This is a genomic window from Ensifer sp. GW821-FHT05G01 (genome assembly GCF_059419585.1).
The window spans coordinates 113,950-169,416 of record NZ_JBWKSC010000011.1; the positions used below are offsets into that span (position 1 = coordinate 113,950).

Below are 55,467 nucleotides of genomic sequence, written 5' to 3' on the forward strand. Positions count from 1 at the left end.
CCAGGATGAGGACGAGTGCGGCGAATACGCCGACATATTTCGACGAACGCGTGGTCATTTTTGGGCCCGAACTCTTAAATTCCTCCTTCGGTGCACGGGCGAGGCTTGGGTAAAGCCCCCCGGAGTCACGATTTTGGCTCCTGCCAAACCAGCACCAGTTCGACAAACGCCGCGCCGATTCAAGCGAAATGCATCCCTTACTTCACAAGTCTATCCAAAGCCCACGCCCCGTGGGGGCGCGGACCTATCATTGCAGTCAGAAGTCCATGCCGGCTGCCGGCATCGGCGGGAGCGGTACATCCGTCTTCGGCTTCTCGGCGACCATGGCCTCGGTGGTGATCAGCAGGCCGGCGACCGAGGCGGCGTCCTGCAGCGCGGTGCGAACGACCTTGACCGGGTCGATCACGCCCTGATCGTAAAGATCACCGAACTCGTTCGTTTGCGCGTTCCAGCCATAACCAAAATCGGTCTTCTCGCGCAGCTTGCCGACAATGATCGAGCCTTCGGCACCCGCGTTCTCGGCGATCTGGCGCACCGGCGCCTCGATCGCGCGGCGAACCAGGTCGATGCCGTGCCTCTGGTCGGCATTCTCGGTCTGAGTGTTGTCCAGTGCTTTGACAGCCCTCAGCAAAGCGACGCCTCCGCCGGGCAACACGCCCTCCTCGACGGCCGCCCGCGTGGCGTGCATGGCGTCGTCGACGCGGTCCTTGCGTTCCTTCACCTCAACCTCGGTCGAGCCGCCGACGCGGATGATGGCAACGCCGCCAGCAAGCTTGGCCAGCCGCTCCTGCAACTTCTCGCGATCGTAGTCCGACGTGGTTTCCTCGATCTGTGCCTTGATCTGGGCGACGCGGCCCTCAATCTCCGTCTTCGAGCCAGCGCCATCGACGATCGTGGTGTTGTCTTTTTCGACGACGACCTTCTTGGCGCGGCCAAGCATATTGAGGGTCACGTTCTCGAGCTTGATACCGAGATCTTCAGAGATTGCCGTGCCGCCAGTGAGGATCGCGATGTCCTCCAGCATCGCTTTGCGGCGGTCGCCGAAGCCCGGCGCTTTGACGGCAGCCACCTTCAGGCCGCCGCGCAGCTTGTTGACAACAAGCGTCGCCAGCGCCTCGCCTTCGACATCCTCGGCGATAATCAGCAGCGGCTTTCCAGATTGAACGACCGCTTCGAGAACCGGCAGCAATGTCTGCAGGTTCGAGAGCTTCTTTTCGTGGATCAGGATGTAGGGTTCCTCGAACTCAACCCGCATCTTCTCGGGGTTGGTGACGAAATACGGCGAGAGATAACCGCGGTCGAATTGCATGCCTTCGACGACTTCCAGCTCCGTCACCGCGGTCTTGGCTTCCTCGACGGTGATCACCCCCTCGTTACCGACCTTTTCCATCGCTTCTGCGAGGAAGCGGCCAATCTCGATGTCGCCATTGGCCGAGATGGTGCCAACCTGGGCGATCTCGTCGTTCCTGGTGACTTTGCGGGCGTTCCGCCGCAGTTCCTCGACCACGGCGTCGACTGCTTTGTCGATGCCGCGTTTCAAATCCATCGGGTTCATGCCCGACGCCACCGCCTTCGCCCCTTCCTTGACGATCGCCTGGGCGAGAACTGTCGCGGTGGTGGTGCCGTCACCAGCGATGTCGCTGGTCTTCGAGGCAACCTCCCGCACCATTTGCGCGCCCATATTCTCGAACTTGTCCTCAAGCTCGATCTCCTTGGCGACGGTGACGCCGTCCTTGGTGATGCGGGGCGCGCCGTATGACTTGTCGATCACCACGTTACGGCCCTTCGGACCGAGCGTAACCTTGACAGCATTGGCGAGGATGTCGACGCCGCGCAGCATCCTTTCGCGGGCGTCGGAATTGAATTTCACTTCCTTGGCAGCCATTTTTCTACTCCTTCCTCAGGCAGCATTCCTTGTCTGGCATGGGTCCGGATCGGCACTAGGCTGCGTTTCACGCCCATCACGTCCGATTCCTTCATAATCAGGACATCCTCGCCATTGAGCTTGATCTCGGTGCCCGACCATTTGCCGAACAGAATGCGATCACCCACTTTCACATCGAGCGGTCGCAACTGCCCGCTGTCGTCGCGCGCACCCGGTCCGGCGGCAACGACCTCACCTTCCTGTGGCTTTTCCTTCGCCGTATCTGGGATGATGATGCCGCCGGCCGTCTTTTCCTCGGCCTCGATGCGGCGAACCAGGATACGGTCATGCAATGGACGGAACGTCATCTCGCTCTCCTCATCGACAAACAGATTTTTCAACGGGTCCTCCGCGCCGCATTCGGAGCGACCGACGCGGGGCGCGCCGACCCTTTCGGCATCGCGCGCAAATCGATCTGGTTTTTGTCTTTTCGAGTTTCAAGAGGGGATCAGAAATTTTTTAGCACTCTACACCATCGAGTGCTACCGGCATGAATTCATGAGACTATTTCGCGGAGCCGCCGCTCGAAAACTCCTGCTCCCTCTTGACGGAAGGTATCGTGATCCCCACCTCATCCTTGTCGACGCCCTGGTGGGTCGACACCAGTCAGGGAGCCCCAAGCTTCTTGGCGCTCCCTCGTACCTATGTTGCTCTACGGAGGATGTAGCTATGAGAACAAACCTCGACTTTTCCCCCTTCTACAGGTCGAGCATCGGCTTCGACCGCATCTTCGACCTGCTCGAAAACACGCCAGCCTCAACGCTGACAACGGGCCGCCCTATAACATCGTCAAACTGGGGGAAGATGCGTACCGCATCGCCATGGCAGTGGCGGGTTTCGCCGAGGACGAACTGACGATCACCCATGAAGCGAACATGCTCGTGGTCAACGGCGGGAAATCCGAGGATGAGGAGGTACAGTACCTCCATCACGGCCTCGCTCTACGGCCATTTGCGCGCAGATTCGAGCTAGCCGATCATGTCATCGTCGAGGGCGCAAAGCTCGAAAACGGGCTACTCGTTATCGATCTCAGGAAGGAAATGCCTGAGGAGATGAAGCCGCGTCGGATCGCCATCGAAAGCGAAATGACGAAGCCAGCTTCGAAGCAGATCCAAGGCGACAAGGCGGCCTGATTGAGAACATGCTGCTTGATCATCGCCGTTGCCAACAGGTGAAGGAAAGCAGCTTCGCCAAGGAGGAAGGAAGAAACGACGAAAGGATGAGCCATGAGTGTACGTGACCTGATCCCGTGGAGCCGTGGCAGCAGCCAGCTCCCGAACAGCTGTCGCGTGGCAAAAACCGATGACGTGGTTGACGGAACCCCTTGCGCGAGACAGACAATCCGGCCGCGCTGGCCGGAAGTTCGTGGAGCAGGTCAGCACCAGCCTGCCCCTGGCGATTGACATCACCTGCCCACGACCAAACATTGATCCCGTAGCACGCATTTTTCGCCCGTCACGCTCGTGATGACTTCGGCGCGCGTCTCCGGGCGACCTTGGCTGCTGGTATTCGAACGGCAAGCACCACCCGTCATCGACTATCTAATGGGCTACACTGGCGGGAGTGACACGCTGACTCTGGTTGAACTGCGTTTCCCAACCCGCGATGCCGCCATTGCCTACGCAAAGCTAAAGAAACTGAATTGCACCGTCGTAGACGACAGGAGCCGCCGTCCCTAGTTTGCGTTGATATCGCCGGCAAGCTCTACCATTCAATCCCCGTTGCTGCGCATCGGCGTATCGATCGGCATCGCCAATCCGGAAGAGCCCGCCGCTGAAGCGGCGGGCCGTGCTCTCCTTTTTCTCGAACATCCAGGTTCATGCGGGTTCCGCCGATATTCCCAGAGTGCCCAGGGTGACACGGCGGTGACGAGCACGCCGAGGATCGCATGGGTCCACATCGCGTTCATGTTCGACGCGAATTGAAGCAGCCAGGGCGAGACTCATCAGCCAGGAGAAGATGCGGCTCAACCGCACCACAGCCTAGCGCTCCTCCAGGCCTAAAAGCGGCCGCCGGAACAATAATGAAGCGAAAGCTGGCACCGCGCCGTATGAAGAAGGCATTCTTTCGAAGTGAACTGAATTCCCAGTCCGTATATCTCGACGGGCCGCCTCATATGAGAACCGCCCGTCGGAAAGCTGGCAAGGCTTTGAAGCAGGCACCAGATAGCTCCGTCAGATATCGTACCGCGAATCGAGCTCTCGCAGGGCAGACCGAACCTCATCGATTGAAACCGGCTCAGGCGTTCCTGGCATACGACGGAGTGCCGGCTTCGAATCTATCGCACAAAAGTCCGAAGCCCACGCGGCGAGAATGGCCCGTTTATCATCGACAGAAAGTGCAGGAGCCTTCACCACATCCATTGGACGTCGAAACGGCGACCAGTGAGATGCTAGAACTTCCGGTCCGATGTTTACGGCAGTTGCGGCAATCTGCTTAAACATATCGTCGATCATCGGTTCACCTCAGCTTACTTGCGGCTTCCTGCTCCACCTCGCATGAGTCGCCATGACGAGGTCAGTTTCCGGCGCCAGCAGATCGTGCTTTTCCGCGAAGGCGGCAAACAAGCCGCGTGCGGTCTCAGCTTCGATCTCGCCGCACAAGGCAGCGCGGCATGCCTTGAGCGCTACCGAATGCGGACCATCCCTGAGCGATATCGGCCACTCGACCAGATGGCGGTAAGCGTCCATCACGCTTCTCACTTCCGTCGGGAATCCAAGACCGACGAGAATACGCACAGGTTTCTTGAACATATCGGGTTTCATAACTCTCTCCTTTCCAACCCGGTGTGCCCATAGGCGCCATCGAAACGGCGCCCATATCCGATGTTTTCGTTTAGGCGGCGCTCTGGGCTTCGATCTGCGGCGCGGCGTCCGGCCGTCCAAGATCGGAACCGCTTTGAATGCTGACCTTGCGCGGTTTCAATGCCTCCGGAACCTCCCGGACGAGATCGATGGTCAGCAGACCATTGCTCAGTCCCGCTCCACGGACCGTGACATGGTCGGCGAGCTCGAAACGATGTTCGAACGGGCGGTGGGCGATGCCTCGGTGCAGATAGGCTTCGGACGGAGAATCCTGCTTCTTGCCAATAACGGTGAGAAGATTGGTCTGGAACGTCAGGTCCAGGTCGTCTTCGGCGAAACCGGCAACCGCAATCGAGATGCGGTAGCTGTCGTCACCCGTCTTGACAATGTCATAGGGCGGCCAATCGCTGGTCGAACGGTCGCGCTGGGCGTTTTCCAGAAGATTGAAGAGCCGGTCGAAGCCAACGCTCGATCGGAAGAGAGGCGTGTAGTCGTAAGATGTTGCCATAGCCATATCCTCCTGAAAGCAACATGGTATGGAGCGCCGAAAGACGGCGCTTCCAGCATTGCCAGCCCTGTTGTCAGCGGCTGGCGGCAAATAATCTGGTATTTGTGAAATCCGGCTTCAAGTGCCGCCTTGGAGAATTTTCGCAAATCTCAGTGCAGCTTGAACTCACCTCCAATACGGCGCCATTTGTTCGGCCTATAGCGAACGGAATGCAGCGAGCCGTCGAGATTGACTTGCCAGATTTCTGGTTGGCAGTCAGTGTTAGCGGCAGAAGGCTCAGATCGGCAAAATCTTGCGCAAGCGACGGAAGCCATCACATCGGACGCAGCCTATGTCGATAGATATCGCGACCATTAGACGTATTGCCCGCCTTGCTCGTCTCGCACTCAGCGAAGACGAGGCTGAAAAAATGTGTGGCGAGCTGAACGAAATCCTGACCTTCATCGAGCAGCTTTTGGAGGTTGATGTCGAAGGCATCGCTCCGATGACCTCGGTTGTGCCAACAACCATGAAAATGCGCCAGGACGTCGTGACCGAAAGCAATCATGCCGAAGAGATCGTGGCAAACGCTCCTCTCAGTGAGCGCAACTTCTTCCTGGTCCCCAAGATTCTCGAGTAAGCACGGACAGCCTCGGGCTTTGGAGCATTTCACGACCGGCGATCGCCGCCAAACGATGCGCCCCTTTGCGTGGCGCGTGTTAGCGTCTTGAGATTTCCGGCCCACATCCGATGCTTCGAAAGCTTGCCGATCTCGTTTGTGATCGAATGATGTGTCATGGCGAAGGTCCTGTCGTTTTGCACTTAATCAGGTTCTTCCTCAATTTGTGTCGTTCACTCACCGCTAGACATGATGCCGCTATGGGCGGGGATGCAAACGAAAACGAAATGGTCGCCCGGCCCAGGGGCAAGAGTCCTGGGTGTCGCGCCCACTGCTGATGACAGTTGGGTTGTTTCCGCTGCCGGTCCAGGGTTCGGCATTTGCCCTGATTGCAGCCGGAGGACTCGAAATCGGCATGGCTGCTCCAAGGAAAGGCAGCAACGGTTAAGCTTCAGTGAGCCGCTGGCGGTGCGCACACCAGAACTGTCAACGACAAACGTTTACCGATCGACTTCCGACGAATCCTCCCCCTTATGCGCGCTCGATGCCCGCCGGCATGAGGGCCGTGTTGCGGTCGAAGTGTCGAACCTTCGGTGGTGCTCAGTGCGCATTCCAGTTAAGTCGGCCGCTGATTCCGAAACGAAGCCGGCCACCTATTCCCATCGCACCGGCTGTCGCCACTATCGCTCCGACCCGGCGATCTGCCGAAACGCGGCTGCGACCCGCACCGTCACCCGTCATGTCCGGGCCGATGAACGCGAGCGCACCGATGCCAACCGCCTGACGTCCTGGGGCAAGACGATCTACAAACGCCGCAAGGAGACGGTCGAGCGCTCGTTTGCCGACGCCAAGCAGCTTTACGATCATCGTTATGGTCCTGACCAAGGCCCCAAACCCAAGGCCCGGCGCCGCGACACACATACAAGCCGACGCAATCCACTCGACAGCGCAAACCCCAAAACAAAAAACCCGCCGAAACTATCGACGGGCTTGCCAGCAGTCTGGGCCCGCCGCTGAGGCGGCGGGCCATACTCCAATTCTCTATCATGCATGAGCATGCGGGTTCTGCCGATTGTCCCAAAGCGCCCAGGCCGACACGGCGGCGACGAGCACTCCAAGGACCACGTGGGTCCACATCGCGTTCATGTTCGCCGCGAATTGAAGCAGCCAGGGCGAGACGATCAGCCAGACCCCGAGCACCAGGCTCGACCACTCTTCCCACTCAGCAAACGCCGACAGCGCGGCAACCGCCAGAGCGGCGAGCAAGATTCCTACAATCCATGCGTTCCACGCCGGTATGGTTTCGCTGGCGAAGTCGAGCACCCAAGGTGAAACGAACAGGGCGACTGCGAGAACCAGATTGAGCCAATCCTGTGCTTTCTTGCTTTCCATCAGTCCATTTTCCATGACAACCTCCACGAATGAAGCTTGATCGACGGTGTTCTCGCGTGCTGTGCACGCTGCGCGCAACGATGTAATTTTGCGAAATACGATCTTCAAGAGCCACGATTATCTCCGTGGGCTGCAGCAACCACGACTCAGGCGATTGTGATCGACTGTCTCGGCAGATCGACGATCTTTGCGTAGGCGAACAGTGGCGGAACACACCCTTGGAGGAATGCCCGCGACGAAAATTGGATATGCGGTTGCCAATCCGCCGACGAGGGTGGGAATATTTCGGCGTGCTATCGGATCGCGGCAAAAGGTGGTTAACCAGCCGCCGCCGGGATAAACGTGGTGAGGTGCCTATGGTTCCTCGCACTCATGACGGTCACCGGATGTGCCGCCCTGACCGGAGCCGCTCGCTAAGCATTTCGTCGGCTGCTTCGGCGATGAGCCAGCCCTTTTCCAACTCGCCGGTCAGTTCGAAAGAGCGCGGCCATGCTCCCAGTTGCTTGAGATAAATTTCCATCAGCCGGTATCGAGAAGTGCATCCCAGAATCCGCGGTGCGCCATGGACCTTCGAGTTTGCAGCGTAGATGCAAAAATGCACGCACCACCCCTTGAACTCGCCGAGCCCCAAAATAAATCTTCTACGGGCGCCGGGAGAAGGCGCTTTCCTTGTTGAAAACCAACGAATTCAGTGAGGTAGAAATGCACACGAAGATGTTTGATCGACCAGTTTACCTGCGTGAAAGGAAGGATCTGGTCCTCGAAATCACAAACCTGGACGACGCGATCGATTTCCTCGAGGAATGGGCCAAGGGAGATCGCGATATCATCCATGACGCGACGCTGAAGACCTGCTACCTGGCACATGACGGCCACAAGCCAGTTCAGGTGGCGCGCGATGCGCTCCGCTCATTTGCGCACAGGAAGGGCATCCTTGTGAAAGCTCCTGCGGTCTTGCCCTGGATGATCAAGGCCAAACCGGGCGGCGGTCGAGTACACCCGTAAACCGGCCTTCGGGAGTGAGGGCCGCGCTCGCGGCCTCTCTAGTTAGCGCGATAGGCAGCGCTTGTTGCGTGGTTTTCAAGGTAGGCTGGCGCGGGCAGGCAGTGAGCCTGCCCGCGAATCCGCTTTCCTCCATGGAAGTCAGCGATAGCGCAGGGCATCAACCAGCAGCGCGAAGGCAGGCGATGCCAAGGCGGCTCGTACAGTAGAGATGATATCCAGGAAACGAGGGACACCAGTTCGCTAGCACCTGGATCAACGTCCTTTCTTCACGAGCGGACTCAGGTGGTCGCACGGCAGGCAGGTAGGACGTGCCCGTCGAGGGCGGCGTCGAAACGACTTGGTTTTGCGGAAACTGATTTTCAAGAGCCCGATTGTCTCTGTGATAGGCCAGCCGACCATGAGTGACGAGATCCACGCCCCGCACCCTCTGTCCGCACGGTGGCCCAGGGGCCGTAAAGGCGAACGCGGGCCTGACACGATCAACCGAAACGCCCGGACGGCGAATTGTTCCGGTGCGCCGCAGCGAATGCTCGAAAGCTGGGGCACTAAGAAGTGCCCCAGCCCAGCCATTCTAGGCAAGCGAGCGTTGGCCGCCGGTACCTGTCTTCGCTCCGGGCGGTCCATCCGCGCCTATCGACATGCCCGCGTCTCGGCAGGCGTCCATAAAAGCTTCGCGCGCGATGGCGACTGGCGTCATTCGGTTTAGAGCACGGCGGCACGTTTGAACCGCCCGATTGTATTTTCTGCCGCGATAGATGGCCCAATCCCCTTCGAGGAAGTCGAGCACGTCGTTGACAGAAGCGAAGACCTGGGACGCCCCGTCCTTCCTGTGAACGGTAACGGGAGTCATCCAAACCAATTCCGGGTTGAGCATGATGTCCTCCTTTCGCATTCAAGCCGGATGAAAAAGAAGTGAAGAAAATATCGGCGCGGACAGAGCGGATTTCAAGACTTCCAAACACGATCGACGTCGACTGACCATCCGAAAGCAGATCGAGGCCTGCCTCAACACTCTGGGTTCACGGCGTAGGCGCGGGGTATCCTTTCCACCGCCTTGACAGTCGACATCTTCGCACAGAAGAACCGGTCGGGAGGAACCCTGACGAAGGAAGCCCACCATGACCACCACGGACGATCAGCGCCGTGCTGGTCGTCGAGGACGAAGGGATAGGCTGGAATGGCGAAGGAGATGCGAAGGGGACCGGCTGGCCAGCAAGATCGTTCGCGCGATGGCGGCGAATCTTGGAAGCATCGTGCGCTACGAGCCCTATCCGCTGGCACGCGCGCAGGCCTTGAATTTTCCCCGTGATTGATCTCGTTCCGGGGTGGACTCGGCCCCGGCACTCGTCTCGCTCACACGTCTTCACACGGCATGACGGCCATATTTGTTGGAGGCTGGCATCACGACAGGGAACCGGTCTTCAAGTGGACCGTCTGCTTTTCCAAGCCCTCGTGGCTCCTGTGACTTTCGATGCCGTCATGGATGCGCTTCGCCGGCTCGATGAATTCTGGGCCCCGAGGCCTCGACCGACCTCTTTTCAAACGAGAAGCGTCGATGACGAAGCTTCTGACTCGAAACGAGGAGACGAACCTTAGCCAGTTGAACTGTTGGCTGGCGGCGAAGGCCGACCTTCCAATGAGGTTTCCCGCCAATCGGGCATCGCTGAGGGGGTGAATTTCGGCACGAATTTTCCGGCATGGCGCTCCGTCATGACTTCGGCTCGCGTCGGTAACCGAGGCGGCTGTTGTTTGAACGCGCCCTTCTTTAACCCTTGGTCGGCTATGCAGGAGGGGATCGTACGCTGGTCCAGGTCGAGCTTAAATTCCCCTGACGGGCGGCGGCCTTCACCGAGAGGCAAGAGCCCGAACGGCGCATCCACCAGAACGGCCTCGCCCGAGCGCTCGATCACGTCCCCGCGAGCCACGGAGAGGCTGATCGAGGTACTGCCCAGTAAGCGATCAAAGTGCAGAAGCCAGGCCGCTCGTTTCGGTGAGATCAGAGGCCGCCCGAGCAAAGAATGATCTATTCTCAAGCAACGTCGGCCCTTGAAACGCGCGTTTTGCTCACCTACCTCATTTTTGCCGGATGCCCCACTCGGGTCCTGGCACGGGAACGATGGTCCACTCATGCGTTGGACCGGGTTCGGTTCATATCGCGCAAGGAGGATATGGTCCGGCGTCTGCCCGACCCCCGCCTTTTTGCGTTAGCGCGCTGTGCGATCGACCGTCTCGGTCTTCTCATCGTCTCGTCCCGACCGCCTCCGATCCATTCGGTCTCCGGAATGCACGTGCTTGGCACGTCGCAAACAACATGGCTGATTAGGAAACGAAGGAGGATGCACATGCTGGTATCGGATTTTGGCCGCATCGGGTTCGACCCGTTTCTGGAAATGCGGTGCATGCAGCAGGAATTGAATCAGCGCTTGTCCGGCATGACAACCAAAGCCGCCCAGGAGTTTCCGCCCATCAACCTCTGGATGGGTGAGGACAGCGTGGCAGTGACTGCTGAGTTGCCTGGGATCGCGCCTGACGATGTCGATCTCACAGTTCGCGAGAACACGCTGACATTGACGGGCGAACGCGGATCCCCGGCGGAGGGCGAGAAATGCGTCTGGCACCGGCGCGAGCGAGTGTACGGAAACTTCTCTCGAACGGTGCAATTGCCCTTCCGCGTCGATCCGGAACAGGTCGAGGCGCGTTTCGCCAATGGGCTACTCGAAGTCGAACTGCACCGGCCGGAGACGGATCGGCCGAAGAAGATCCAGATCAAAGGATAAGGAGGGCAAACATGGCTCAGGAACTGAAAACGACCGAACGCCGGGCCCCAAGCAAGCTTGACGGTGGCGAACGGACCCAGTCGCGCCCGGTGTTAGTCCCGCGCACCGATATCTATGAGACAGAGGACAATGTCGTTCTTCTGGTCGATATGCCCGGCGTCGCCTCGGAGGGTGTCGACATCACGCTCGAGAAGCGGACGCTGGCGATTTGCGGGTATGCGACGGCCCAGCATCATGAGAACTATCGCCAAATCTACGCCGAGTATGGCGCGGGCAATTATGAGCGCGTCTTCACTTTGTCCGACGATATCGATCGGGACAGTATCGAGGCATCGCAGAAGAACGGCGTCCTGCGTCTGGTCTTGCCGAAAGCCGCGCCGGCCAAGGCGAGAAAGATCCAGCTGAAGATGGCGTAATTCGTCCGGAGAAAGGAGGTTGACCATGCAGATCAGAGACCTGATTCCCTGGGGCAACAACAAGGCAAGCGAAATCGCGAAGCGAGACGAAGAAAATCCCGTGTTTTCTCTGCAGCGCGATGTGAACCGCATCTTCGATGATTTCTGGAAGCGGTTCGATCAACCGTTCGGCGCTTTTGGGCGCTGGGATGCCAACGGACCACCAACGGATATCGCCGAAACCGAGAGTGCGCTCGAGGTTTCGGTGGAACTTCCTGGAATCGATCAGAAGGACGTCGATGTCTCCCTAATGGACAGCGCGCTCACGATCAAGGGAGAAAAGAAGAGTGAGCAGGAAGAGAGCAAGAAGGGCTATCACTTGTCGGAACGCTCATACGGGTCGTTCTACCGCTCGATCCCGCTTCCGTCGGGCGTCGACACGGACAAGGCCAACGCCCAATTCAAGAACGGCGTCCTGACCGTGACGGTTCCAAAAACGAAGGAAGCGCTGTCGCGTGTGAGGAAGATCGAGGTGAAGGCGACCTGACATCGTCTTCGCAATCGTGAGATGCGGCGGAGGAAATCCGTCGCATCTCTTACTATTACTGCCTGAGTCTCGTCTGTGAATAAGCCATGAGCGAAGCTCGGGCGCGGGCGAGATCTTCGCGGGCGACGGTCAGCATCTCGTCTGCTGTATCCAGAGCCGCGAAAGCACCCGCAGTCGGATTGGTCCGTTCCGCAGTGATGCGAACCCAGGCCCGATCGATTTCAGCAGGAGCCGCGCGACATTCGCGATCGCTCGTTCAATGGCATCGTAAAGAGCAATCTCTTCTTCGGAGACTATTCGCGAATTGTCACCGGTCATCGAACTTTTTCCGGCCACACCGGTCCATTGTGGATGCTCGAATGGCAAAACTACCACCAAGACCGCTCGTTTTAAACAGTCAGCGTGGCCACGATGGGATCGAAAATGGGTGGGAAACGCCGAACCAGTGGACGCCGATGGACGTGTGCTCGAGGCATCAAGGATGATAGTCGCGTCCATGGAAACTGCTCATGAACGTGTGTTCACTGCCAATTCTCCCCTCTGCGTTCAACATCAGTGCGGCGCTTACCGTCGTCATAGCGCTGGTGCGGATTCCGACCTGAAGCCGGCCGCCATTCCGATCAAGGACCGGCAACCATTCCGATTTGAAGCCGGCCACCGTTCCAATCAAAGACCGGCCAGTTTCCGGCACTGAACATTACCCCCTGGGTCAGCAACTTTGGCATCAAATGGACCACGACAAACGTGGAGATTTTGATGCCGGCAAAGAGAAGGCTGACCATGAGACAGTTACGACAGATGCTGCGGCTTGCCGGAAGCGGGACCAGCTCCCGCGAGATTGCGGTCGTATTGGGAATAGCGCGCAGTACGGTGCAGGATAATCTGCAGCGCGCAGCTGCGGTTGGATTGAGCTGGCCGTTGCCGGGCGAGCTGACTGACGATGCGCTTGCGAACAAGCTCTTCAGTCGCAACGGCGTCAAACGGGGCACGAGAAGACGCATCGAGCCGAACTGGGCCGATCTTGCCGTCGAGCTCAAAAAGCCAGGCGTCACCCTGCTCATCTTGTGGGAGGAGTATCGTGGGTCGCATCCCGAAGGTTACGGCTATTCCCGCTTTTGTGAGCTCTTTAGAGGCTTCGAGCAGCGGCTTTCGCCGACGATGCGCCAGGAGCATGCGGCCGGCGACAAGGTCTTCGTGGACTATTCCGGCAAGAAGATCCCGATCGTTGATCGCAAGACCGGCGAGATCCGCGAGGCGGAGATCTTCGTGGCGGTGCTCGGAGCCTCCAGCTTCACCTATGCTGAAGCGACCTGGACGCAAACACTCCCCGACTGGATTGGCTCGCATGTGCGGATGTTTCGTTTCTTCGGCGGCGTTCCCCGGCTGATCGTTCCCGACAATCTGAAGTCAGGCGTCAGTCGCGCCAGCTTCTACGATCCTGAGATCAACCGCAGTTACGGCATGATGGCCTCCCACTATGGCGTCGGCGTTCTTCCGGCACGGCCGAGACGCCCGAAGGACAAATCGAAGTCGAGAACGGTGTCCGTTTCGCCCAGTCCTGCGTTTTGGGACGTCTGCGCAATCACACTTTCTTCTCGCTTGCTGAAGCCAATGCCGCCATTGGCCAGGCACTTGACCGCATCAATGATCACGTCATGCGCCGGTTGGGCGTCAGCCGCCGCCAATTGTTTGAGAGTGTCGAGCGCGCCGCGCTCGCCAGCCTTCCGGGCGAAGACTACGAATTCGCCGAATGGCGTTTGGTCCGCGTGTCGACCGACTACCACGTCGAGTTCAAAACCTTCCTCTATTCCGTGCCGCATAATCTTATTCGCCAGCAGGTCGATCTGAGGGCGACAGCACGCACCATCGAGATCTTTCATCGCGGCAAGCGCGTCGCCGTACATCAGCGCCGCTATGGCGGTGCTCGCCATGGAACTGATCCGGATCACATGCCCAGTTCCCATCGGCGATATGCCGAATGGACACCGGATCGCTTTCGGCGCTGGGCCGCATCCATTGGGCCGCAGACCGAAGGGTTGGTCATCGCAATCCTTTCCAGCCGTCCGCATCCCGAACAGGGCTTTCGAACATGTCTGGGTGTCCTGCGCCTGTTTCGCGACATCGAACCCAATCGTGCCGAAGCCGTATCAGCGCGCGCCGACGAGATCGGAGGGCTGAACTGCAAGAGCATTGCCTCGCTCCTGGCCAACCACAAAGCCGCACGCCATTCCACCGAACCGACCGCCATTGTCGATCACGCCAATCTGCGTGGCCCTGACTACTTTCATTGAGGAGACAAACCTATGCTGATCAATCCCACCATCGACAGGCTGCGCGAACTCGGCCTTCACGGCATGGCCACGGCCTTCCAGGAGCTCGACGCACAATCCGAGGCGCGCGGCCTCGAGCATGGAGAATGGCTTGCCATACTGCTCGAACAAGAGACTACCATGCGCCGACAGAAGCGCTTCGAAGCCCGCGCCAGAGCTGCCAAGCTGCGTCATGATGCGCAGATCGAGAATGCCGACTTTCGTGCCGCACGTGGGCTCGACCGCAACCTGTTCATGACGCTTGCCGGCTGCGACTGGATCCGCAAGCATCACAGTCTCCTCATCACCGGGCCGGCCGGTGTCGGCAAGAGTTGGCTTGCCTGCGCCTTGGGCCACAAGGCGTGCCGCGAGGATTTCTCCGTCGCCTATCATCGCGTTCCCAGGCTGTTTGCCACGCTCGCCCTCGCAAGGGGCGACGGCAGATATGGCCGTATCCTCAAATCGCTAGCCAAGACCGACCTGCTTATCCTTGATGACTGGGGACCGGAAAAGCTCAACGACGATCAGCGGCGCGATCTCCTCGAGATCATCGAAGACCGTTATGAGCGTCGCTCGACGATCGTCACCAGTCAGGTGCCGCTGGATCGCTGGTGGGAGATCATCGCAAACCCCACGCTCGCCGACGCCATACTGGATCGCCTCGTTCACAGCGCCTATCGCATCGTTCTCACAGGCGAAAGCATGAGAAAACAGCGCGCCCCGGCGCTGCCTGAAACACCGCAAGCTTGACGTCAAACAAAACCAGATCCAAACATCAAAAAGACCCAGGATCAGTCCGAGAAATGGCCGCCTTCAAATCGGAACGCCGGCCGGAATGAAATCGGAATGACTGGCCGGCTTCAAATCGGAATCGATGGCCGGCTTCATCGGAATACGCAGCGCTGGCCACGATCGCGTTTCAGCTCACCGATCCACTCTATCAAGAGGGCATCATCGGCGTGGCGATCTGGTATGCACTGGCCATCGTCTACTTCGCCGCCCATGGACGGAAGACACTCGTTTTTTCTCCGGAGGAAGAATACATCACACCCGGCAATCCGGCCGGTGCGCGTGCTACGGTGGTGACTGGTCTTTCGCTCCCTGCAGCGGCGCGCACCGCTGAAGTGCAGATCGACCCCGACGCATATTTGATGAGCGATGAGGCGACAGCGTTCATGGCCCTTGGCGAGAACTATGCCAGGCATGACACCGTGAAGCATTCCAGCCGCGAACACGTTCGCGACGCCGTTCATGTCAATTCGGTCGAAGGTTTCAATGCCCGCGTCCGCCGCACAATTGCCGGCGTCTTTCATCACATCAGCCCGCAGCATGTATTCCACGAGATCGGTTTCCGCTGGTCGCAGCGCATTGTGACGGGCCAGGCTGTGCGAAAAAGCCGAAATGGCAAGGAGCCCAAGAAAACCATGTGGTCACGCGCGCCACCGGCGCTGCAATTGCTGCAGTCTTTCGCGCCGCGACCGGCCGTCAGCTGCGCAGAAGTCAGGATGCTGGCATCATCGTCAAATCAGCAGTCGCTGCCTTTGGTTGATATGGCCCCGATTATGCAACTATTTTGGCCCATAAAGAGAACAACCTAGGAACACGATTGGCACGAGAGCTACATGGGATCAAGACCTTCGACCATTATAGCGATCTCAGATAATGTCGACGAGGCTCACGCGAAGGTCGTCAATGACGGTGGCAAGGCCTGGCGCTCCAATCAATGGCACGACGCGTACCGCGGACAATTTTGGGATGGCGCGGTCAAAGATCGCGAGATTGGTATGTCCATTCAGGCGGGAAGGATAAATTATGCCGTCCGGCACGGATTGGTGCTCATGGAAGGCAAGCGACCACGCCCGCGCAAGGCTTTGGCGGGAAGATTTCGCGACATCCGTCGGCACTCCCATTCTGATCGCGTGGTCGTCGCGGAGATCAACAACGCTGAGATCCGCGATTGTCTCGATCTCTGCATAGCGCCGCGCGTGGATCTCCTTCTCCTCAATCGGGAGATCGCCCACCAGACCATCGCGCCTGTCACGCAGGACCGCTTCCAGGAAGCAGACCTTGAGTGTATCGCCCAGATAGATGACGCCAAACCGCCTTGCCGCGTCACGCCGGCGGGGATCACTGAACCGGCTCGGCGTCTTTCCATATCCTAACGGGTCGGGAAAGGCACTCGCATAGATCCGTCCAAATCGACGACCGGCAGGAATGGTCTCGATGTCGAGCACGGAATTTTCGAACCCCGCGGGCGGCTTGATTCCGGTCATTCAGCGAAAATCACCGCGGGCGACACTCTCGGCCGCCGCAACCACTTCACCGTCCTGACCACGTTTCAGCGCGTCCAGGGCCTTCCGGCCGCCCAGAGCACCATGCGGCGTGACAAGGAAGCGGTAAACCGCCCATGCACCACCGAGGAGCTCGTGCAGTTTCGGAAGGACGGCATAGGGCCGACCGTCCCGATCGAGCTGCCATGACGGAAAACGGAAACCCCGCTTGGCTCCGTCGAGACCAAGAACCTGCCCGTTCTGCCGTTTTGTGTTGACCGTGACACGCGAAACGCCGAGCAGTTCCGCGAACGTTTCCGCGCTCACCATAACATCCTCGGCGAGAATCTCCGCCACCCGACGCCGGCCGCGCTCCCTTGCTGCAGTCAACGCAGCCTGGAGCTCGGCATCCGGTTCTGGCGCCTCTTCAACCGGAAACGGATGAGACTGCGGTTCTTCTTCAACGACTGAAATCGTCTGCGCTCCGGCCAGCGGATCCACGACAACGCGGAAACTGACCTGATGGCCGGCCTTTCGGCTCAGCTTAATCGCCTTAGCGTATTGCCTGATCAACGCCTTCTCAAAATCTGCCTTCCGAGGAAGCTTCATCGAGAGCGCAATCTCGGAAGAAGCGTTTAGGGGCTGGTTAGCAACAGTTTTCGTAGTGGGCATGGTCTTCAGTCTCCTGCGCTACAATTTAGGCAAGATGTAGAAGCTCGTCAAGTTTGTTAAGTTCGTAAACATACGGCGGCTTTCGGGCAACGCAGGTTCGAGTCCTGCCGGGCCCACCATACTGTTCAACAACCCATCGATCACTCTAGGCACGCGATCGCCGGCGTTCGTGGGCTACCGAAAGAAAAGATCCCAGGTCCGAAACGGCGAAGGACCAAGGGCCTTTTTCTGAGCGTTCGACTTCACAGGCAGGATTATCTACGGCCGGGACGAGCCGGTCTCATTCCCTCGCGGGCGAGAGGTGCGTATTTTCGAGCCGCAACGTTAGTGTAGTCCAGACCCTACTCCGCCGGGACATCGAGGCGGCCGAGCTGGCTCTTTTGCAGCCTTATCCGCGCCGTTAAACCGGAAGGCTTGAAGTCAAATTCCACAGAGCCCGTTTCCCGGGACCGAGAACTCTTGAGGAGACTGCGGCTGCGGGTCGACCGGAGGTCCCCTCTCGCTCCAATCGATCACCAACTACTCTCCCCTTCCATTGCACCCACCAGCTTGACACTGCCGGCCACTGCGCCGAGCGCACAATATTGCCACAGCATCCGCGGTGACCCCAACGGGGGGTCCAGTTATGTCATTGCGATCTCCGAACGGAAGCAGAACCGTATGAACCATCGCCAATACGTTGGTAGCGACGCGATACTAGGCGCTCCACCGAGAATTAGCTATGATTAATATATTCGTTCCTGCGCCCGCTCTGCGCATGGAAAGCAAACACGCTACGTTGGGCCGGGAGGGACACATGAGCGTGAACTGGATGCACCGTATTGTTTGCTTTGCACTTCTTTTGCTGCCCTTGGAAGCTTCAGCATCCGTCCGTCATGCACTCTTGATCGGCAACAGCCGCTACGAGGTAGCCACGCCGCTACGCAATCCCGAAAACGATATCGAGATCGTCGGCACAGCGCTCGAGAAAAGCGGTTTTGCCGTCACCAAGGTCGCCAACGCCAGGGCTTCCGATACGCTCTCTGCAATCGAGGCGTTCGTTAAGCGGCTTGCAGTTGCGGAGAACCCGGTAGTCATGGTCTATTTCGCCGGCCACGGTGTCCAGCTTGCCGGTGAGAACTACCTGCTTCCCGTCGACGCCAAGCTCGGATCGGAAGAGGAGTTGCGCTCCGTCGCGCTCTCGCTCGGGGAGCTCACCCGCCGTCTTGATGCGGTCAAGAGCAGCCTGCAGATCGTCGTGCTCGATTCTTGCCGCAACAACCCGTTTGAGCAGACACGAGGTCTGCGGCGCGGCCTGGCAACGGCGCCGGAACGCCTCGGTCGGATCGTTGCCTATTCGACGTCGCCGGGCAATGTCGCAACGGACGGCGACACCGGCGCCAGCCCCTATGCGACGGCGCTCGCCGAATCGGTGAGGATCCCGGGCCTTTCGATAGAAGGGGTGTTCAAGCGTGTGCGCGCAACGGTGCAGGAGCGCACCGGTGGCAAGCAGGAGCCTTGGGAAAACAGCGCGGTCTATGGCGACTTCCAGTTCGTCGAGGGAAAATCAGCTGAGGCCGGCGGCGACGAAGTCGCCTTCTTCGAGTTCGCAGCCCTTGCCGACAGCCAGGAGGCCTACCAGAAATATCTGTCCCGGTATCCCGACGGCATGTTCGCCAGCCTCGCGCGGCAGAAGATCACTTTCATGGACAAGGACTTCAGCTTCCGTCGCCAGAACGAGACATTTCGCCATTTCACGTTCACAACCGCAGGGGACGATCCCTGCGGCAGGGGAAGCTTCAACGCCGGGCAAAAGACAGGAGACGACATCGCAGATGGAGAGATCATCCTGCTCGACCTATTCTTTCTCTATCCCGATGCGCCGTGCAAGAACACGGTATTCTTTGATTCGTTGGTCAATGTAGACGGAGGCGGGTTTAGCAAAAACAGGATCCATTTCGACTATTTTGACAGCAAGTTCTACCGAACCGCTGCAAACATACCTTTCGATCCTGCGCCGTACGCCCATTTCATGGAACGCTTTGACGAACTCATATTCGCTTATCGCCACATGGACAAGGATGGCGAGATTTTACTCGAGCTTGTTGAGCCACAAAAGCCGGCGGCGGAGTACATCTCAATCGATTCCTGCGAAGGAACGTGCTTTGGCCTCCAGGCCCTCGCAAAGGCGCGCGTCACCATTGCAGAAGAGACCCGCACCTATGCATTCGAGGTGGTAAGTGCAGCGGAGCTCGGCTTGACCTGGAAGTACCAAAACACCGTTAGTAAACTTCTCGAAGCCACGGCCACCCTCCCTGATGGGGCTTCTGCGCATCCCGCGTCCCTCGCCTTTCTCGAAACAAGAACAATCGCCGGCTGGCAAGTCGTGGCAGTCGTTGGTCCCAATCGCAACCTGGAAAACTGCGAGGCGAGCCGCATCCAAGAAGGAGGGAGGCGCAGTGTGTTCCGTCTCTATCCCTACGATCTGCTCACAATTGGCTTTACGGACCCGAAACGGAACTTCGAGGAAATAAGCGCGCGGCCATTCACATACCGCGTTGATCAAAGCGAAATGCCCTTTATTACCCGTACCCAGTCTGGTGACGAAATTGCTTACCAGATCGAACCAACGACGAAGGTCATTGAAGCTCTGAAGGCCGGCGCCGAAATAAATCTGCACGACGGCATGCTCAGCCTGACCGGATCAAGGGCAATGCTATCAGAGCTGCAAAGGTGCATTACGGCTTTCGGCGGTTAAGTAGAATCGGCCGGGCTGCGACGCGTTTCGCTTTGACCAGCCTTCTCGGCGAACGACCAACTGACGACGCTCGGCGTATGGTGGGTTTCAAGCCCCACGCTATGCCGGGCGACCCTTCCTGTCGATACATTATGCGATTCTAAGCGCACAGATCATGAACGAACAGGCATTTGCGGCGAAGTCTCTTAAAGGACTCGCTGACAGTTCAGGCCGCTGGATGCTCTGATACGTTTGATGCAGCGTACTACGAAGTACCAGCTGGAAGTTCGATCGCTTCATTTCTTCTGTTTGTGTCAGGGATAGGCATCATGGACTTTCTCCTCAGGAAGAGAGGGTATGCAGAAGACCCAGTGTCACCATTCGGTCGATTTGGCGGCCATTCGAGACCGACGGTCGGAATGGTCGTTTTCCTCAGTTACCTGTTCGGACATCCGGTAATCCCCGTTTTCGTTGAACTGGTATGAGACCGAGATCTGGGTGAGATCCTTTCCATTGCAGTGGTAATTTGCCTGTATGCGGAAGGCGTTGCCGCTTTCCCCTCTCAATCGGCGGTATGTCTCAACACATCCCAGCGGGTGGATTACGTCTGTGACATTGCCGGTGGTCTGATCGTAGAAGATCGCGCTGCGAATGCCGTCCCGGCGGACAAGTTCCTCCAGGAGAAGTGTTTCGCCGAAGATGAACCCCTCCACCTGTCCTGTTGCTGAAACGATCGAGGTCAGAGCTTGCCGCCCGTCGTACTTGAATTCCACCCTCCCCTCTGGCGAGGCGATGGAGTGTTGGTTTCCACGCAGAACTGAGCCGGTTAGGCGCATAATTTCCATTGAGAATTGAGCCATGTGAACCTTCCCCCAACGCGGAGAGCGACGGGGGCAACGGAGTGATCCACATGGGACTTTTAAACATCATCCGTCGGATGGCGCTGCGTGAGAAGCTGTCGGTGCGCGAGATCGCCCGCGACTCTGCTGATGCCATGTGCCCCCATCCTCGCCGTCGAGTCGGGCGAAATTTCCATCTTAGGCAATCATTAACCATCTGTATTAACGCCGTAAACTTCCGTAACGGAAGTGATTAAGGATATCATTTCCGTCATTCGGACGACGATCTCCGTGTCTGCTCACTATCGATAAGTATCAATTATCGATAGTGATGTGGTCCACTAGTTGACCAACTCATAAACGCGTCCTATTTTGGCGCTGAACGTCAAATTCGCGATCGCCCGCAATCTGCGCGACGAGAGACATTGTTCAACGGAGTTTCCCATGAGCGTCACTGTCAAAGTCGCCGAGGCCAAAGCCCATCTTTCAGAACTGCTGGCCCGCGTCGAAGCCGGCGAGGAGGTTATCATTTCCCGCGGCAACGATCCGGTCGCCCGGCTCTCGCGCGTGAAGAAGGACAACGAGCTCTCGGCGCTGATCGCCGAGGTGCGGGCGGCGAGAATGCGGGCAAAACCGGTGTCCAACGACGAGATCCTCGACTGGAAACGTGAGGGTCAGCGGTTTTGAGCAAATTTATCCTTGATGCGTCGATCGCCGCTGCCTGGCTATTGCCAGAAGAATACAGTGAAGCAGCCGAGCAGCTTATCGCCAGGATCTCAGGCCCCTGCCCGGTGCCCGACCTGTTCTGGCACGAGACGCGCAGCATTTTGATCAGCGCCGAGCGGCGGCAACGGATTGCCGCCGGCCAGGCCCATAACGCGATGGCCCGGCTGCGCCGATTGCCCCTTGAGGACATGGGTGCCGGTCAGGACGGCTCGGTGCTCGAGCTCGCGAGTGCGCACGGGCTAAGCGCCTACGATGCCGCCTACCTCGACCTTGCGGTCCGCCAATCCCTGCCGCTCGCCACCCTCGACCGCAAACTCGCCGGGGCGGCACGCACTGAGAGGATTCAGGTGCTGGGACCATTCGAGAATGAGCATTGATCATGATATAGAGCGGCGCGCGGTGGCACTCGACGCGCTCGATTCCATCCTGCCCTTCGACCGGCGTGACCAACTCGCTGCGCTCCTCACCGACGACGACGTCGCGACGCTCAAGCATCTGGCCAGCGAAGGCATGGGCGACAACACGCTTCGGGCGCTTGCCTCCGATCTCGGCTACCTCGAGGCCTGGTGCCAGCTTGCAACTGAAGATCCCCTCCCCTGGCCGGCGCCCGAAAGCCTGCTGCTAAAGTTCCTTGCGCACCACCTGTGGGACCCCGTCAAGCGCTCCGAGGATCCGAGCCATGGCATGCCGGCAGAGGTGGAAATCGGCCTTCGTTCCCTTCGCGTCCTGCGCGTCGACGGGCCCCACGCCCCAGGGACGGTTCGGCGCCGGCTGACGAGCTGGTCGATCCTCACTCGCTGGCGCGGCCTCACCGGCTCGTTCAACGGCCCTTCCCACAAATCGGCACTGCGACTTGCTGTCCGCGCCAGTGCCCGCCCACGCCAACGCAAGAGCAGGCAAGCGGTGACCGGCGATGTCCTGGCGAAGCTATTGCACGCCTGTGCCGGCGAACGGCCGGTCGATCTGCGCGACCGGGCGCTGCTTCTCGTGGCGTTCGCCTCCGGCGGGCGACGCCGATCGGAGATAGCAGGGTTACGAGTCGAAGATCTCCTCGAGGAAGACCCGGTCCGGACGGACCCGGCGAACCCGGACTCCCCTCCCCTCCCCTGCCTCTCGATCCGCCTTGGCCGCACGAAGACGACGGCGAGTGACGACGACGAACATGTGCTGCTGGTCGGCCGGCCGGTTATGGCGTTGAAGGGCTGGCTTGATGAGGCAGGTATCGGCGAAGGACCAATATTCCGGCGCATTGACCAGTGGGGGAATGTCGATCGGCGCGCGATGACACCGCAGTCCGTCAATCTAATCCTAAAAACCCGCTGCAAACAGGCTGGGCTGGATCCGACATTGTTCTCGGCGCATGGATTGCGGTCCGGCTACCTGACCGAGGCAGCCAATCGCGGCATCCCCTTACCCGAGGCGATGCAGCAGTCGCTGCACAAATCGGTGACCCAGGCGGCGAGCTATTACAACAACGCGGAACGCAAGAATGGACGAGCGGCGCGACTGATCGTCTAGGAGGAACTCGGGGTGAGCGCTGCAACATTGCTAGCGATCGCGCCCGATAAAATCCACGGCAGGGCTCTGCGACACTAAGCTCCTTGTGGATCGAAGGCAGCAGACTGTGCCGATGAAATCGCAATTCATCGACAGGTTTCGGCAACATCTCGTCGGCAGCGACATAACGGCAAATAAGTTGAACCGGAGTTGCAGCACACCGCTGTGGCGCATCCGGGAGCGTCGATCCTTGTTTCGCCGACGTCATCGGGATACATAAAGACTTTGAGAGTTCTGCGGTCTGGGAAGATGACGATCGTTGAAGGTTTTGTCGACTGTCAACGCCCCTTATGGGACGGCCCTGTCGGCTGAGCAACTGGCGTCCAAGATATCGGACCCTGCCAGCGCTCTTTCTTTCGATGCCTCTGCATTTTCCTTCTTTTCCGAGGTAGACGAGAAGCTTCAGGTGTCTTTCCTGGATGAGATGCACGTTGATCCGGCGATCGCCATGGATTTACCACGGAAGTTCTCGGCCCTTGCGGGCTATCCCCTTCCCTTGGCGCGGGCGGATTGATGTGCGCTGCCTTTTCGAGAAGGCATGCCATCACGGCGGCCGACAAATGTAGCGCCAGCTCTCGACCGCACCTTTCGGGCCGTAATCGCGGATCTCCGGGCAGGCCTGCAGCACCATACCCAAAGGAAGTGTCTCTATCGGCTCCCGCATCGGCCTGATTCAAGGCTCGGCTTCGCCCCCTGCTCTATTCGAGAGCTAGGTTCTCAGTAGACTAATCGCGTTCGTATCGTTCCAGGAATTTCGCGTAGGGCCTGAAGAATCTCGTCGGCATCTGCGGAAATTCCTTCGGCCTCGACCACCACATAGCCCGTGTCGCCATGCGTCTGAAGGAACTCAGCGACGATGTTCAGCCCGCGCGACGAGAAGATCTCGTTGAGCTGGATGAGCATTCCGGGGCGGTTTTCATGCACGTGAATGAAACGCGTGCCGTTCGGGCGCTCGGGCAGTTGTACTTGCGGAAAGTTGACGGCGCCCATCGTTGAGCCGATGTCGGAATACTCGACCAGCTTCCTTGAAACCTCCCCGCCGATGCGCTCTTGGGCTTCCTCAGTGGAGCCGCCGATATGCGGCGTCAGAATGACATTGCTCAAGCCTTGCAACGGTGTCTCAAAACGCTCGTTGTTCGATGCCGGCTCCTTGGGGAACACGTCTACGGCGGCACCCGCCAGATGCCCGTCTTTCAGGACTTTCGCAAGCGCATCGAGATCGACCACCGTGCCGCGAGAATTGTTGATGAAGATGGCGCCCTTCTTCATGCGGCGCAGTTCGGTTTCGGTGATCATGTTATGCGTCGAGGGTGTTTCGGGAACGTGCATCGTCACATAGTCAGAGATTTCGAGAAGGTCACCGAGCGAAGCCATCGACTCCGAATTGCCCCGGCGCAGCCGATCGGAAAGATCGAAGTAGCGCACGACCATGCCCATGCTTTCGGCAAGCGCGCTGAGCTGCGATCCGATATTTCCGTAACCGACAATGCCGAGCGTTTTGCCGCGGACCTCCCTGCTGCCGACAGCGGACTTCTCCCACCCACCTCGATGCGCGGAAGCCGAGCGCGGAAAGATCTGCCGTGTCAGCATGATAATCTCGCCGATCACAAGCTCGGCCACCGATCGCGTGTTTGAATAAGGTGCATTGAACACCGGAATGCCGCGCCGCCGCGCTGCCTCCAGATCGACTTGGTTCGTACCGACGGAGAAACAGCCAACGGCGATCAATTTCTTTGCGGATTCGAGAATCTCGTCCGTCAGCTGCGTGCGGGAACGAATGCCGATGATATGAGCGTCGGCGATGTGGCTCCTAAGATACCTGTCGTCGAGCGCCTTCGGTAAATGAATGAGGTTGGTGTAGCCGGACGAAGAAAAGTAGTCCACGGCGGTCTGGCTAATGCCTTCCAGCAGAAGCACGGAAATTCGGTCGCGTGGGAGAGAAAGTTGGCGGGTCATAAATATCGCTCCGATTTCCGGAAGGCCGATGTGGCTTCGGCGCCTATGAAGATTTAAGCGGCTGGTCAGGCTAATATCAACACACTGATACCGCGAACAAATCTCGAGGTACCGCGGTTTTCAATGCTTCGTACCCAAAGGTTGGCAAGAGCCCGCGCTCGGCCTTTCGCGTAAAATCGCTCAGATAGCCTCCGGCAGAATTGATGTGCCCTGCCCTTTCGAGGATACACGCCATGACGGCGGCCGCATTCTCGGCCCCAAGGATTCCGCAGGCCTCCTCATAGGCGCTCGGACTGACCCCGAGCATCGATCGAACCACGACGGCGGCAGACAAAAGATCGTGCCAGCGCACCGTTCGGGCCGTAATCGCGGAACTCCGGGCAGGCCTGCAGCACATACCCAAAGGAAACGTCTTTATCGGCTACCGCATCGGCCTGATTTCAGGGCTCGGCTTCGCGCCCTGCGCTCCGGACTACGGAACCGAGGGTCTTTCTGGAAGTGTTGTCGTAATGCGCAGCCACCGAGCAAGCGATTAGACCTCAGATCTGCAACTCCGCTCGCCAGCATCGTGATTGGACAGGGCGCGGGACGAGGAACAGGCTGATTGAGCTGGCATTCGCAGCACCATTTGATTGGAGGCGACAATGAAGCACCATACATTAGAGCAGATGCAGAACATCGCGCAAATAGAGCCCTTCTTCCACCTGCATGGGATGTCGCGCCGTCAGCGACTTGAGCGCTGGGCCGAGCTCCTTGAGGAAATACGGCATAGGCACCTCGACACGCTTCACGAGACAGAGTTCCAATCCAGCGAGGAGCGAAATGCACTGCGCTGCGACTATTCTCCGATAACTGTCGCATTCCGCGATCCCGTTCTCCATTCGGCCGGTATGAAGAACGATACCTATGGCGAAGCGATACGGTTTTTCGAGATCTCTGACGAAGAGTTACATGACGTTGTCTGCTATTGTCGCTTCGGAACCACCGTGAGTGCGGCGGCAGCGGCTCGCCAAGTCCGCGTCCTGCTGTCCGATAAGCCCATGGGCTTTTGGTCTTCACTGCGGGCATTGTTCATTGGTTAGATCGGCGACGTGCCACCCAACTCGACTGCAATCATGGGGCGCCTAGATAGCGCTCAGCGCGGAAGGGCTATTTGCATCCCTCGCATAAATCGGCGTTCCCAATAAACTATCGTCTAGCAGGCGCCCCATCTGCTTCTGCTGAGGGAAACTATCACGTACGAGCCGTTTTCAACCTCTTGATGGGGTAACGGAACCCTGACAGCTGTCAGGTTTTTCGTGAGGCGAATACGATATAAAGCCGGGCTTGCGGCATACATGACCGATCCGGGCCTTTCACCGCCGCCCGCCGGCCGAGCCGCCGCGATTGAGACGATCTTGCGTGACTGGCTTGTTGCGCATCGGCACATGGCCGACGTCCCGGAGCTCACTCCGGTTCGGTTGGATTCCAAGGGCGTGAATCGAGAAGAGGTGCAGTACCCCGGTTTTATCGGATAGCCAAAGGTCAGGAATCGAGCCGAGTCCCCGGCAAGCCGCTCTGCTCCTTCGAGGGTCCAGGTCGCTATGAAGGGTGGTCTCATCCCCTCACCTTCCCGGCGGTAGCGACCGGGCAATGTCGATGATGTCGTGCCGTGATGCGGTTGGGTCCTCCATATTCCAGGCTACCCCAAGCCCGATCTTCAGATCGACACTGCGCACGGGTCTGAAGGGCCGCAGCCGATCCTACATACGTGGCCTCGCGGTCATGCCGCGGCATGCGCTCACTCGGCTGTCACTGACCTTCGCAACCGGCCGCGAAACTGCGGCTGCACAATACGCGGAGGTCGTTGCCACATACATTGCACCCGCGAGAGAACACCTCGACATGCCGGTACACTTATCTAGCAAGGCATCCGGCGCGCGCCACGATATCTCGTCGAGCACCAATAAAACTATTTCAAGGGCGACAGCCAATAGGGATGGACTGCAGCGTACGCAATGTTACGTTGCGAAAGCAGATCACACAGGATTAGGGCAGCACCATGAAACATGCTCCCATTCTTATTCTGCTCGATGCAACGGTCCTGCCGGGATGCAGTCCCACGGAACGAGGTGCGGTCATCGGAAACGTCGCTGGACAGCGTGGACGGGGCTAAATAGGCACCTGCCTCCGCTGACGACTTGGTGAACACGACCCGTTTGCTGGAACGCGCGATCATTGTCGAGCGCCCCAATTTTTTGTCGTGCATGTTCAGGTTGACGGCCGATCCGCAGAGCGCATTCCTCAGTATTTACTTCGGCAGGCCGGGTCCGGTCAGCCGTGCCGGCGTACCAACTTTTTGCTGGAGTTCCCCATGAACCGTACAGCTTGTATCACCCGCGTCTGCTGCGCAATCCTTCTCGGTGTCTCCAGCCTCGTGCCTGCTGAACTAGCGGCGCAAACGGTGGCCACTGTCGGTGCAGCGAAGGTTCGCGTAGACGACGTCTCTCCGAGGTACGAGTTCGTCGGTCGGGTCGAAGCCATGGAGGCTGTTGATGTTCGCTCCCGCATCGATGGGTTTATCGACAAACGGTTGTTCGACGAAGGTACCGTCGTTGAGGCTGGCCAACCCCTCTTCCTCATCGACCCACGCGATCTGGAAATCGCGTTGACCGTCACGCAGGCCCAACTGGCCAGCGCGAAAGCCACCCAGACAGATGCCGCACGTCGCTTCCAACGCAACCGCGCCTTGAACCAAACGGTGTCACGCGCGACGCTGGAGGAAAGCGAGACGGCCCTCGATACGGCTGACGCGGCCGTTCTGTCCGCCGAGGCCAGGGTGAGCCAGGCGAAACTCAATCTCAGCTACAGCAAGATATCTTCCCCCATGAAGGGCCGCATCAGTGCGGCATCGCTATCCGCAGGCAGCTTCGTAAACGCCAGTTCCCCGGCGCTGGCCAGGATCGTCCAGATGGACCCGGTGCGGGTTGTTTTTTCCGTGAGCGATCGGACGGTGTTGGACTTGCGTGTAGCGGCAGGAAAGATCAGCAAGGAGGAACTTGCCCAACGCTTCCAGCTTTCGCTGCGCCTTTCGAACGGGCAGCAATACAAGCAAGGGGGAAGATTGAGTTCTTCGGCAATGAAGTCGACGAGCGGACTGGTACGCTTGCCGTGCGTGCACAGTTCGCCAACCCCGACCTTCTGCTCGTACCGGGTCAGTTCGTGACGGTGGTGATCGCCGGGGACGAGAGGAAGATGCGCCCGGTCGTTCCCCTCGGCGCGGTGCATCAGGACCGTGAAGGCAAATATGTCCTCCTTGTCGGCGACGACGGGAAGGCTATCCTGCGTCGCATCATGGTCTCCGAACAGGCGGGCGGCAACTGGATCGTCGACAGCGGTCTTGAAGGCGAGGAGATGCTGATCGTTGAAGGGCTGGCAAACATTGCCGACGGATCGGCCATCAAAGTACTTCCCGTGTCTGACGATAGCGCCGATAGGTCCGCTTCCCAATCGGGTGCCTCACAATGAATATTTCCGCCCCGTTTATAGGCCGGCCGCGGCTTGCAATGGTCATTGCGGTGATCATGCTAATCGCCGGTGCTGTCGCCCTCCTGCAGATACCTGTCGCACAGTTTCCGCAGATCACTCCGCCCGAAGTGCAGGTGACGGCGAGCTATCCGGGGGCAAATGCCAGCGTCATGACGGATAGCGTGGGTGCGCCGATCGAGGATCAGGTGAACGGCGTCGAAGATATGCTCTACATGTCTTCCTCCAGCACCAACAATGGTACCTACAGTCTGACGGTGACGTTCGCGCCAGGAACCGACCCGGCGATCGCGCAGGTCAACGTGCAGAACCGGGTCGCGATAGCGACGCCGCGGCTGCCTGCCGCTGTCACCCAGACGGGCGTTTCCGTGAGAAGCCGTTCGTCCAGTATGCTTATGGGGCTAGCGATCTATTCGCCGAAGGGCACGCGTGACAACGTCTTCATCAGCAATTACGCGACAGTCAATATCCGCGATGCCATCGCCCGCGTGCCAGGTGTCGGGGAGGCAGGCGTGTTCGGCCCAACCTACAGCATGCGGGTCTGGATGAACCCTGACCGCATGCAGGCTCTGGGCATCACGGCGTCGGATCTCGCCACTGCGATACGGGCGCAGAATGCACAGGCCTCCGCCGGCCAGATAGGCTCACCTCCCACGGCGTCGGGCCAGCAGCTGGAGCTGACAGTAACGGCGCTGGGGCGTCTTGCCGACGCGAATGCGTTTGGCAACGTGATCGTGCGCACGAACCGCGACGGCGCGATCGTGCGCCTCCGCGATGTCGCGCGCGTCGAACTCGGCGCACAATCCTATGACACCACGTCGACGCTCAACGGCCTTCCCAGCGCCACGCTCGTCGTCTACCAGTCCGCCGACGCCAACGCACTTTCTGTCTCCGAGGCGGTCGTGAGCGAGCTTGAAGCTTTGTCGCGGCAGTTTCCAGACGACATCGCCTATACGGTCGTTTTCGATACGACTGCCTTCGTCAAGGAAACCATCCGCGAGATCTTCATAACGCTCGCGATTACCTTTGCCCTCGTCGTCGCCGTGGTATTTGCCTTCCTCCAGGACTGGCGCGCAACGGTCATCCCGACCCTGACCATACCCGTTTCACTCATTGGGGGCTTCGCCGTCCTCTATGTTCTCGGTTACTCGGCCAACACGATCACCCTTTTCGCGGTCATCCTCGCCATCAGCCTTGTGGTCGATGACGCCATCATCGTCGTCGAAAATGTCCAGCGCATCATGGACCAGACCGGGGCCAACGTACGGGATGCCACCCTACGCACCATGGAGCAGGTAACGGGACCGATCGTCGCGACGACGCTGGTACTTGCCGCACTCTTCGTGCCGGTGGCCTTCCTTGCCGGCATCACCGGCGAGCTTTACCGCCAGTTCGCCGTCACGATCCTGATTACCATCGTCTTCTCGACGGTCAATGCGCTGACCCTCAGCCCGGCCTTGTGTGTGCTCATGCTTCGTCCAACGCCGAGACGGCGACTTGGACTGTTCGAGAAGCTGAACGCAGGCCTCGACGCTTCCCGGCGTTTTTACCTGAACCTGCTGCTCGCTTTCGCCCGACGGCTCGCCCTGGCGACGCTGGTCCTGGTCGCGGTCGCAGGGGGAATCTACGGCCTCTACCGCATCATTCCGACTGGTTTCGTGCCCGCCGAGGACCAAGGCTACCTGTTCATGAACGTGCAGTTACCAAACGCAGCTTCCCTGGAGCGCACGGAACGGACAATGGCCGAGGTCAGCGCGCTCCTGCAGCGCACGCCCGGTATCGCCAATACGATTGGCATCGCGGGTGCGAGCATGATCGGCGGTGGTGGTTCGAACTCTGGCATGATCATCTCGGCGCTAAAGCCGTGGAGCGAGCGGGGGCCGGAGCAAAGCGTCTTCGCACTAATGGGCCGTTTACGGGCCGAACTTGCAACGATCTCGACCGCATCCGTCGTGCCCTTCAATCCACCGGCTATTCCGGGGCTTGGCACAACGGGCGGCTTCGACTTCCGCCTTCAGGCGCGCGGCGGGCAGAGCCAGGAAGAGCTTGCCGAGGTCATGCGCAGTCTGATCATGCGCGCGAACCAGACGCCCGGCCTTGCCTCAGTGTTCAGCACATTCTCAGCCGACGTACCGCAGGTCTACCTCGACATCGACCGGGAGCGGGCGGAGCTATACAGCGTGTCCCCCGCCACGATCTTCAGTACGCTGCAGTCCCATCTCGGGTCGTCGTACGTGGACGATTTCAACATCCTTTCCCGGGTCTTCCAGATCCGCATTCAGAACGAGCCGGCCTTCCGCAGCCGGATAGAGGATATCCAGCGACTGAGGGTGCGCAGCGATACGGGCGACCTCGTTCCGCTGCAGGGCTTGCTTTCGATCTCCACCCACTACGGTCCGAATTCGGTGAACCGCTACAACCTCTTCCCCTCCGCCTCGATCAACGGCCAGGCCGGACCGGGCACCAGCACCGGTGAGGCGCTGAGCACCATGGAGGCGCTTGCGGCAAGCACACTGCCAACCGGCTTTGGATTTGAGTGGACCGGGCTGGCACTGCAGGAAAAACAATCGGGCAACCAGACGGTAATGATCCTTATTATGGGCATCGTCTTCACCTATCTCTTTCTCGTTGGCCAGTATGAGAGCTGGAGCATTCCGATAGCCGTGATGATGTCTGTCACAGTGGCCGTTCTTGGGGCCTTGGGAGCACTCTTGGTAGGCGGTATCGATCTCAACATCTACGCTCAAATCGGCCTTCTCTTGCTCATAGGCCTTGCGGCCAAGAATGCCATCCTGATCGTGGAGTTCGCCAAGGATCGCCGGGAGGAGGGAATGAGCATTATCGATGCGGCTACCGAGGGAACGTCGCAGCGTTTTCGGCCGGTGCTGATGACCGCGATGGCGTCCGTTCTGGGCGTTGTACCGCTCGTCCTCGCCACGGGGGCGGGCGCGGGCAGTCGACAGGCGATCGGCGCAACCGTGCTCGGCGGTCTGCTCGTGGGCACTGTCCTCGGATTGGTGATCATCCCGCTGCTTTATATTCTCGCACAGACGCTGCGCGAGGCAGTCAAACGCCGTCTGTTCGGTCCAGCCGATGCCCAGGACGAGAGTAATGCCTGAAACCTAAACACTCGACCTGACACCGGAGAAACTGGAGGATCGTGGTGTCGTTCTTACGCGCAGTTCGGTTCTGGTCGATGACGCCGGCGCCGGCGCCGGACGCCCTCGCGCCTCTCACCCCGCTGTCAATAGTACGGCGAGATGCATGCTTGTCGGGGGCCGTGATAGGGCTGGAACGTGTTGTCGAAGGCCCTGTAGGAGCGATATCGTGCGTAGCACCAGCGCGTGTGTGTGCCGCCGCCATAATAGACTTGACGGGAATAGCGTGGCGCATAATAGCGCGGCCGATAATAGGTCCGCCCGTAGTAGTCGGGTTCGTAGTAGCTCGGGCCGTAATACCGGGGTTGCGCCAACAGGCCGCCGATAACGGCGCCAGCGGCAAGCCCCCCTAACGCCCAGGCCCAGTCGTCGCCACCGCGATGATGACCATTGTAGTAGCCACCGTGATAACCGCCATATCGGCGGTATTGAACCGGTTGAGCTTGCGGCGCTTCAATCTTCGGCGCAGAAAGAACGGGAAATGCCCTGGCTGGCGCAGCGCATGTCAGCCCAGTGACAAGCGACAGAGCAACGATTGCAAACCTTTGCATTGTCTTCACCTTTCCTCTGTAGCGCTGCAAGTCGAACTCGGCACGCTAGAAACACTGCAGCCCTTTCGATAGCCTCATAATTGTACTCCAAAACCGATTGGAGTTGAGAATTTATGCATCGGCGAAAACCACCCATCGCGCTTGCCTGTCGACGGCTGCGCACACGCTTTTGCGCGCGCCGTGCCCAGCCCACGGTGTTCGTCATCGCCGTAGCCGGCGGGCGCTACAAGCTGCGGCGCAGGTTTCCATCCGATGCATTTGAGCGGGAGATGCTCAGGTCGCGCATCGCCGGGATTGGCGTCGATCCAAGAGACTAGAGAGGCAACAGCATAAATACAAATGAGTGCGTTTGAGTGCTTCAGCGATCCGCTGAACGCATAGTTTGCGGGGGGATAGCCACCTCCCATTAAACGAAGTTCGTCTAGGCTCCCTTTGGGCAGCAGCCCCACCCCGCCCCCCGCTTAACACCGCTGAGGGCTAATCGTGTCGCGGGATGAAGCGGGTGACCACCTCCAACATTGTACGTCTTGAAACACCTCAGCGAGGCGATGCCGGTCTTGCTCTCATCTGCGACCTGCGAACACACATGGGGCACTTTTGCGGAGGGCCTGATCCGGACGTCAGACCTATGGGAAGGTCACAATCGTCCCAGTCGACCCGTTATGTGAACTCGTAGCAGCCGGGCTCAAGGTTGGTGCACGGCATCGCGCGGACCTTCAACCCCGGCTCCATCGGAGTTTGGCTTGGCCGTTGGCTCACCGAGCCGAACGATGCGACCAGCCCGCATAAAGACTTTCTTGCCTGTCATCGCTCACGTTCTCCCTCGATCACCCAGTATTTGCCGGCGCCCTTCTGCTCGGTCTTCTCGAGGATCATGTCGATGATCGTTCCACACACCCCAAGCTTACAATCTCGCGCCGGCTGAGCTCTTCAATGCTTCAAGATTTGACCGAGGAAAAGCTTCGTCCGCTCGTGCCTGGGATTGGAGAAAAACTCGTCCGGCTTTGCTTCTTCAACAATCTGCCCGGCGTTCATGAATATCACACGATCAGCGACCGCCCGTGCGAACCCCATCTCGTGGGTGACGCAGACCATGGTCATCCCGTCCTTGGCGAGACCGGTCATGGTTTCGAGCACTTCCGACACCATTTCAGGGTCAAGGGCCGAGGTGGGCTCGTCGAACAACATCACTGCCGGCTGCATGCAGAGTGAGCGGGCAATCGCCACGCGTTGCTGCTGACCGCCCGAGAGCTGGACCGGGAACTTGTTTGCCTGTTCAGGAATACGAACCCGGTCAAGGTACTTCAGTGCCCGTGCCCGCGCCTCTGCCTCCGGCACGCCACTGATCCACATCGGCCCAACCATGCAGTTCATCAGCACTGTCATGTGCGGAAACAGATTGAAATGCTGGAACACCATGCCGACATTGCGCCGCACGTCCGAAATATTGCGCATCTTGGCATGCAGGTGGATACCGTCGACGACGATATCGCCTTCCTGATGCGCCTCCAGCCTATTGAAGCAGCGGATCAACGTCGATTTTCCGGATCCGGACGGGCCGCAAATTACGATGCGCTCGCCCTTGCGGACCGTCAGGTTGATATCGGTCAGCACTTGAAAGGCACCGTACCATTTGGAAACGTTCCTGACTTCGATGATGGTTTCAACACTCATCTGACCTTGCTCCTGGCATAGTGGCGTTCGATGCGGGACTGGATGAGCTCAAGGCAGATGGACATGATCCAGTAGAGCATGGCGGCTGAGATCAGCATTTCCATGTGCTGGAAGGTTTTCTGGCCAAGCGTGCGGGCAAGAAACATCAGTTCCCAGACGCCAATCACCGAGACGAGCGAGCTGTCTTTCAGCATCGAGATGAACTGGTTTCCGGTTGGGGGAATAATGACCGGCAACGCCTGCGGAAGGATGATCTTGCGCATGGTCAGCCCGAAGCCGAAGCCGATCGACCTTGAGGCCTCCCACTGGCCGCGGTCGATGCTCTGTATGCCTGAGCGGAAGATCTCGGTCATGTAAGCGCCGTAGCAGAGCGAAAGCGCCAGGATACCGGCCGGAACGGCATCGATGATGATGCCGAGCTGAGGCAGACCCAGATAGATCAGATAGACCTGCATCAGGAGCGGCAGTCCTCGAAAGAACGATGTGTAGAAGCTTGCGATCGCATAGGCAAAACCGTTGGTCGACAACTTGGCCACCGCGCCAAGGATTGCGATGAGCGAGGCGATAGCGATCGAGATCGCCGACACATAGACGGTCGTCACGAGACCCTGGGCGATCAGAAAAGGCAGCTTTTGTTCGATGAACGGCAGGCTCAAGTGAAACGTCTGGAAGAAGGCGAGAAATAACGCGAGAAGCTCGAGCCATACAATGGCGATCTGGACCCTGAGGCTGGCAAAGCCGATCAGAACGATGTTGAGGCTGAAGAGCGCTGCGATCACGAGGGCGATGGCGAAACGGCCGTAGAAACCGCTCTGCAAAGGTTCGCCTATCACCGGGCGCATGAGTTCTCCCATTGTCGTCCCGGTCAGATTGAAGGCGGTGAAGACGATCAGGGCGGCGGCGAACACCGTCGCTACGAACCGCGGGTTGTGGACGAGTATTTCGGACTCGACTGTATCCGGATAAAGCATCTTAGTCCCTCTGAACAAAAAGGCGCTCCGGACGACCGGAGCGCCAAACGTGGGAAGGGTTACTTCGCGACGGTGTAGTCGACGCCGTACCACTTCTCGGACAGCTTGCTCAGCGTGCCGTCGCTCTGCATCGCCTTGATCGCTTCGGCGATCTTGTCGTTCAGTTCCTTGTCGCCGTGCTCGATGGCAACGGCGAGCGGCTCATAGAAGACGGGAGCGCCGATCTGCTTGATCGGATAGCCTGCCTTGATGGCGTCGCGAATGCTCGGCAGAGACGACACCACCGCGTCGAGGCGAACGCCGTCACCAAGGCGCAGGTCGTCGAAGGCCGTTGACGAGTTGGCGTAGGATTTCACTTCCGTCGGCTTGAACACGTATTCGAAAGCCGGCGCACCGGCGGCATCGAGCGTCAGCTCTTGCTTGGCGTAGGCCTCGAAGGTGGACGTCGCTGTCGTTCCGACGACCTTGCCGTCCAGATCGATCAGCGTCACTGCAACGCTATCCTTGTGAACCGCGACCGCAGCCGGCGTGTAATAGTAGACGGCGGGGAAGTCGAAGATCTTGGCCCGTTCCTTGGTTGGCGTCATCGAGCCAATGTGCATGTCCCAGCGGCCCTGCCAGTTGCCGGCTGTGATGATGTCCCAGCCCGGGGTGACGAATTCGACGCCGACACCCAGTCGCTTTGCGACTTCCTTGGCGACATCGACGTCGAAGCCGTCCATCTCGTTCTTGTCGTTCATAAAGGACTGCGGCGCCCAGCTGGCGTCGGTCGCAACCTTCAGGGTTTTTGCGTCGAGCACGCGGTCGAGTACGGCACCTGCATGGGCCGGAAGAGCCGCGAGCGAAATGGCAAGCGAGGCCGCCGCCGCAGTCAGTTTGGTGAAAGTGTTCATGCTGTCGTTCCCTCTTTTGTCGTTCTGGGTTTTTCCGGCAGGGTCCTCTTCCTGCCATCGGGTTGATCTTGAGTTCTCAAGGCCCCTCCGTCTTCCGGCGATATGAGGCAGCGCGGAGCCGCCCCTTCCTAGAAACAGTGGAAGTCAGCACTCGCCTTTCTGGTCCATCTCGTCACGGACACTGCGTGCGACCCTGAAGGCCTCGACGCCCGCGGGAATGCCGCAATAGATCGCGATCTGGACGAGCGCCGCGCGAAGCTCTTCGTCGGTCAGGCCGTTGCGGATCGCCCCGCGGAAATGGATGCCGAATTCATGCATGCGGTTGAGCGCGGCGAGCATTCCAAGGTTGAGCAGGCTTCGGCTCTTCAGATCGAGCCTCTCGTCCGTCCAGGCGGTGCCCCAGCAATACTCGTTCAGCAGATCCTGGAAGGGGCGCGAGAAAGCATCGCTGTTTTTGATCGCCCGATCGACGTAGTCGTCACCGAGCACCTTGCGCCGGATGGTTTCTCCCCTTCTCTGCAGCGCCTCATCCATTGACCGTCACTCCCTGGCTCAGAAATTCACCCATCAGATCCGCTATGACGTGGGGCGCTTCGATCAGGATCGAATGCCGCAAGCCTGGCAGGATCCGAAGCTCGGACCTGGGAATGCGCTCGTGCATGTAACTGGCCATGCGCGGATTGGAGCCGGCATCGTCCTCGCCGGTGGCGATCAGCGTCGGGCACCGGATCTGGTCGAGAAATCCGCCGAAATCCGTCTCTGCCAGCACCCGGTAAGCAGAGGCATAGCAATCCGGATCGTTTTGGGCGTCGCGCGACCTGAGCCTAGCGATGACCTCGGGGTTTCGCTCCTGGAAGCCCTCCGTCAGCCAGCGCGACAGCGATGCATTGTGGTGATCCGCAGGGGTCCCGGCTCTGAGCGCTGCAAGGCGCTCAAGAACGCGCTCGCGCTCGAACGGCGTGCGACCGGCGACGGTCGACAGAAGAACCAGGCGGCGCAGTCGCTGAAGGTGGGTCAGAGCCAGGCGCTGGGCAATCAGGCCACCCAGCGAGAAGCCGGCGAGATTGAAGGTGGGAAAGCCCGCCCGGTCGGCAAGCGTCAACGTCTCGTTGACGAAGTCGTCGATCTCGTATCGCCCGGTCACCCGGCTTGATTGGCCGTGGCCGCGCAGATCGAAGGTCAGGATCGTGAACCGATCCTTCAGCCGCTCGACCACGCCCGACCACGCCTCCAGATAGGATCCGACGCCGTGAATGCAGACAAGCGGCTCGCCGTCCCCGTCGATGCGGTAGTTGAGCGTTACCTCGCCGATCGTATGACGCTGCATCCCTGCCATCGTCAGCGTCCCACCGCGACGCGCTTCTGCTCATTTTCGCGGGCTGCGAAGAAGGGCATGATTTCGGTGATGAACAGCTCAAGCGTGCGCTTCTGCAATTCGAAGGGCAGGTTGAAGGTCAGGCCGAGGCAATATTGATCGACGCCGGCGGCCTCGTAGGCGAGCAGCTTCTCGATCGCCTCGTCCGGAGTCCCGAACATCAGGTTCTTGCGGATATTTTCCGGATTGTAGTTATCCTTGCCCTTGACCGCTTCGTAAGGCACGGCTTCGGGGAACCCGTTGTGTACCGCGCCAATGTTCTGCATCAGGTTTTCGAAGGCGCGGCCGTAGTCCATGCTGTGCTTGACGGCGAGTTCCCAACCATCCGGCCTGTCGTAGACGCAGGTCCGGCGCTGCATCATGAAGCGCGGCCGCGGCACTTCCGGGTGGTCAGCGACCGCCTTGCGGAACTTGTCGGACAGTACCTGAATTTCTGCGGCTGGCGCAGAGAGCGGCGTTGACAGGATGCTGGCGCCGTTGGCGACCGCCCAGTCGAAGGTTCCAGGATCGCGCGCCGCCACCCAGATTGGCGGATGGGGTTGCTGCAGGGGTTTTGGCACCGCCGCAGTGACCGGAAAATTCCAGTATTGCCCCTCATGCGCATAGTCGCCGGACCAGAGCTTTTTAACCGCCGGCACGATCTCCTTCATGTAGGCGACGCCTTCCTGCTGCGGCATGCCTCCTGCCATGCGGTCGAACTCGTATTGGTAGGAACCGCGCGCGATACCGAACTCCAGGCGACCATTGGTCAGGTGGTCGCAAAGCGCCGACTCGCCTGCGAGCCGGATCGGGTTCCAGTAGGGTGCCACCAGCGTGGATGTGCCCAACCGGATGCGATCGGTGTGCTGGGCAAGCCAGACCAGCGTCTGGAACGGGTTCGGCGAGATCGTGCATTCAAGCGTATGGTGTTCAGCCGTCCAGAGGGCCTCGAAACCACCTTCGTCGGCAATTCGCGCGAGCTGAAGCAGGTTGCTTTTCACCCGCTCCATCGGCACGTCCGGTGAGAAGCGTTCCATCGTGAGGGAGACTGCGAACTTCATGGTTTCTGCCTTTCCTGTGCCCGTGCTTCTGCTGTTATTTCAGGCGAATGATGAAGGGGTCCTGCATGGCGCCGGAGTAGTCGACGATGACGTTCTTCAGCCGCGAGAACTCGTGCATGACCTCGAAGCCGCCGCGCCGGCCGTAGCCACTTTCCTTGAAGCCGCCGTTGGCGGACATGAACGAGGCGGAGCGATAGGTGTTGATCCAGACCGTGCCGGCGTCGATCCGGTTGGCGAAACGCAGCGCCCGATCGATGTCCTTGGTCCAGATGCCGGATGCGAGGCCATAGCGCGTGTCGTTGGCAAGCTCGATCATCTCCTCCTCGTCACGGAACGGCATGACACCGACCACCGGGCCGAAGAGTTCGTCACGCATGAAGGACATGTCGTTTTGCGCATCGATCATGACGGTCGGCTCGAAGTACCAGCCTCCCTCGGCAAGCCCTTCCCTCTCAGGGCGGCGGCCGCCGGTTGCGATCTTCGCCCCTTCCTTGACGCCGGACACGATGTATCCTTCCACCTTCGAGAGCTGGTCGGCGAGCGCCAGCGGACCGATATCCGTGTCGTCGACCGTCGGCAGGCCGACGCGGATGCGTTCGGTCCTGGCAACGAGCGCATCGATGAACTTGCCGTAGACGCGCGCCTCGACGAAGCATCGTGAACCGGCCACGCAGGTCTGACCGGCCGCGGCAAAGACACCAGAGACGACGCCGTTCACAGCGTGCTCGATGTCAACGTCACCGAAGACCACATTGGGAGACTTGCCGCCGAGCTCCATCGAGCAGGGAACAAGGTTCTCGGCCGCATTTCCAGCGATGCGCCGGCCAGTGGCCGTGCTGCCCGTAAAGACATACTTAGCGACACCGGGATGACGGGTCAGCGCCTCGCCGGCGCTTTTTCCCGTACCCGTCACGATATTGACGACACCGGCCGGGAAGCCCGCATCGTGGATCAATTCAGCAAGCGCCAGCGTCGAGACCGTTGCGTGTTCCGAGGGCTTGATGACGACGGTGTTGCCGATCGCAAGGCTAGGCGCCAGCGTGCCGGTCAAGAGCATCAGCGGCGAGTTCCACGGCGTGATCATGCCGACGACGCCCAAGGGCTCGCGAAGATTGAAGTTCAACGTATCGAGCCGGTTGATCGGGATCGTTTCGCCCTGCAGCTTGTCGGCCATGCCGGCGAAGTAGTAGTAGCTGTCGGGCATGGCGCGCATCTGCGCCCGGGTTTCCTTGAGCAGCTTGCCATTGTCGCGCGTCTCGATTTCCGCGAGCGTATCGGCGTTGGCGCGGACGAGTTCGGCAAGCCGGCGCATCAGCGCGCCGCGATCGGTCTGTGTCATGCGCCGCCAGTCCGGGTTGCGAAAGGCGGCGTTGGCGGCGGCCACGGCGGCCTCGACATCATCAGCATCCGCCTCGGCAAAGTGATACCAGGGCTCACCCGTCGTCGGATCGAAGCTAGGTATGTACTTGCCGTTCTTCGGCGCCACGAACTGCCCGCCGATAAACAGGGGCTGGCGCGAGCCTTCAATGGAACTGACTGTCGTTTTCATGTCATTGTCCTTGGTCTTGGGAGGCCTGAAGCCAGGCACGGGCTTCACCGTCGATCATCGCGACGCGGCCGCCGTCATTGCTATCCATGTAGATGCCAAAGCGTCCCGCCTGCCGCTCACGCACATAGCGCCGCAGCATGGATCGCAGTTCGTGGGTGCCGATCGCGTCGTAAGGCAGATCGTCGAGAGAAAAGAACCGGAGATCACCGGGCACATTTGTCCCCTCACCGGCGAGCCGCGCGCGGTAGACGAGATAGCCAGGATCGCTGTCGGCGACGTCGAAGACGGAGTAGAGGAAGGTCTCCTCCGGCACGAGACGAAGCGCATCGCCACCATCGACGACGAGCTGGCTATCCGCCTTGCGACGCCGCGCCGAGGGCAACACCCATCCCCCCTTGCCATCCGCGCGCAGCAACAGGCGATCACCCGCTTCGATCAGGTAGCCGATGATCATTCCATGAGAAGCAAGCCAGCCGTTCGGCAGCGGATCCTTGACGCTCGCATAGCGGCCGCGACAGAAACCGAGCGGCGCGGTCGGGCTCGTCCCGAAAGCGCGCACCTGGCCGATCAGAACCGCATGGTCGCCGGCATCGACCGTGCTGAAGGTGGTGCAGTCGAACCAGGTCAGGCTATCGGTCAGCACCGGCGCGCCTGTGTGAATGTTGTCGTGCGTCACCGACTGGAATTTGTCTTGCGCCTTGGAGGCAAAGGTACCGGAGACGTCGACCTGTCCCTCGTGCAGGATGTTGACTGCAAAACATCCCGCGCTGGTGAAGGCTTGGTAGCTCGATGCCGACTTCGCGACGCAGACCAGAAGCAACGGTGGATCGAGTGAGACGGAGGTAAAGGAGTTCGCCGTCATGCCGCGAGGCATGCCATCCTCGTCGCGGGTCGTGATAACAGTGACACCGGTCACGAAAGTCCCGAAGGCGCGGCGCAGCGCAATGGGATCTATCGGCGTGTCCGTCGATGCATCTTCGATCACCATGCGTTCGTACCTCCTCTCGATTACATTGAGAGGAGGCTATCGTGGCGATCACGGCTGTTCTTCCGTGACTTCATAGGAAGAGATCGAGAACTTCTTCACCGATCCCTAGCAGGGCAACAGAAGCCAAAAAACAGCATGGCGACCCTATCGCAAGGGGTACTTCAGCGGGATGAGAAATATCAGGCGCGTGCCGAGGAACGGTTGTCGATGACACCGTGCAGGCGAAGGGCGAGTTCGACGGCAAATCGCTTTTCCGGCGTCTCGATATCGATGCCGAAGAGTTCCTGAATCCGCGTCAGGCGGTAGCGCAGCGTGGTGACGTGCAGACCCATCGTATCTGCGCAGGCCTGGCTACGGCACCCCTCCTGCAGATAGATCGACAAGGTCTCGAGATAGGGCGTTCCGTTTTCGCGATCGTGGTCGGCGATCGCGCCGATGCTTTCTTGGACGAAGCCGCGCACATCGCCCGCGTCGCAGGCTGCTACCAGCATCGGAAGGGGACCGAAATCCTGGGCCGATATCGCCCCGTTCAAGCCGAAGGAGCGACCGATCCCGATCATGCGCGTGCAACGCTCCCAGGCGGCAGGATAGTCACCAAGCGTGGAGCAACGATTGCCGACCACTACGATCGGTTCCTCGTCGAAGTAACGACCGAGTTCTTCGGCAATGCGGCGCGTGAGCTTCGCCATACGCTCCTGTCGCTTGCCGGTTTCCGGCGGAACCAGGCAAACCACTCCGCCGTCGATGGCAACAAGGTTCGCTTGCATCGACGCCTGCTGCAGGATGCGTGATAGCGTGTGCTCGACATCGACGGACGCGCCGCCGAACGCCTTGGTCTTTTCCGGGAAATCGACGACGATCATCTGCTGCGGGGCGGCGAAACTGAACCCCAGACGCTGCGCACGCTGGGATATGTCGTTCGCGTTGCGCCAACGCCCTTCGACCACCTCGAAGAAGAGCTCGGTCTGCGTCCGTGTCTCAAAACGAAAGCGAATAAAGCTGCGCATCATCTGCACGCTCAGCGCAAACTTGGCGCTGTCGAGCATCAGGAGGTCGAGTTCGCTGAACTCCCGCAATGTCGGAAAGATGATCAGCGCCCCGACGAGCTGCATATCGACCATCAGCCCCTCGATACGCGCGCTGATCCGGAAGCGCTGCTTGCCGTCATCCAGGAACAGGCTCGTTCCCTCGGTCGTCCCCTTCTCGACAGCGTCACGCGCTGCTTTCATCAGCGGCCGGGCAAGGACGGTCGAGGCCGCTTCCTGCCAACCAGCATCGTCGAACAAGGTCACATTCGGCGACTTGCCCGCCATGACCTGGTTCGCGGTGAAATCGACGACGACCGTCGGATTGGGAAGCATCGTTCCAACCATGGCCGAGAGCGACGAAACCGAACCGTCGGTCAGCACATGTTCCAGAAGCGACGTATGCGCCTTCAATGCGCGCTCCAGACGCTGGGCCGAGACCTTCTGCGCTTCCAGCTGATGTTCGCGCTCGACGGCGACGGCGCCCAGGTGAATGATCGTGCCGAGAAAGGCGAGATCGTCCTCGGTAACATCCGTCACCTGCCTTGCGATGACGCTCAGGACCATCGGCCGGCCTTCCGCATCGCTGCAGTTCATCGGCATGACGAGAACGGTGCGATAGTCGCGCTCGAAGGCTTCCTTGCGGTAGCCTGGAAACTCGGCGGTTTCGCGCGCGTCGCGGATGTAGACGGGTTCGTTTCGTTGCAGCGCGATCAGGGAAGGACTTGTCGCTAGTTCCCATTTGTCGGGCAGCGCCCGCTGGATCAACGTCGGATCGTAGCGCACGATGACATGCGCATAACCATGAGCGGCATCGATGCCCATGATCGACCCCAGAGACCAGTTCGCATGGCGACAGGCGGCCGCAATGAGCTGCTGCAGCACTGTCTGAAGATCGCCGCCACTGTTGATCTGACTGGCGACGTCGCGGAGCGCCAGTATCCGGGACTTCTGATCCAAGTCGTCTCGCCTCTTGACATTCATCAAGCAACCATGCGCGTGCCGAAGGCCAAAGTCTACTCTGCTTCGTTGAAGCCGATGCGCACATCATCCGACGAAACGTAGGAAGCGTCATTCGGCGATCCCGCTAGGGTGCGAGACAATCCCAACAAACAGCAACGGCACATCCCATGACGATCGGCATTCGAAAATTCTACACTTTCCTGGAAGAGACATTGGTGGAAGGCGGCAAGGCAGCGCCCCGTCCCGTCAATATCGTCGTGGTCGCGGCGGTGATCCACAACCCCTGGGCCGGCCGCGGATTTGTCGAAGACCTCAGGCCAGAAATCATTCGCATTGCCAGTGAGCTCAGCCACGAAATGACGAGCCGGCTGCTTCGGCAAATGGAGCCCGAGCGGATCGAGGCTTGCGGCAAGGCAGCTGCAGTCGGCGTTAACGGTGAAATCGAGCACGCCTCGGCGATGATCCATACGCTGCGCTTCGGCAATCCCTTCCGCGAGGCGATCGGCGGTACGAACTATCTAGAATTCGCGAACACCCGCAACGCAGCCGGCGCGCTGCTTTGCCTGCCGATGATGCACAAGAGCGAGAGCGGCAAACGATCGCATTTCCTGACGGCCAATTTCCAGATCGCCGACGCGCCGGGTCCCGATGAGATCATCGTTGCAATCGGTGCCTCAGACAGCGGCCGCGCCCATGCCCGCATTGCCGACCGCTTCCAGGACATCGCCGAAATGGATGCCGAAAAGGCCGCGCTGCGCGCCAAGGTCTGAAGTGAGCTGACAGGCAAGTTGTGTGGGAGTTTGTGATGAGGCTTGATGCGACCGACCTGCGCATTCTCGATGCCATCCAGCGAGACGGCCGCATCACCAAACTTGCGCTCGCCGATAAGGCGGGCCTGTCTCCCACGGCCTGCTGGATGCGGCTGCGCAAGTTCGAAAAGGCTGGCATTATCAGCGGCTACCATGCGCATGTGGCATTGCGGCGGCTGGCCCCGGTTGCAAGCTTATTGGTGGAGCTAACGCTCGCCAACCACCGCCAGGCTGACTTCGACCGGTTCGAACGAGCCGTCCGCGACGTTCCAGAAATCGTCTGCTGCTGGTCGGTTGGCGGCGGCGTCGACTACATCCTGAAAATTGTCGCCGCCGACATCGACGCCTATCAGCGCCTGATCGATGCGCTGCTTGACCGGGAGCTCGGCATCGCTCGCTATTTCACCTACATCGTTACCAAGACTGTCAAGGAAGAACCCGTACTTCCCTTGGCTATGCTGGTGGACGAGGCCTAGAACGGGTCGTAGACACACGCACCATTGATGAAGACAGTGACATGTCAACGCCGTTTGAGAACGCCCACCTCGCCGAGCGCTGGGCAAAGCGCGGCCGCGGCCCTGTCTATTGATCATGATGGACACCCCGACGTTACGATCCCCGGTGGTCGGCACGCAGGAATAGGTGCAATCACCTCTCTGGAGATGCCGGGGAATTTTATATTGTAGAAAATTACCAATCTGTTTTACTGCGGCTCGCTGCTTGGCTTTTCGGGGGATATTGCCGATGGAATGCACCCGCAGGGATATTATGCTTGGTGGTCTGGCCCTGCTAAGCGCCGGCGCAATCCAAAAACCGGTCTTCGCTGCGGCGACGTCCTATTTTTCCGGCCCTGCAGTCGACAATGGTGTGACCTACCGAAGCACGAATTTCGCCAAGATCGACAGGAAATGGCAGCGTCAGGTCGTCAAATATTTCAGCACCGAGCCGATCGGCACGGTCGTTGTCGATACAAGGCACCATTTTCTCTATCTGATCATGGAGAACAAGACTGCCATCCGTTATGGCGTCGGCGTCGGGCGCGAGGGCTTCAAATGGTATGGCCGCGCTACGATCGACCGCAAATCGCTCTGGCCGCGCTGGACACCGCCGCCGGAAATGCGCGAACGTCACCCCGAACTGCCTGAGTTCGTCGACGGGGGCTCGCCGAAGAACCCGCTTGGCCCGCGCGCCATGTACCTGCTTCGTGATGGTATCGACACCGGCTATCGCTTCCACGGGACGCTGGAGCCGGGTAGTATCGGCAAGGATGCCTCCAGCGGCTGCATCCGCATGTTCAATGAAGATGCGATTGATCTTTATCAGCGCTGCCCGATCGGCACCGCCGTTCAGGTCCTGCCACACATTGCCGACAAGGCCCCCGAGGTCAGTCAAGCAACTCCGGTCACAACCCCCGTCGAATGAGGAACACCGCCCTGATGCCCGCTATGCCTGGCTATATGAGGCTGCTTTCTGCTGCGGCCATTCTCCTGACGCTGACCGCCTGCAACACCACCGAGATTGCTGCGGTCGAAGAACCAGCCGCGGTGCCGATGACCGGAAGAACCGACGATCCGGCTCCCGGCTTCGAGACTGTCTCGGCTGGCAGCGAGGAGGATTTCATCCTCAATGTCGGCCGCCGAACCTATTTCACGCAGGATTCGGCCGCGCTCGACCCCGTCGCCAAGGCAACTCTGGACAAGCAGGCGACCTGGCTCAACAGCAATCCGCGCTGGCTGGTCAAGCTGCAGGGCTTCTCCGACGACAGCGGCTCCGCCTCGAAGATGGCGGATCTGTCGCAGCAGCGCGCCGATGTGGCGATGGCCTATCTTGCCTCGAAGGGCGTTGACCCCAGCCGCATGTGGGCCAAGGGCTATGGCAACGACCGCGAGGTGCGCGACTGCGCGGAGCGTTCCTGCAAGGTGCAGAATCGGCGCGTGGTCTCCAATCTTCGCGCAGAACGGGACACACTCTGAGAGGCAGGTGTCCAGGAAGCGTCGCCTTGTTAACTACCTTAGTAGAGAGGCTACCGGCAAACCCCTCCGTTTGATAAGGGATTGCGAACAGGAGCAACCTTGGCCACCTCGCCCTCACTTCCCCGACCTGACTAACGACCGCGCGATATCGATGATGTCGTCGCGCGCTGCCGTCGGGTCGTCCTTCGACCAGGCGACACCGAGCCCGATCCGGAAGTCGACGCCCCTCACCTTCCGAAGCTCGAAGTTGCGGTTGGGCAGATCCAGCGTCCATTCCGGCGCAAAGCCGATGCCAAGTCCGGCTGACACCAGCGAGAAGGTGTCGTCACAGGTATAGGCGACACTCTTCGAAAGATCGTGCTCCTCGAACTTCTCCGCGAAATAGCGAGAGGTTCTGCCGCGAGAACGAGATGATCTTTTCGCCCTTTAGATCCTCGAAGCCGATCTCACTTCGGGTAAGCAGCGCGCTCTTCTTCTCCATCGCCAGCAGGTAGCGCTCATGCGCGATCGAGAAGAAACGGACCGAGCCGATGTTTTCGACCGGGCGAATAAAATCGAGATTAATTTGGCCGTTCTCGAGCCCGCGGATGATGTCGTTGGTCGAGCCACTGGAAATATGCAGCTCGATATCGGGATACTTGCGGCCGATGCGGGCTACCGAATGTAAAGCATCGAAAGCGGCACGGCTCATTCCCGGAGCGAGAGGCGTCCTGATCAATAATACGGCGACACACATTCCTGGCGTTGTCCATAATAGGGCTGGAAGGTGTTGTCGTAGGCTCTGTATGACCGATACCGGTCAAAGCACCATTCGACATGCGCTGATGGCGCGTTGGAATAGACCCTGCGGGGAGGTGAGGCGATCGCACCACCGATAACCACTCCAGCTCCGAAAGCAGCGAGAGGGTACCACCACCCGTCACTGTGTCGACGATACCCGTCCCGACGGTAACGGTAACCCTGGTGGCCATTGTAATAGCCGTATCGCGGGCCCACATCGTAACGATAGCCATTGTACCCCCGTGAGCGCGGCGGGCCACCGTAGTGACCTGGCTTGTGGTGGACAAACTCGACGGACTGAGAGAGAGACTTGCCGCCCGTAACAGGAGACATAGGCACGGCCTGAGCCGAGACCGCCGACAATGCCGTAGCGGCTGCTACGAATATTGTACCTATTGTTTTCATGACTTCACCCAAAAGCTTCCTGCTAAGAGATGTCTGTGATTAGTACGCGCCACTAACGGGCTGCGCGTGGAATTCGGGCTGACTTCCGATGGTGAACAGAGCGAAGCCGCTTACCCAATCACTTAGCGCCAAGAATATCGCGTGCCATAGGACCTCAGTCCTATGGCCGCCCCGCAAAGGTCCTATATGCCGCTCGAGCCGGTCGGCTCTACGAGGGTGGAGGCGATCTCGCTTGGTTGCGCCGAATTCGGGCGGGATCCGGAGATTTCAGTGCGGAGCCTACGCCCGCATATCGACAACGTCGCGACGGGATTGTCCTCACCTCGTGGGTTTCTCGTGCATGTATTCGCGCACGCTTCTTGAAGTGCTCGGTGCCGTTACATAGTATCGGTAACTATATGTAAATCTGCGCCCCCTCAATCAGAAGTACTATAACTTTAGTGATAGGAAACCATCCAATTCTCTACTTGAGGACGTTGCGCGACTTGGTGACTTCGGCGCACAACGTGGAGCCAGTCTCCAGCCCTGACGAGGGAGCGATCCTGGCGGTGCATGTCGACCCGTCGAGCCTGCACAAGCTGACCCGTGGTGGCCCTGACTGGACACATAGTTCCCCACGATAGAGGCACTCGGCCCATCGGCGATGATCCCTGAAGGCGAGGCGGCGGTGCTCGTCGATGTCGGCAGCGGTTGTTGCAGGCGGCGCTCGGCGGCCGGGCTGCAAGCGTATCCGCGGTGAGCCGCCACTGAACTTTGGAGTTAAACGAAGCTTCGCCTGACCATCGTCTGAAAGGCCCGCAGACTAGGGTCGCCCCCCCCATGCGACTGAAGTCTGGCCATGGAACGGCCAGGGGGTAGCGACTGGCTGGTTGGTGACAAACACCTGTCAGAAAAAGTCGTCGGCCGACTGGAGCAGTCTCATCTCGTCGAAGAGAGCTTCGTGCGTGGCGAGCCGTTGCTGACGATCGTTGGGCAGGCGATCAAGGGTCGGCTGCAAAAGTGTTCTCGCGTGCGATTGCTGCCAGCCGAATGAAAGGCGGCCTCCATGCAGAACTTGTCTCCCTCAGAGAAGAGATTGGTTGCAGCTCCAACACGCGCATGAGATGAAGCGTGGCAGCGAAATAGCTTGTCCTGCAGGAACATCCTCGCGATCGGAGCGATGATAGCGGCGATGCGGGTTGAAGCAACCAATAGCCCGGCTCCTTCGTAGCCCCCATTCGCGGGTAAAGCCTCATCGGGCCGGTCGTGAAATGGCGCGCAGACGCTGCCTTAGAAGTCAGTACAGCATCCGAGCTCGGCGTTGCGCTCAGCCGAGGCGCGGGCAACCGGGCCTATTGGCAAATGCCACGGTCACGAACCGCCCACGTCGCTCACCGTCAACAACGATCTGTCGGCGTGTTACCGCCTGGATCTCAGGATCTCGTACACCAAGTCGCGATGCGCGACGAAGCGCCTGCCGTTCGCTACAACCCGGCCGCTCATATTCCTCGTCGTAGTATCGGCGGTCTCGGTCTTGATCGCGGAACTGCATGTGTCCGGTCGCCCATCCGGACCTATATAGAGATCCAATGATTGCGCCGATGACGTCGATGAAAGGGCAGAAAGGGCGCCCACTGCCAGCAGGCCCGCTGCCAGAAAATTGTGAAGGGACTTTCGCATGTCCGCCTCCTCAGTAAAGTTCAATTGACCATTGAGAACTGAACGATGAAGGACCGGTAAGGTTCCCGATATCTCTGGCGCTTCGTTCCCCGTCGCAAAGACTGGGAACGCAAATCTCGTCGACCGCGTGAGCAGCCGCTCCGGTCAACGCCTTTCTTCCGCCTTTTCCCGCGCTAAATCCTAGATGCAACAACAGCGCCGGCAGGAAATGAATAATTCCTCAGACAACTCAAATCGGACCGATGAGCAAAATGCCGCCTCCGGCGCCGAACCAGAACACCTTGGAGTGTCCGTTGAGGCAGTTCTCAGCTCCAATGACGGCAGAACAGAAAACGGGTCTTCTCCGCAACGAGGTGCGGAAATCACGGCGCCGCATCCTTTGGCGTTCACGGAAAGCAAGCTCGCGCTTCGCCATCTCGCATCTGCATTTCGACGTGATCTCGGCACGATCGGACGGCATTTCGAGACAGTTTCATCCGCGCTGATCAACACGATCAAATCGGCAGCGAGCGCTCTGGGCGCACGAATGCCGCACGGTATGAAGTTGAAGGCGGCGACCACGCTGTCTTCCGTGACCAGAGGCATACCCGGTGCGATAGGCGCCATCACCACGCCGGTATGGTTTCGTTTCCTGCGAGCTCCGCTACGGTCATGGAAGGTCGGTATTGCGACGGTGCTGCTGAGCGTCTTGATCTTGGCGATCGGAACGATGACGTGGGCACTGAAGGACGTGCCCTGGAGAGAAATTGCCGATGGCTCTCTGAAACCGATTGTGGTACTTGAAGCCGCTGACGGCAATCCGATCGTAAGGCAGGGCCCCTTCCAGGGTCGCTACGCCCGATACGAGGAATTCCCCGTACATTTGCTCGATGCAGTGCTTTCAATCGAAGATCGCCGGTTCATGGATCACTACGGCGTCGACGCTAGAGGGATCATGCGGGCGATACTCAGAAACTTCCAGGCCGGCACGGTCGTCCAGGGCGGCAGCACCATTACCCAGCAGCTCATCAAGCTGCAGTATCTTGAAAGCGATCGTACGCTGAAGCGCAAACTGCAGGAGTTGGTCGTCGCATTCTGGCTCGAGTGGAAACTGGGCAAGCGCGAGATCCTGACGCGGTACTTGAATTCCGTTTACCTTGGGGCAGGCGCGACGGGAATGCCGGCGGCGGCGCGGATCTACTTCAACAAGGATATCGCCGCACTCAGCGTGCAGGAGGCCGCCATGCTTGCCGGTCTCCTGAAGGCGCCGAGCCAATTGAATCCGATCGACAATTTTGACGCCGCACGTGAACGGACGGCAACGGTCCTGGACGCGATGGTAACAAACGGAAAGTTGGGGTCAGAGGACGCGATCGCCGCGAAAGCAGAGTTTGCTGAGTTGCACCCAACCAGCCCGACCCCGCGCCTGGGCAGCTGGTTCGCAGACTGGATCTCACCCCAGGCCGGCGAAATTGCGGGAGCCTCTCCAGGTTTGACAACAGTGCGCACGACGCTGGTACCCCACCTTCAACAACTCGCCGAGGAGGTGGTGGCCCGCAATCTTGACAAGGACGGGAAAGCGGTAGGTGCGTCGCAGGCAGCGCTTGTGGCGATGACGCCGGATGGAGCGGTGGTCGCCATGGTCGGTGGACGAGACTACAAGATCAGCCAGTTCAATCGCGCCGTCTCCGCCAAGAGGCAGCCCGGCTCAACATTCAAGCTATTCGTCTTTTATGCAGCCCTCAAGAACGGGCTTACCCTGGGTGATAGGGTCTTCGATGGTCCGATTGAAATCGACGGTTGGTCGCCGCAAAACTCGACCGGCCGCTACCGCGGTTGGGTGACACTTGCCGAAGCCTTCGCCCGATCCTTGAATGGCGCGACCGTCGCGCTGGCGCAGGACGTGGGCGTCGAGAATGTTATCGCCGCCGCGAGGGACCTTGGTATCGACGCTCCACTTAATCCGGTGCCGGCATTGGCGCTTGGATCATCCGAAGTCAATTTGCTTGATCTGACGGGCGCCTATGCTTCGATCCGTCTTGGCAAATCTCCTGTCGAACCTTGGGGCGTCATCGACTTTCAGGCGTCCGGCCAAACCAGGGCCTTCCGCGTCGGGCCGCTGGTTCCAGCAACTATCGATCTCGCCTCCTACCAACAGGACTTGGTGAGCCTACTGCAGCTCGTGGTCGAGCGCGGCACTGGCCAAGACGCTTCGCCGGGCGCATTTGCTGCCGGGAAGACAGGCACCAGCCAGAACAACCGCGATGCCTGGTTTGTAGGTTTTACGGAGGATCTCGTTGCGGGCGTCTGGGTCGGCAACGATGACGATACACCAATGAAAGGCGTGACCGGTGGAGCGCTTCCGGCGCGCATCTGGCGGGACTTCATGCATGCGGCTATGTCGCAACCGGCACAGCCGATTGATCCGGAGACCGGGCTCATGACAAGCCAAAGAACGCCTGCGGCATCCTGCAACATCAGAGCTTGCGCCCGGAGTTATCGATCGTTTCGGGCTTCCGATTGCACCTACCAACCCTATCGGGGAGAGCGACGGCTGTGTGAGAGGTAACGACCAGGTTGCCACTTGGCCTGGACCCATTTACCAAATACGCTCTGCGCAACCCAGACCCGATCCTGACATCGATACCCCTCACCTTCCTGCACTGAAAATTGCGGTTCTGCTGTTCGAGCGTCCAAACGGGCGCGAGCCGAACGCCAAGGCCCGCCGAGCCGGGCAGGCCATTGGCGTTAAAGTTGAAGGTCAGACATAAAGCGTCGCATCTGAGCGGCAAATCGCTGGCATCGGGCTCGACCCTGTCAGGCACCGTCGAAGGATACTCCCGCGTTGTTGCGAAGTCAGTGCTCAACGGGTCGATGTGGGCGCGCATGCGCAGTCGCATGAAATCATTTGCTACTGCCACTTCGGGACTACGCTAAGCGCAGCAACGGCTGCCTCTACCATCAGATCAACCTTGATCGAGTGATCGCCAAGAGTGCGCTGGCACCCAATGCTGCAACTAGGCTTGGGTGCTCGGCAGAACGGTGTCGGCAATTAGATGTGGAGCTCACCAGGATGCTCCGGTTGAAACCGAGGCGAGAAGTCGTACATGGGTCCTGTTATGCAGATACATTTTGCGATGTTCTTTTGCTCGGCCCGCGCGCAATTCCATCCGGTGACCCTCCCTCACTTTACGCGTCCCCCTCGAAGCATGTCACCCGCGAGTCCCTAAGGACGAGTTCCGGCTTGTCGAGCGAGCGCGACCACCGCTTCGCGATCTATCGCGAGATCAGCCAAATCCGCCTGCAACACCCGTCCACTTCCAGCTCTATTTATCGGTCGACCCGAACAACAACGTCACCATCACTTGACGCATCCGCACACTGCAATACCTTCCGTGAAGGGGGGAACAAGTATGCTCAATGAACCAGTTGACCAAAGTAACGTCGAGGACGTCATTGAGCCTGGCACCCGCTGGCTTGTGCCACAAAGCGTCGCGATAGAGATCCTTCATCCTTCGTTGCTTACAGCGCTCGAGCAACGAGGCGATACGAATGACTTTCAGGGCTTTATCACGCGGATCTACGACATGCCGCACGATATTGCGAATGGCTCCTTTCACATTGCCGTCAATCTGACAACGTCTGAGGCCGTGGGGCTGCACACCGTCAGTATGGTACTGGGCGAGAAGTATCGCGAAGAAATCGAACTTGCGATCGGACCAATCTGGGTCGATGCCGGCGGAGAAGACGAGGCGGCGACGGAACTGTACGCAATTCTGAAAGATGTCGGACGCCTCGCCTGAACTCCATCATCAAATGTGGGCGGTCCCGCGGAACTGGCAGCGTGCGGGCATCTCGTGTCCGGGTCGTCGGATTAGTCTGGCTGATCACGACGGTTACTTGATCGCTCACTTGCCGGCTTTGTGGTGTCTGCTCCTGCGCGAGCCCGCGCTATGAAACGCTGACGTGAGCAAGCAGCAGCCCGCCGCGAAATATGAAATGGAAAAGGGCGGACATTGCCGCCCTTGTTATTACTATGCGGCTTTGAAGCGCGCCGAGGTCTTGTTAATCGATGTGACGGCCAAGTTGGTGAGCTTGTTGTTGGTCGCCTTCTCCTGGTCGAGGATCTCGCTCAAAAGTTTGTGCGCCTCATCATGGCCGAGGTCCTTTGCCCATTCGCGAAGCGAACCATAGCGGGCGATCTCATAGTGTTCGACAGCTTGGCAAGCAGCCAGAAGACCGGCGTCAAGTGCCGTCCCTTCAGCCTCTTTCATCAAGCCGTCGGCCTCCTTGATCAGACCTTCGATGGCATCGCATTTTTCGCCGGATGCCGTCTTGCCGATTGACTTGAAGACCTGCTCCAACTTCTTGATCTGCTCTTTCGTTTCCGAAAGGTGGTCCTCGGCTGCCTTCTTCAGTTCGGCGCTGTTTGCGGCCTTGGCGACCTTTGGAAGCGCCTTGGTGATGGCGTTCTCGGCAAAATAAACGTCCTGCAGCGTGTGTTCGAAAATATCAGCCAGCGATTTCATAAACGTTCTCCCTTGATTGTATGCAGGGGAGAAAGCATCCAAATGCGAAATCGTTCCAGTTCGCCGGTCTAAAATGCGGTGCGCCAGGGCGACGGGGGGCAAACCGGAGCAATGCCAGCAAGAACGCCGAGCCCCAGTTGTCCACCACGACAACTGGGGCTCGGCGAATATCGGCTTGGGTCTACCTGGTTGGCCAACCGGCCTGTTAATCCACGGACGGGGGAGGAAGCGTGTCGCGGATCTGGTCTATCTTGCCAACCTCGGGTCCAACTCCAAGAATATCCTTGGCTTCGTCAAGCACCTCATCGGTAACGATGCCATCCTTCGTGAAGCTGGCCAGCGCATCGCGCAATGCCTCGTCGCTGAGAGCCGGGTCACTTGGGATGGCGTCGACGCCGTTCTCCGCTTCGAACTCGGCGTAGGCCATCGCGTACGCAGAAACCGCAGCCATACGCGGATCGTTCGAGTTGATATAGGCGTGATAGTTGCGGTTCAGCGAGCGTAGCCCCGGAGTGCCGACGCCGGCACCGACCGGTTCCGCCTTGGCCAGCTTGTCCGCTTTGGCAGGTTTTCTTGTTGTCTCGGGTGATTTGTCGCGTGTGAAGAACGACTTCAACGTCGACTTGTCGCTGGCTTTGCTGGACCGGGAGTCCTTGTTTGCGCGCGCGGCTTCCGATTTCCCATGGCTGGAACCTGAGCCCCCGCCGTGGCTGCCGCCATTTCCGTTGCCGCTCCCACCACCTCCACCGCCACCGGAATTGCCATGGCCGTCCTTGGCAAGGGCAGTGCCCGGCGCGCCGACCATCCCGCCCACCGGAAGAGTTACGGCCAAACTCAGCGCCACGACGCCACGAGCGATTGCTTTGTTGAAAACCATTAGAATTCCTCCTAGGATCGCCGCGGCACAGGGGGTTGACAAAGGCCGGGCTTGTAGAAGGTCCGAACTTATCTTGGGCAAAAGTGAGCGGCTATGCCCCCCGGACCATTGCTGCAGCCGATCGGACCTTGGTCCTATCCGGCAGACAGCCAAAGGTCCGACAAGGATTGAGAACCGATCCACAGCATTGACCGGCCTGTCCAAGCGGTTAGGCTATCGTGGGTTTGTTGTCCTACAACGACGCTGGCAACCCAGCGGTCGATCCCGGGAAGTCTCTTGCGCGCCAACCAACTCATCAAAAATTGGAACTCCCGATCGCTGGCGAGTCAGTTCCTGCTGATAGGTGGCCTCGTTGCAATCTCTGCAATGGTGCTGGTCGGTGCGTTTGTTTCACGCATTATCGAGGAGGCGGTCACGCGGAACTCCGCCGCAACCACGGCTCTTTATGTGGACAGTGTGATCGCACCGCTATTGCCCGATATGCAACGGACACAGGTGCTTGACGGTGCAGTTGCGCGCGCACTCGACGAAACGCTTGGCCAAGGAGCACTGGGGGACCGCCTTTTGTCCTTCCGGCTGTGGCGGGCAGACGGGACGGTCCTCTATTCCAGCGACGAGGCTCAAGTTGGAAAAAGGCTCGAACTCAGCGACGAGCTTCGAACGGCGTTTTCGGGCAGCATGGTGGCGCTGTTCGATCAATCAGGGGAGCAGCCCGACAGACGCCCAGCCGACATGCCGGTCCTTGAGATCTATAATCCGGTGCTGCAACCGTGGTCGGGAGCCGTCGTCGCCGTCTCGGAGTTTCATGAAGTCTCCTACGACTTTCAACACGGCCTGAAGCAAGCGCGGTTATATACCTGGCTGGCGGTCGCGGCATTTACCCTCGCCTTTTTCGTGGTCCTTTCCGCGATCGTGCTGCGAGGCAGCCGGACGATTGAAAGCCAGCGCCACGCGCTCAAGGAGCGGATCGCGGAGCTTTCGACGCTGCTTGAGCAGAACGAAGGGTTGCGCGCGAGACTTCAGCGCGCCTCGCAACGCACGACTGCGCTCAACGAAAGCCATCTGCGTCGCATCGGCGCTGATCTGCACGATGGGCCGGCTCAGTTGCTGGCCTTCGCTTCCCTGCGGCTCGACAGCGGTGCTTTCACCAACCCGAAATCGGCACGCACCGCACGCGAGCGCGTCATAGGCGAAATCAAGGAAAGTCTGGATGAGGCGATGCAGGAGATCCGGACGATCTGCAGCGGCCTCGTCCTGCCGCAGATTGAGACCGCGACCCTGCCCGAGATCTTGAAGCGGGTGGTTCACGCTCATCAACAGCGAACGGGGACGATGGTGCAGCTGTCGATTGTCGACCCACCGGCTGATATCTCGCTTTCGGCAAAAATCTGCATATACCGGTTCGTACAGGAAGCCCTCAACAACGCCTATCGTCATGCCAGAGGCGCCGGACAACGTGTCTTGCAATCGGTGACGGGTGACTACGTGACGATCGAAGTCGGCGACAATGGACCCGGCTTCGACCCCGATCGCGTCGAGCCAACCGGACTTGGTCTTGAGGGATTGAGAGAGCGTATCGAGAGTTTGGGCGGAACCTTCGAGATTATGGTCTCTACCTCCGGCACTCTCGTTCGTATGACAATCAGCACCGAGGAGACAAAAGCGGCATGACGACAGCGATACGCGTGGCCGTGGTCGACGACCATCCCTTGTTTCGAGAGGGCGTGACAAGGAGTCTGCTGGAGATCG

Annotated in this window: 50 protein-coding genes, 1 tRNA gene and 12 pseudogenes (2 of these 63 cut by a window edge); 31 read left to right on the forward strand and 32 right to left on the reverse strand. The window is 59.4% G+C overall.

Annotated elements, in window-relative coordinates:
* The 3 genes from AC07UR_RS24345 to AC07UR_RS24355 all read right to left on the reverse strand — a co-directional run.
* Positions 1 to 58: the beginning of a Do family serine endopeptidase gene (locus AC07UR_RS24345; protein WP_173422807.1), read on the reverse strand. The gene continues 1,283 nt to the left of window position 1, outside the view; 58 of the gene's 1,341 nt are visible here — the first part of the coding sequence; the start codon lies at positions 56 to 58; the stop codon falls past the left edge of the window.
* Positions 59 to 256: 198 nt separating this feature from the next.
* The gene (groL, locus tag AC07UR_RS24350; RefSeq protein ID WP_209792964.1) at positions 257 to 1,885 is read right to left on the reverse strand and encodes a chaperonin GroEL; all 1,629 of its coding nucleotides are present in this window, start codon (positions 1,883 to 1,885) and stop codon (positions 257 to 259) included.
* Positions 1,867 to 2,232, reverse strand: coding sequence for a co-chaperone GroES (locus AC07UR_RS24355; protein ID WP_234903093.1), 366 nt, complete (start codon positions 2,230 to 2,232; stop codon positions 1,867 to 1,869). Before AC07UR_RS24355 ends, groL begins: the two co-directional genes overlap by 19 nt.
* Positions 2,233 to 2,593: 361 nt before the next feature.
* Here AC07UR_RS24355 and AC07UR_RS24360 point away from each other — a divergent pair.
* Together AC07UR_RS24360 and AC07UR_RS24365 are read left to right on the forward strand one after the other, a co-directional pair.
* Positions 2,594 to 3,057: pseudogene (locus AC07UR_RS24360) on the forward strand (Hsp20 family protein).
* Between the two features lie 333 nt (positions 3,058 to 3,390).
* On the forward strand, positions 3,391 to 3,603 hold the full coding sequence (locus tag AC07UR_RS24365; RefSeq protein WP_234903053.1) for an NADH dehydrogenase ubiquinone Fe-S protein 4: 213 nt from the start codon (positions 3,391 to 3,393) through the stop codon (positions 3,601 to 3,603).
* A 140-nt stretch (positions 3,604 to 3,743) separates the two neighbouring features.
* Here the strand turns inward: AC07UR_RS24365 and AC07UR_RS24370 are convergent.
* From AC07UR_RS24370 to AC07UR_RS24390, 5 genes and pseudogenes are all read right to left on the reverse strand, one after another.
* A pseudogene (locus AC07UR_RS24370) lies at positions 3,744 to 3,866 on the reverse strand (SPW repeat protein); the annotation flags it as partial.
* A gap of 232 nt (positions 3,867 to 4,098) precedes the next feature.
* On the reverse strand, positions 4,099 to 4,380 hold the full coding sequence (locus tag AC07UR_RS24375) for a hypothetical protein (RefSeq protein WP_173422809.1): 282 nt from the start codon (positions 4,378 to 4,380) through the stop codon (positions 4,099 to 4,101).
* Between the two features lie 9 nt (positions 4,381 to 4,389).
* Positions 4,390 to 4,689: a DUF982 domain-containing protein gene (locus AC07UR_RS24380; RefSeq protein WP_173422810.1), complete on the reverse strand. Its 300-nt coding sequence runs from the start codon at positions 4,687 to 4,689 to the stop codon at positions 4,390 to 4,392.
* Between the two features lie 70 nt (positions 4,690 to 4,759).
* Complete coding sequence (locus AC07UR_RS24385) at positions 4,760 to 5,236, reverse strand: Hsp20 family protein (protein WP_173422811.1); 477 nt, start codon at positions 5,234 to 5,236, stop codon at positions 4,760 to 4,762.
* Positions 5,237 to 5,385: 149 nt separating this feature from the next.
* Positions 5,386 to 5,481 (reverse strand): annotated as a pseudogene (locus tag AC07UR_RS24390) (protein usg); the annotation flags it as partial.
* An 86-nt stretch (positions 5,482 to 5,567) separates the two neighbouring features.
* Here AC07UR_RS24390 and gatC point away from each other — a divergent pair.
* From gatC to AC07UR_RS24405, 3 genes and pseudogenes are all read left to right on the forward strand, one after another.
* Entirely contained in the window at positions 5,568 to 5,855 is a 288-nt protein-coding gene (gene gatC / locus AC07UR_RS24395; protein ID WP_173422812.1) for an Asp-tRNA(Asn)/Glu-tRNA(Gln) amidotransferase subunit GatC, read from the forward strand.
* A gap of 249 nt (positions 5,856 to 6,104) precedes the next feature.
* Positions 6,105 to 6,375 (forward strand): annotated as a pseudogene (locus AC07UR_RS24400) (ISL3 family transposase); the annotation flags it as partial.
* Between the two features lie 122 nt (positions 6,376 to 6,497).
* Positions 6,498 to 6,707: pseudogene (locus tag AC07UR_RS24405) on the forward strand (transposase); the annotation flags it as partial.
* Positions 6,708 to 6,878: 171 nt separating this feature from the next.
* Here the strand turns inward: AC07UR_RS24405 and AC07UR_RS24410 are convergent.
* Both AC07UR_RS24410 and AC07UR_RS24415 read right to left on the reverse strand, forming a co-directional pair.
* Positions 6,879 to 7,241, reverse strand: coding sequence for an SPW repeat protein (locus AC07UR_RS24410; protein WP_173422813.1), 363 nt, complete (start codon positions 7,239 to 7,241; stop codon positions 6,879 to 6,881).
* A 364-nt stretch (positions 7,242 to 7,605) separates the two neighbouring features.
* A complete protein-coding gene (locus AC07UR_RS24415; protein ID WP_173422814.1) occupies positions 7,606 to 7,857 on the reverse strand; it encodes a hypothetical protein in 252 nt (83 codons plus the stop codon).
* Positions 7,858 to 7,928: 71 nt separating this feature from the next.
* On the opposite strand from AC07UR_RS24415, the gene AC07UR_RS24420 reads away from it, so the two are divergent.
* Positions 7,929 to 8,231, forward strand: coding sequence for a DUF982 domain-containing protein (locus AC07UR_RS24420; protein ID WP_173422942.1), 303 nt, complete (start codon positions 7,929 to 7,931; stop codon positions 8,229 to 8,231).
* Between the two features lie 571 nt (positions 8,232 to 8,802).
* Here AC07UR_RS24420 and AC07UR_RS24425 read toward each other — a convergent pair.
* Complete coding sequence (locus AC07UR_RS24425) at positions 8,803 to 9,105, reverse strand: DUF982 domain-containing protein (RefSeq protein WP_234903055.1); 303 nt, start codon at positions 9,103 to 9,105, stop codon at positions 8,803 to 8,805.
* Between the two features lie 244 nt (positions 9,106 to 9,349).
* Here AC07UR_RS24425 and AC07UR_RS24430 point away from each other — a divergent pair, with 244 nt between their 5' ends.
* The 7 genes and pseudogenes from AC07UR_RS24430 to AC07UR_RS24460 form a co-directional block, all read left to right on the forward strand.
* Complete coding sequence (locus AC07UR_RS24430; protein WP_173422816.1) at positions 9,350 to 9,544, forward strand: hypothetical protein; 195 nt, start codon at positions 9,350 to 9,352, stop codon at positions 9,542 to 9,544.
* Positions 9,545 to 10,573: 1,029 nt separating this feature from the next.
* Positions 10,574 to 11,008 carry an Hsp20/alpha crystallin family protein gene (locus tag AC07UR_RS24435; protein ID WP_209792558.1) on the forward strand — a complete coding sequence of 145 codons (435 nt, stop codon included), beginning with the start codon at positions 10,574 to 10,576 and terminating at the stop codon, positions 11,006 to 11,008.
* A gap of 11 nt (positions 11,009 to 11,019) precedes the next feature.
* Positions 11,020 to 11,424 carry an Hsp20/alpha crystallin family protein gene (locus AC07UR_RS24440; protein ID WP_209792556.1) on the forward strand — a complete coding sequence of 135 codons (405 nt, stop codon included), beginning with the start codon at positions 11,020 to 11,022 and terminating at the stop codon, positions 11,422 to 11,424.
* A gap of 25 nt (positions 11,425 to 11,449) precedes the next feature.
* A complete protein-coding gene (locus AC07UR_RS24445) occupies positions 11,450 to 11,950 on the forward strand; it encodes an Hsp20/alpha crystallin family protein (protein WP_173422819.1) in 501 nt (166 codons plus the stop codon).
* Positions 11,951 to 12,730: 780 nt separating this feature from the next.
* A pseudogene (istA, locus tag AC07UR_RS24450) lies at positions 12,731 to 14,241 on the forward strand (IS21 family transposase).
* Positions 14,242 to 14,253: 12 nt separating this feature from the next.
* Positions 14,254 to 15,009 (forward strand): IS21-like element helper ATPase IstB, encoded by a 756-nt coding sequence (gene istB, locus AC07UR_RS24455; RefSeq protein ID WP_494700207.1) that lies wholly within the window; start codon positions 14,254 to 14,256, stop codon positions 15,007 to 15,009.
* 293 nt (positions 15,010 to 15,302) lie between these two features.
* Positions 15,303 to 15,808 (forward strand): annotated as a pseudogene (locus tag AC07UR_RS24460) (transposase); the annotation flags it as partial.
* A 106-nt stretch (positions 15,809 to 15,914) separates the two neighbouring features.
* On the opposite strand, the gene AC07UR_RS24465 reads toward AC07UR_RS24460, so the two are convergent.
* Both AC07UR_RS24465 and AC07UR_RS24470 read right to left on the reverse strand, forming a co-directional pair.
* Positions 15,915 to 16,532, reverse strand: coding sequence for an RES family NAD+ phosphorylase (locus AC07UR_RS24465; RefSeq protein WP_173422823.1), 618 nt, complete (start codon positions 16,530 to 16,532; stop codon positions 15,915 to 15,917).
* Entirely contained in the window at positions 16,533 to 17,201 is a 669-nt protein-coding gene (locus AC07UR_RS24470; RefSeq protein ID WP_173422824.1) for an XRE family transcriptional regulator, read from the reverse strand.
* Between AC07UR_RS24470 and AC07UR_RS24475 the strand changes: the two genes are divergently transcribed.
* Positions 17,196 to 17,320, forward strand: a tRNA-OTHER gene (locus AC07UR_RS24475). The two genes, AC07UR_RS24470 and AC07UR_RS24475, sit on opposite strands and share 6 nt — an antisense overlap.
* A gap of 677 nt (positions 17,321 to 17,997) precedes the next feature.
* Entirely contained in the window at positions 17,998 to 19,938 is a 1,941-nt protein-coding gene (locus tag AC07UR_RS24480; RefSeq protein ID WP_209792552.1) for a caspase family protein, read from the forward strand.
* Between the two features lie 353 nt (positions 19,939 to 20,291).
* Here the strand turns inward: AC07UR_RS24480 and AC07UR_RS24485 are convergent, their stop codons facing one another.
* Complete coding sequence (locus AC07UR_RS24485) at positions 20,292 to 20,777, reverse strand: hypothetical protein (RefSeq protein ID WP_209792549.1); 486 nt, start codon at positions 20,775 to 20,777, stop codon at positions 20,292 to 20,294.
* Between the two features lie 423 nt (positions 20,778 to 21,200).
* On the opposite strand from AC07UR_RS24485, the gene AC07UR_RS24490 reads away from it, so the two are divergent.
* From AC07UR_RS24490 to AC07UR_RS24505, 4 genes are all read left to right on the forward strand, one after another.
* Positions 21,201 to 21,443: a type II toxin-antitoxin system Phd/YefM family antitoxin gene (locus AC07UR_RS24490; RefSeq protein ID WP_090300147.1), complete on the forward strand. Its 243-nt coding sequence runs from the start codon at positions 21,201 to 21,203 to the stop codon at positions 21,441 to 21,443.
* Positions 21,440 to 21,859: a type II toxin-antitoxin system VapC family toxin gene (locus AC07UR_RS24495; protein WP_173422091.1), complete on the forward strand. Its 420-nt coding sequence runs from the start codon at positions 21,440 to 21,442 to the stop codon at positions 21,857 to 21,859. The genes AC07UR_RS24490 and AC07UR_RS24495 overlap by 4 nt, the downstream gene beginning before the upstream one ends.
* Complete coding sequence (locus tag AC07UR_RS24500; RefSeq protein WP_209792547.1) at positions 21,849 to 23,000, forward strand: site-specific integrase; 1,152 nt, start codon at positions 21,849 to 21,851, stop codon at positions 22,998 to 23,000. The genes AC07UR_RS24495 and AC07UR_RS24500 overlap by 11 nt, the downstream gene beginning before the upstream one ends.
* 298 nt (positions 23,001 to 23,298) lie before the next feature.
* Positions 23,299 to 23,553 (forward strand): hypothetical protein, encoded by a 255-nt coding sequence (locus tag AC07UR_RS24505; RefSeq protein ID WP_234942044.1) that lies wholly within the window; start codon positions 23,299 to 23,301, stop codon positions 23,551 to 23,553.
* Between the two features lie 51 nt (positions 23,554 to 23,604).
* Here AC07UR_RS24505 and AC07UR_RS24510 read toward each other — a convergent pair.
* From AC07UR_RS24510 to repC, 3 genes and pseudogenes are all read right to left on the reverse strand, one after another.
* Positions 23,605 to 23,756: pseudogene (locus tag AC07UR_RS24510) on the reverse strand (plasmid replication protein RepC); the annotation flags it as partial.
* The gene (gene serA, locus AC07UR_RS24515; protein WP_209792545.1) at positions 23,757 to 24,995 is read right to left on the reverse strand and encodes a phosphoglycerate dehydrogenase; all 1,239 of its coding nucleotides are present in this window, start codon (positions 24,993 to 24,995) and stop codon (positions 23,757 to 23,759) included.
* 151 nt (positions 24,996 to 25,146) lie between these two features.
* Positions 25,147 to 25,458, reverse strand: a pseudogene (gene repC, locus AC07UR_RS24520) (replication initiation protein RepC); the annotation flags it as partial.
* A 181-nt stretch (positions 25,459 to 25,639) separates the two neighbouring features.
* Here repC and AC07UR_RS24525 point away from each other — a divergent pair.
* On the forward strand, positions 25,640 to 26,077 hold the full coding sequence (locus AC07UR_RS24525) for a hypothetical protein (protein ID WP_209792541.1): 438 nt from the start codon (positions 25,640 to 25,642) through the stop codon (positions 26,075 to 26,077).
* Positions 26,078 to 26,599: 522 nt separating this feature from the next.
* Here the strand turns inward: AC07UR_RS24525 and AC07UR_RS24530 are convergent.
* A pseudogene (locus tag AC07UR_RS24530) lies at positions 26,600 to 26,713 on the reverse strand (LysR family transcriptional regulator); the annotation flags it as partial.
* Positions 26,714 to 27,348: 635 nt separating this feature from the next.
* Here AC07UR_RS24530 and AC07UR_RS24535 point away from each other — a divergent pair.
* Both AC07UR_RS24535 and AC07UR_RS24540 read left to right on the forward strand, forming a co-directional pair.
* Positions 27,349 to 28,502 (forward strand): annotated as a pseudogene (locus AC07UR_RS24535) (efflux RND transporter periplasmic adaptor subunit).
* Entirely contained in the window at positions 28,499 to 31,639 is a 3,141-nt protein-coding gene (locus AC07UR_RS24540) for an efflux RND transporter permease subunit (RefSeq protein ID WP_209792539.1), read from the forward strand. Before AC07UR_RS24535 ends, AC07UR_RS24540 begins: the two are co-directional and overlap by 4 nt.
* 125 nt (positions 31,640 to 31,764) lie before the next feature.
* Here AC07UR_RS24540 and AC07UR_RS24545 read toward each other — a convergent pair whose 3' ends face one another.
* The 10 genes from AC07UR_RS24545 to AC07UR_RS24590 all read right to left on the reverse strand — a co-directional run bounded on the left by AC07UR_RS24545 (position 31,765) and on the right by AC07UR_RS24590 (position 42,704).
* Positions 31,765 to 32,229 carry a BA14K family protein gene (locus AC07UR_RS24545; RefSeq protein WP_209792536.1) on the reverse strand — a complete coding sequence of 155 codons (465 nt, stop codon included), beginning with the start codon at positions 32,227 to 32,229 and terminating at the stop codon, positions 31,765 to 31,767.
* A 930-nt stretch (positions 32,230 to 33,159) separates the two neighbouring features.
* Positions 33,160 to 33,903, reverse strand: a complete 744-nt coding sequence (locus AC07UR_RS24550) for an amino acid ABC transporter ATP-binding protein (protein ID WP_173422098.1) — start codon at positions 33,901 to 33,903, stop codon at positions 33,160 to 33,162.
* Positions 33,900 to 34,874, reverse strand: coding sequence for an amino acid ABC transporter permease (locus AC07UR_RS24555; protein ID WP_173422099.1), 975 nt, complete (start codon positions 34,872 to 34,874; stop codon positions 33,900 to 33,902). Before AC07UR_RS24555 ends, AC07UR_RS24550 begins: the two co-directional genes overlap by 4 nt.
* A 59-nt stretch (positions 34,875 to 34,933) precedes the next feature.
* Positions 34,934 to 35,767, reverse strand: coding sequence for a transporter substrate-binding domain-containing protein (locus tag AC07UR_RS24560; RefSeq protein ID WP_173422100.1), 834 nt, complete (start codon positions 35,765 to 35,767; stop codon positions 34,934 to 34,936).
* Positions 35,768 to 35,911: 144 nt separating this feature from the next.
* Positions 35,912 to 36,301 carry a carboxymuconolactone decarboxylase family protein gene (locus tag AC07UR_RS24565; protein ID WP_173422101.1) on the reverse strand — a complete coding sequence of 130 codons (390 nt, stop codon included), beginning with the start codon at positions 36,299 to 36,301 and terminating at the stop codon, positions 35,912 to 35,914.
* Entirely contained in the window at positions 36,294 to 37,103 is an 810-nt protein-coding gene (locus tag AC07UR_RS24570) for an alpha/beta fold hydrolase (protein ID WP_173422102.1), read from the reverse strand. Before AC07UR_RS24570 ends, AC07UR_RS24565 begins: the two co-directional genes overlap by 8 nt.
* A gap of 2 nt (positions 37,104 to 37,105) precedes the next feature.
* Positions 37,106 to 38,182: an LLM class flavin-dependent oxidoreductase gene (locus tag AC07UR_RS24575; RefSeq protein WP_209792534.1), complete on the reverse strand. Its 1,077-nt coding sequence runs from the start codon at positions 38,180 to 38,182 to the stop codon at positions 37,106 to 37,108.
* A 34-nt stretch (positions 38,183 to 38,216) separates the two neighbouring features.
* The gene (locus tag AC07UR_RS24580) at positions 38,217 to 39,731 is read right to left on the reverse strand and encodes an aldehyde dehydrogenase (RefSeq protein WP_173422104.1); all 1,515 of its coding nucleotides are present in this window, start codon (positions 39,729 to 39,731) and stop codon (positions 38,217 to 38,219) included.
* Position 39,732: 1 nt separating this feature from the next.
* Positions 39,733 to 40,719, reverse strand: coding sequence for a flavin reductase (locus AC07UR_RS24585; protein WP_173422105.1), 987 nt, complete (start codon positions 40,717 to 40,719; stop codon positions 39,733 to 39,735).
* A gap of 179 nt (positions 40,720 to 40,898) precedes the next feature.
* The gene (locus AC07UR_RS24590; RefSeq protein ID WP_173422106.1) at positions 40,899 to 42,704 is read right to left on the reverse strand and encodes a helix-turn-helix domain-containing protein; all 1,806 of its coding nucleotides are present in this window, start codon (positions 42,702 to 42,704) and stop codon (positions 40,899 to 40,901) included.
* 170 nt (positions 42,705 to 42,874) lie between these two features.
* Here AC07UR_RS24590 and AC07UR_RS24595 point away from each other — a divergent pair, with 170 nt between their 5' ends.
* The 4 genes from AC07UR_RS24595 to AC07UR_RS24610 all read left to right on the forward strand — a co-directional run bounded on the left by AC07UR_RS24595 (position 42,875) and on the right by AC07UR_RS24610 (position 45,489).
* A complete protein-coding gene (locus tag AC07UR_RS24595; protein WP_173422107.1) occupies positions 42,875 to 43,477 on the forward strand; it encodes an amino acid synthesis family protein in 603 nt (200 codons plus the stop codon).
* A 35-nt stretch (positions 43,478 to 43,512) separates the two neighbouring features.
* Complete coding sequence (locus AC07UR_RS24600; RefSeq protein WP_173422108.1) at positions 43,513 to 43,992, forward strand: Lrp/AsnC family transcriptional regulator; 480 nt, start codon at positions 43,513 to 43,515, stop codon at positions 43,990 to 43,992.
* A gap of 268 nt (positions 43,993 to 44,260) precedes the next feature.
* Positions 44,261 to 44,938, forward strand: a complete 678-nt coding sequence (locus AC07UR_RS24605; protein WP_173422288.1) for a L,D-transpeptidase — start codon at positions 44,261 to 44,263, stop codon at positions 44,936 to 44,938.
* The gene (locus tag AC07UR_RS24610; RefSeq protein WP_173422109.1) at positions 44,935 to 45,489 is read left to right on the forward strand and encodes an OmpA family protein; all 555 of its coding nucleotides are present in this window, start codon (positions 44,935 to 44,937) and stop codon (positions 45,487 to 45,489) included. Before AC07UR_RS24605 ends, AC07UR_RS24610 begins: the two co-directional genes overlap by 4 nt.
* Positions 45,490 to 45,603: 114 nt before the next feature.
* On the opposite strand, the pseudogene AC07UR_RS24615 reads toward AC07UR_RS24610, so the two are convergent.
* Positions 45,604 to 46,147: pseudogene (locus tag AC07UR_RS24615) on the reverse strand (LysR family substrate-binding domain-containing protein); the annotation flags it as partial.
* Between the two features lie 56 nt (positions 46,148 to 46,203).
* Positions 46,204 to 46,674, reverse strand: coding sequence for a BA14K family protein (locus AC07UR_RS24620; protein WP_173422110.1), 471 nt, complete (start codon positions 46,672 to 46,674; stop codon positions 46,204 to 46,206).
* Between the two features lie 838 nt (positions 46,675 to 47,512).
* Here AC07UR_RS24620 and AC07UR_RS24625 point away from each other — a divergent pair.
* The 3 genes from AC07UR_RS24625 to AC07UR_RS24635 all read left to right on the forward strand — a co-directional run bounded on the left by AC07UR_RS24625 (position 47,513) and on the right by AC07UR_RS24635 (position 52,115).
* A complete protein-coding gene (locus AC07UR_RS24625) occupies positions 47,513 to 47,707 on the forward strand; it encodes a hypothetical protein (RefSeq protein ID WP_173422111.1) in 195 nt (64 codons plus the stop codon).
* A gap of 1,335 nt (positions 47,708 to 49,042) precedes the next feature.
* Positions 49,043 to 50,881, forward strand: a complete 1,839-nt coding sequence (locus tag AC07UR_RS24630; protein ID WP_234903007.1) for a PBP1A family penicillin-binding protein — start codon at positions 49,043 to 49,045, stop codon at positions 50,879 to 50,881.
* Between the two features lie 844 nt (positions 50,882 to 51,725).
* Entirely contained in the window at positions 51,726 to 52,115 is a 390-nt protein-coding gene (locus AC07UR_RS24635; protein ID WP_173422112.1) for a hypothetical protein, read from the forward strand.
* Between the two features lie 231 nt (positions 52,116 to 52,346).
* Here the strand turns inward: AC07UR_RS24635 and AC07UR_RS24640 are convergent, their stop codons facing one another.
* Complete coding sequence (locus tag AC07UR_RS24640) at positions 52,347 to 52,841, reverse strand: YciE/YciF ferroxidase family protein (RefSeq protein ID WP_173422290.1); 495 nt, start codon at positions 52,839 to 52,841, stop codon at positions 52,347 to 52,349.
* Positions 52,842 to 53,046: 205 nt separating this feature from the next.
* Positions 53,047 to 53,718 (reverse strand): hypothetical protein, encoded by a 672-nt coding sequence (locus tag AC07UR_RS24645; RefSeq protein WP_173422113.1) that lies wholly within the window; start codon positions 53,716 to 53,718, stop codon positions 53,047 to 53,049.
* Positions 53,719 to 53,994: 276 nt separating this feature from the next.
* Here AC07UR_RS24645 and AC07UR_RS24650 point away from each other — a divergent pair, with 276 nt between their 5' ends.
* Both AC07UR_RS24650 and AC07UR_RS24655 read left to right on the forward strand, forming a co-directional pair.
* Complete coding sequence (locus AC07UR_RS24650; protein ID WP_173422114.1) at positions 53,995 to 55,389, forward strand: sensor histidine kinase; 1,395 nt, start codon at positions 53,995 to 53,997, stop codon at positions 55,387 to 55,389.
* Positions 55,386 to 55,467 carry the 5' portion of a LuxR C-terminal-related transcriptional regulator gene (locus tag AC07UR_RS24655; protein ID WP_173422115.1) on the forward strand. The gene runs 575 nt beyond the window's last position, so 82 of the gene's 657 nt are visible here — the first part of the coding sequence; the start codon lies at positions 55,386 to 55,388; the stop codon falls past the right edge of the window. The genes AC07UR_RS24650 and AC07UR_RS24655 overlap by 4 nt, the downstream gene beginning before the upstream one ends.

Excerpts from the sequence above, each read along its gene's own strand:
- groL (WP_209792964.1), bottom strand. The coding sequence starts at position 1,885 with ATGGCTGCCAAGGAAGTGAAATTCAATTCCGACGCCCGCGAAAGGATG.
- AC07UR_RS24355 (WP_234903093.1), bottom strand. The coding sequence starts at position 2,232 with ATGACGTTCCGTCCATTGCATGACCGTATCCTGGTTCGCCGCATCGAG.
- AC07UR_RS24365 (WP_234903053.1), top strand. The coding sequence starts at position 3,391 with ATGACTTCGGCGCGCGTCTCCGGGCGACCTTGGCTGCTGGTATTCGAA.
- AC07UR_RS24375 (WP_173422809.1), bottom strand. The coding sequence starts at position 4,380 with ATGATCGACGATATGTTTAAGCAGATTGCCGCAACTGCCGTAAACATC.
- AC07UR_RS24380 (WP_173422810.1), bottom strand. The coding sequence starts at position 4,689 with ATGAAACCCGATATGTTCAAGAAACCTGTGCGTATTCTCGTCGGTCTT.
- AC07UR_RS24385 (WP_173422811.1), bottom strand. The coding sequence starts at position 5,236 with ATGGCAACATCTTACGACTACACGCCTCTCTTCCGATCGAGCGTTGGC.
- gatC (WP_173422812.1), top strand. The coding sequence starts at position 5,568 with ATGTCGATAGATATCGCGACCATTAGACGTATTGCCCGCCTTGCTCGT.
- AC07UR_RS24410 (WP_173422813.1), bottom strand. The coding sequence starts at position 7,241 with ATGGAAAATGGACTGATGGAAAGCAAGAAAGCACAGGATTGGCTCAAT.
- AC07UR_RS24420 (WP_173422942.1), top strand. The coding sequence starts at position 7,929 with ATGCACACGAAGATGTTTGATCGACCAGTTTACCTGCGTGAAAGGAAG.
- AC07UR_RS24425 (WP_234903055.1), bottom strand. The coding sequence starts at position 9,105 with ATGCTCAACCCGGAATTGGTTTGGATGACTCCCGTTACCGTTCACAGG.
- AC07UR_RS24430 (WP_173422816.1), top strand. The coding sequence starts at position 9,350 with ATGACCACCACGGACGATCAGCGCCGTGCTGGTCGTCGAGGACGAAGG.
- AC07UR_RS24435 (WP_209792558.1), top strand. The coding sequence starts at position 10,574 with ATGCTGGTATCGGATTTTGGCCGCATCGGGTTCGACCCGTTTCTGGAA.
- AC07UR_RS24440 (WP_209792556.1), top strand. The coding sequence starts at position 11,020 with ATGGCTCAGGAACTGAAAACGACCGAACGCCGGGCCCCAAGCAAGCTT.
- AC07UR_RS24445 (WP_173422819.1), top strand. The coding sequence starts at position 11,450 with ATGCAGATCAGAGACCTGATTCCCTGGGGCAACAACAAGGCAAGCGAA.
- istB (WP_494700207.1), top strand. The coding sequence starts at position 14,254 with ATGCTGATCAATCCCACCATCGACAGGCTGCGCGAACTCGGCCTTCAC.
- AC07UR_RS24465 (WP_173422823.1), bottom strand. The coding sequence starts at position 16,532 with ATGACCGGAATCAAGCCGCCCGCGGGGTTCGAAAATTCCGTGCTCGAC.
- AC07UR_RS24470 (WP_173422824.1), bottom strand. The coding sequence starts at position 17,201 with ATGCCCACTACGAAAACTGTTGCTAACCAGCCCCTAAACGCTTCTTCC.
- AC07UR_RS24480 (WP_209792552.1), top strand. The coding sequence starts at position 17,998 with ATGAGCGTGAACTGGATGCACCGTATTGTTTGCTTTGCACTTCTTTTG.
- AC07UR_RS24485 (WP_209792549.1), bottom strand. The coding sequence starts at position 20,777 with ATGGCTCAATTCTCAATGGAAATTATGCGCCTAACCGGCTCAGTTCTG.
- AC07UR_RS24490 (WP_090300147.1), top strand. The coding sequence starts at position 21,201 with ATGAGCGTCACTGTCAAAGTCGCCGAGGCCAAAGCCCATCTTTCAGAA.
- AC07UR_RS24500 (WP_209792547.1), top strand. The coding sequence starts at position 21,849 with ATGAGCATTGATCATGATATAGAGCGGCGCGCGGTGGCACTCGACGCG.
- serA (WP_209792545.1), bottom strand. The coding sequence starts at position 24,995 with ATGACCCGCCAACTTTCTCTCCCACGCGACCGAATTTCCGTGCTTCTG.
- AC07UR_RS24525 (WP_209792541.1), top strand. The coding sequence starts at position 25,640 with ATGAAGCACCATACATTAGAGCAGATGCAGAACATCGCGCAAATAGAG.
- AC07UR_RS24540 (WP_209792539.1), top strand. The coding sequence starts at position 28,499 with ATGAATATTTCCGCCCCGTTTATAGGCCGGCCGCGGCTTGCAATGGTC.
- AC07UR_RS24545 (WP_209792536.1), bottom strand. The coding sequence starts at position 32,229 with ATGCAAAGGTTTGCAATCGTTGCTCTGTCGCTTGTCACTGGGCTGACA.
- AC07UR_RS24550 (WP_173422098.1), bottom strand. The coding sequence starts at position 33,903 with ATGAGTGTTGAAACCATCATCGAAGTCAGGAACGTTTCCAAATGGTAC.
- AC07UR_RS24555 (WP_173422099.1), bottom strand. The coding sequence starts at position 34,874 with ATGCTTTATCCGGATACAGTCGAGTCCGAAATACTCGTCCACAACCCG.
- AC07UR_RS24560 (WP_173422100.1), bottom strand. The coding sequence starts at position 35,767 with ATGAACACTTTCACCAAACTGACTGCGGCGGCGGCCTCGCTTGCCATT.
- AC07UR_RS24565 (WP_173422101.1), bottom strand. The coding sequence starts at position 36,301 with ATGGATGAGGCGCTGCAGAGAAGGGGAGAAACCATCCGGCGCAAGGTG.
- AC07UR_RS24570 (WP_173422102.1), bottom strand. The coding sequence starts at position 37,103 with ATGGCAGGGATGCAGCGTCATACGATCGGCGAGGTAACGCTCAACTAC.
- AC07UR_RS24575 (WP_209792534.1), bottom strand. The coding sequence starts at position 38,182 with ATGAAGTTCGCAGTCTCCCTCACGATGGAACGCTTCTCACCGGACGTG.
- AC07UR_RS24580 (WP_173422104.1), bottom strand. The coding sequence starts at position 39,731 with ATGAAAACGACAGTCAGTTCCATTGAAGGCTCGCGCCAGCCCCTGTTT.
- AC07UR_RS24585 (WP_173422105.1), bottom strand. The coding sequence starts at position 40,719 with ATGGTGATCGAAGATGCATCGACGGACACGCCGATAGATCCCATTGCG.
- AC07UR_RS24595 (WP_173422107.1), top strand. The coding sequence starts at position 42,875 with ATGACGATCGGCATTCGAAAATTCTACACTTTCCTGGAAGAGACATTG.
- AC07UR_RS24600 (WP_173422108.1), top strand. The coding sequence starts at position 43,513 with ATGAGGCTTGATGCGACCGACCTGCGCATTCTCGATGCCATCCAGCGA.
- AC07UR_RS24605 (WP_173422288.1), top strand. The coding sequence starts at position 44,261 with ATGGAATGCACCCGCAGGGATATTATGCTTGGTGGTCTGGCCCTGCTA.
- AC07UR_RS24610 (WP_173422109.1), top strand. The coding sequence starts at position 44,935 with ATGAGGAACACCGCCCTGATGCCCGCTATGCCTGGCTATATGAGGCTG.
- AC07UR_RS24620 (WP_173422110.1), bottom strand. The coding sequence starts at position 46,674 with ATGAAAACAATAGGTACAATATTCGTAGCAGCCGCTACGGCATTGTCG.
- AC07UR_RS24625 (WP_173422111.1), top strand. The coding sequence starts at position 47,513 with ATGGAACGGCCAGGGGGTAGCGACTGGCTGGTTGGTGACAAACACCTG.
- AC07UR_RS24630 (WP_234903007.1), top strand. The coding sequence starts at position 49,043 with ATGACGTGGGCACTGAAGGACGTGCCCTGGAGAGAAATTGCCGATGGC.
- AC07UR_RS24635 (WP_173422112.1), top strand. The coding sequence starts at position 51,726 with ATGCTCAATGAACCAGTTGACCAAAGTAACGTCGAGGACGTCATTGAG.
- AC07UR_RS24640 (WP_173422290.1), bottom strand. The coding sequence starts at position 52,841 with ATGAAATCGCTGGCTGATATTTTCGAACACACGCTGCAGGACGTTTAT.
- AC07UR_RS24645 (WP_173422113.1), bottom strand. The coding sequence starts at position 53,718 with ATGGTTTTCAACAAAGCAATCGCTCGTGGCGTCGTGGCGCTGAGTTTG.